This is a genomic window from Bacteroidota bacterium, from assembly GCA_016194975.1.
GTDB lineage: Bacteria > Bacteroidota > Bacteroidia > Palsa-965 > Palsa-965.
Genome location: JACQAM010000025.1, coordinates 1 through 57,671, shown reverse-complemented (window position 1 = coordinate 57,671; position 57,671 = coordinate 1). Strand labels below are relative to the sequence as shown.

The 57,671-nt window shown below is 44.6% G+C and carries 35 protein-coding genes; 21 read left to right on the top strand and 14 right to left on the bottom strand.

The genetic code is table 11. From position 1 onward, the window contains the following. Positions 1 to 262: 262 nt before the first annotated feature. Positions 263 to 1,378 carry a glycosyltransferase gene (locus tag HY064_16340; GenBank protein MBI3512230.1) on the top strand — a complete coding sequence of 372 codons (1,116 nt, stop codon included), beginning with the start codon at positions 263 to 265 and terminating at the stop codon, positions 1,376 to 1,378. Positions 1,379 to 1,386: 8 nt separating this feature from the next. On the opposite strand, the gene HY064_16335 is transcribed toward HY064_16340, so the two are convergent. The 3 genes from HY064_16335 to HY064_16325 form a co-directional block, all read right to left on the bottom strand. Continuing rightward, positions 1,387 to 3,432: a M13 family metallopeptidase gene (locus tag HY064_16335; protein ID MBI3512229.1), complete on the bottom strand. Its 2,046-nt coding sequence runs from the start codon at positions 3,430 to 3,432 to the stop codon at positions 1,387 to 1,389. A gap of 148 nt (positions 3,433 to 3,580) precedes the next feature. Then, positions 3,581 to 4,417 carry a carboxypeptidase regulatory-like domain-containing protein gene (locus HY064_16330; protein MBI3512228.1) on the bottom strand — a complete coding sequence of 279 codons (837 nt, stop codon included), beginning with the start codon at positions 4,415 to 4,417 and terminating at the stop codon, positions 3,581 to 3,583. A gap of 155 nt (positions 4,418 to 4,572) precedes the next feature. Next, entirely contained in the window at positions 4,573 to 5,217 is a 645-nt protein-coding gene (locus HY064_16325; GenBank protein ID MBI3512227.1) for an MBL fold metallo-hydrolase, read from the bottom strand. Positions 5,218 to 5,572: 355 nt separating this feature from the next. Between HY064_16325 and HY064_16320 the strand changes: the two genes are divergently transcribed. From HY064_16320 to HY064_16295, 6 genes are all read left to right on the top strand, one after another. After that, positions 5,573 to 8,953, top strand: coding sequence for a PD40 domain-containing protein (locus HY064_16320; GenBank protein MBI3512226.1), 3,381 nt, complete (start codon positions 5,573 to 5,575; stop codon positions 8,951 to 8,953). A gap of 135 nt (positions 8,954 to 9,088) precedes the next feature. Then, positions 9,089 to 10,357, top strand: coding sequence for an amidohydrolase (locus tag HY064_16315; GenBank protein ID MBI3512225.1), 1,269 nt, complete (start codon positions 9,089 to 9,091; stop codon positions 10,355 to 10,357). Positions 10,358 to 10,461: 104 nt separating this feature from the next. Beyond that, positions 10,462 to 11,424, top strand: a complete 963-nt coding sequence (locus HY064_16310; GenBank protein ID MBI3512224.1) for a virulence protein RhuM/Fic/DOC family protein — start codon at positions 10,462 to 10,464, stop codon at positions 11,422 to 11,424. Further along, on the top strand, positions 11,421 to 12,086 hold the full coding sequence (locus HY064_16305; GenBank protein ID MBI3512223.1) for a 7-carboxy-7-deazaguanine synthase QueE: 666 nt from the start codon (positions 11,421 to 11,423) through the stop codon (positions 12,084 to 12,086). Before HY064_16310 ends, HY064_16305 begins: the two co-directional genes overlap by 4 nt. Positions 12,087 to 12,236: 150 nt before the next feature. Further along, positions 12,237 to 14,207: a PD40 domain-containing protein gene (locus HY064_16300; GenBank protein MBI3512222.1), complete on the top strand. Its 1,971-nt coding sequence runs from the start codon at positions 12,237 to 12,239 to the stop codon at positions 14,205 to 14,207. Between the two features lie 148 nt (positions 14,208 to 14,355). Continuing rightward, entirely contained in the window at positions 14,356 to 14,793 is a 438-nt protein-coding gene (locus tag HY064_16295) for a hypothetical protein (GenBank protein ID MBI3512221.1), read from the top strand. A 38-nt stretch (positions 14,794 to 14,831) separates the two neighbouring features. On the opposite strand, the gene HY064_16290 is transcribed toward HY064_16295, so the two are convergent. Next, positions 14,832 to 16,436: a hypothetical protein gene (locus HY064_16290; protein ID MBI3512220.1), complete on the bottom strand. Its 1,605-nt coding sequence runs from the start codon at positions 16,434 to 16,436 to the stop codon at positions 14,832 to 14,834. A gap of 198 nt (positions 16,437 to 16,634) precedes the next feature. On the opposite strand from HY064_16290, the gene HY064_16285 reads away from it, so the two are divergent. The 9 genes from HY064_16285 (at position 16,635) to HY064_16245 (ending at position 25,742) form a co-directional block, all read left to right on the top strand. Next, the gene (locus tag HY064_16285; GenBank protein MBI3512219.1) at positions 16,635 to 17,402 is read left to right on the top strand and encodes a class I SAM-dependent methyltransferase; all 768 of its coding nucleotides are present in this window, start codon (positions 16,635 to 16,637) and stop codon (positions 17,400 to 17,402) included. Between the two features lie 292 nt (positions 17,403 to 17,694). After that, on the top strand, positions 17,695 to 18,402 hold the full coding sequence (locus HY064_16280) for an ABC transporter ATP-binding protein (GenBank protein MBI3512218.1): 708 nt from the start codon (positions 17,695 to 17,697) through the stop codon (positions 18,400 to 18,402). A 132-nt stretch (positions 18,403 to 18,534) separates the two neighbouring features. After that, positions 18,535 to 19,086 carry a cob(I)yrinic acid a,c-diamide adenosyltransferase gene (locus HY064_16275; GenBank protein MBI3512217.1) on the top strand — a complete coding sequence of 184 codons (552 nt, stop codon included), beginning with the start codon at positions 18,535 to 18,537 and terminating at the stop codon, positions 19,084 to 19,086. A 302-nt stretch (positions 19,087 to 19,388) separates the two neighbouring features. Continuing rightward, positions 19,389 to 19,610: a DUF2795 domain-containing protein gene (locus HY064_16270; protein MBI3512216.1), complete on the top strand. Its 222-nt coding sequence runs from the start codon at positions 19,389 to 19,391 to the stop codon at positions 19,608 to 19,610. Between the two features lie 243 nt (positions 19,611 to 19,853). Next, positions 19,854 to 20,207: a hypothetical protein gene (locus tag HY064_16265; protein MBI3512215.1), complete on the top strand. Its 354-nt coding sequence runs from the start codon at positions 19,854 to 19,856 to the stop codon at positions 20,205 to 20,207. A 131-nt stretch (positions 20,208 to 20,338) separates the two neighbouring features. Beyond that, positions 20,339 to 23,704: a preprotein translocase subunit SecA gene (gene secA / locus HY064_16260; GenBank protein ID MBI3512214.1), complete on the top strand. Its 3,366-nt coding sequence runs from the start codon at positions 20,339 to 20,341 to the stop codon at positions 23,702 to 23,704. A gap of 138 nt (positions 23,705 to 23,842) precedes the next feature. Further along, positions 23,843 to 24,178, top strand: a complete 336-nt coding sequence (locus HY064_16255; GenBank protein ID MBI3512213.1) for a nucleotide pyrophosphohydrolase — start codon at positions 23,843 to 23,845, stop codon at positions 24,176 to 24,178. Positions 24,179 to 24,226: 48 nt separating this feature from the next. After that, on the top strand, positions 24,227 to 25,303 hold the full coding sequence (gene rsmH, locus HY064_16250; GenBank protein ID MBI3512212.1) for a 16S rRNA (cytosine(1402)-N(4))-methyltransferase RsmH: 1,077 nt from the start codon (positions 24,227 to 24,229) through the stop codon (positions 25,301 to 25,303). Between the two features lie 49 nt (positions 25,304 to 25,352). Continuing rightward, on the top strand, positions 25,353 to 25,742 hold the full coding sequence (locus HY064_16245; GenBank protein MBI3512211.1) for a hypothetical protein: 390 nt from the start codon (positions 25,353 to 25,355) through the stop codon (positions 25,740 to 25,742). Between the two features lie 117 nt (positions 25,743 to 25,859). Here the strand turns inward: HY064_16245 and HY064_16240 are convergent, their stop codons facing one another. Beyond that, a complete protein-coding gene (locus HY064_16240) occupies positions 25,860 to 28,991 on the bottom strand; it encodes a M4 family metallopeptidase (protein ID MBI3512210.1) in 3,132 nt (1,043 codons plus the stop codon). A gap of 142 nt (positions 28,992 to 29,133) precedes the next feature. Between HY064_16240 and HY064_16235 the strand changes: the two genes are divergently transcribed. After that, positions 29,134 to 30,981 (top strand): hypothetical protein, encoded by a 1,848-nt coding sequence (locus HY064_16235; GenBank protein ID MBI3512209.1) that lies wholly within the window; start codon positions 29,134 to 29,136, stop codon positions 30,979 to 30,981. 10 nt (positions 30,982 to 30,991) lie between these two features. Continuing rightward, on the top strand, positions 30,992 to 32,851 hold the full coding sequence (locus tag HY064_16230) for a hypothetical protein (GenBank protein MBI3512208.1): 1,860 nt from the start codon (positions 30,992 to 30,994) through the stop codon (positions 32,849 to 32,851). Positions 32,852 to 32,858: 7 nt separating this feature from the next. Here the strand turns inward: HY064_16230 and HY064_16225 are convergent, their stop codons facing one another. From HY064_16225 to HY064_16215, 3 genes are all read right to left on the bottom strand, one after another. After that, positions 32,859 to 33,272 (bottom strand): DUF4258 domain-containing protein, encoded by a 414-nt coding sequence (locus HY064_16225; protein MBI3512207.1) that lies wholly within the window; start codon positions 33,270 to 33,272, stop codon positions 32,859 to 32,861. A 115-nt stretch (positions 33,273 to 33,387) separates the two neighbouring features. Further along, positions 33,388 to 34,608: an alanine dehydrogenase gene (locus HY064_16220; protein ID MBI3512206.1), complete on the bottom strand. Its 1,221-nt coding sequence runs from the start codon at positions 34,606 to 34,608 to the stop codon at positions 33,388 to 33,390. A 152-nt stretch (positions 34,609 to 34,760) separates the two neighbouring features. Next, the gene (locus HY064_16215) at positions 34,761 to 35,453 is read right to left on the bottom strand and encodes an ATP-binding cassette domain-containing protein (protein MBI3512205.1); all 693 of its coding nucleotides are present in this window, start codon (positions 35,451 to 35,453) and stop codon (positions 34,761 to 34,763) included. 267 nt (positions 35,454 to 35,720) lie between these two features. On the opposite strand from HY064_16215, the gene HY064_16210 reads away from it, so the two are divergent. From HY064_16210 to gyrB, 3 genes are all read left to right on the top strand, one after another. Next, positions 35,721 to 38,858 carry a tetratricopeptide repeat protein gene (locus tag HY064_16210; protein ID MBI3512204.1) on the top strand — a complete coding sequence of 1,046 codons (3,138 nt, stop codon included), beginning with the start codon at positions 35,721 to 35,723 and terminating at the stop codon, positions 38,856 to 38,858. After that, positions 38,855 to 40,501, top strand: a complete 1,647-nt coding sequence (locus tag HY064_16205) for a hypothetical protein (GenBank protein ID MBI3512203.1) — start codon at positions 38,855 to 38,857, stop codon at positions 40,499 to 40,501. The genes HY064_16210 and HY064_16205 overlap by 4 nt, the downstream gene beginning before the upstream one ends. 200 nt (positions 40,502 to 40,701) lie before the next feature. Beyond that, positions 40,702 to 42,660 carry a DNA topoisomerase (ATP-hydrolyzing) subunit B gene (gyrB, locus tag HY064_16200; GenBank protein MBI3512202.1) on the top strand — a complete coding sequence of 653 codons (1,959 nt, stop codon included), beginning with the start codon at positions 40,702 to 40,704 and terminating at the stop codon, positions 42,658 to 42,660. Positions 42,661 to 43,017: 357 nt separating this feature from the next. Here gyrB and HY064_16195 read toward each other — a convergent pair whose 3' ends face one another. The 6 genes from HY064_16195 to HY064_16170 form a co-directional block, all read right to left on the bottom strand. Beyond that, a complete protein-coding gene (locus HY064_16195) occupies positions 43,018 to 45,285 on the bottom strand; it encodes a hypothetical protein (protein ID MBI3512201.1) in 2,268 nt (755 codons plus the stop codon). Positions 45,286 to 45,445: 160 nt separating this feature from the next. Further along, complete coding sequence (locus HY064_16190; GenBank protein ID MBI3512200.1) at positions 45,446 to 48,298, bottom strand: collagen-like protein; 2,853 nt, start codon at positions 48,296 to 48,298, stop codon at positions 45,446 to 45,448. A 313-nt stretch (positions 48,299 to 48,611) separates the two neighbouring features. Beyond that, positions 48,612 to 51,995: a gliding motility-associated C-terminal domain-containing protein gene (locus HY064_16185; protein ID MBI3512199.1), complete on the bottom strand. Its 3,384-nt coding sequence runs from the start codon at positions 51,993 to 51,995 to the stop codon at positions 48,612 to 48,614. A 212-nt stretch (positions 51,996 to 52,207) separates the two neighbouring features. Then, positions 52,208 to 53,851 carry an SBBP repeat-containing protein gene (locus HY064_16180; GenBank protein MBI3512198.1) on the bottom strand — a complete coding sequence of 548 codons (1,644 nt, stop codon included), beginning with the start codon at positions 53,849 to 53,851 and terminating at the stop codon, positions 52,208 to 52,210. Between the two features lie 116 nt (positions 53,852 to 53,967). Beyond that, positions 53,968 to 56,586, bottom strand: a complete 2,619-nt coding sequence (locus HY064_16175) for a PKD domain-containing protein (protein MBI3512197.1) — start codon at positions 56,584 to 56,586, stop codon at positions 53,968 to 53,970. Beyond that, a partial coding sequence (locus HY064_16170) for a SprB repeat-containing protein (GenBank protein ID MBI3512196.1) occupies positions 56,561 to 57,671 on the bottom strand: 1,111 nt, incomplete at its 5' end. The genes HY064_16170 and HY064_16175, both read right to left, overlap by 26 nt.

Here is a 57,671-nt window from a genome sequence, read left to right as displayed (position 1 = left end):
TGGATTTTGACAATATTTTCAGTTTGAAACTTAGTGTCCTTGTGTCTTTGTGGTATCGCGAAATTTCATTGATAACAAAACAATTTTTACATGGAAAATACTTACGAGGCCACAAAGTCACAAAGGATCAAAGAAATATCAAAAATTTCAAACTGATACACTACCCATTGCATGTTAAATCGATGCTGCAATATTGAATTAGTATCTTTGTGCCCGATTCTAATCCATAATCTGTATTCCAAAAGATCTGTAATCCACCCGCGTGCCCCGCTCTCTGCATATCGTTTCATTCGACGTTCCCTTTCCACCCGATTATGGCGGAGTGATTGATGTTTATTATAAAATCAAATCGCTGAAGGAAGCCGGGGTGAATGTTCACCTGCACGCCTACGCATACGGGAGAGTGCATTCGGAAAAATTAGATGAACTCTGCGCGAGTGTGAATTATTATGATCGCAATATGAGCAGCGCACTTTTTTTCTCACGCGATCCTTTCATCATCGCTTCGAGAAGATCGGATGAATTGCTGCAGAAAATTTCGTCCAATGATCTTCCTGTTTTTTTCGAAGGATTACACACTTGTACATTTCTTGGTGCACCGGAACTTTCAGCGAAAAAAAAATTTGTCCGTACGCACAATATCGAACACGATTATTACCGTTCACTCGCTGCCGTGGAGAAAAAATTCTCGCGGCGTTTTTATTTCAACAGTGAAGCGAAAAAGCTGGAACGATTTGAGAAAAAACTTTCGCTCGCCAATGGCATCTTTGCGATCTCGCCGGCTGATGCGGAACAATTGTCATCGCGGTACAAAAATGTGGAACATGTAATGGCGTTTCACCCGAATGAAAAAGTGGAAATAAAATCAGGATCGGGAAATTTTGCGCTGTACCACGGCAATCTTGAAGTAGGGGAGAACGATCTTGCGGCGCGTTTTTTAGTGAATGAAGTTTTTTCTTTTCTTCCTTTTGAACTCATTATCGCCGGGAATAATCCAACCGCACAATTGAAAAAAGCAGTGAGCGGAAAAAAAAATATCCGCCTGCTTGCGAATATTTCTACCGCAGAGATCGATGCGCTCATCAGCGAGGCACAGGTGAATGTACTGCCTACGTTCCAGGCCACCGGCATAAAACTAAAATTGCTTGCCGCGCTTTTCCGCGGACGTCATTGCCTCGTGAATTCACCGATGATCGCCAACACCGGCCTCGAAAAGATATGCGTCATTGGAGAAACTGCATTGGCTATGCGCGCGCGACTCAACGAATTATTCGCAAAGAATTTTGATGCAGATGAAATTCTGTTGCGGAAAAATATTCTCGGGGAAAATTTCTCCAATAAGAAGAATGCGGAAAAACTGATCGCGAAAATTTTCTGATCCCTTTTTTACCAGATGCTTACTCTCACCGAATCGGCGCGCCACATTGGATCGCCGGGCTTCACGTGAAATGCATCGTAAAATTCCGGAACATTCGAGAACGGGCCAATCACTCTCCATTTCGCCGGTGCATGTACATCGGTCATTAGCCGTTTCGCCAGTTCCTGGTCGCGCTGCTCGATCATCCAGCCAAGCGCATAACCAAGAAAATATCTTTGCATCGGCGTGTATCCGCCAATGAGTTTTCCCTCTTTGTATTGCTGCGTTTTTTTGAACGCATCAATGCCGAGCAACACTCCGCCGTAGTCCGCAATATTTTCTCCCAATGAAGCAGCGCCATTAATATGTTTTCCCGGAAGTGGTTCGTACGCATTGAACTGCCGCACCATCACCGCAGAACGTTCCTGGAATTTTTTTGCATCTTCATCTGTCCACCAACTCACTAAATTTCCTGCGGCATCAAAATTTCTTCCTTCATCATCGAAGCCATGCGTCATTTCGTGGCCGATCGTTGAGGCGGCTCCGTATCCGTAAACAACAGCGTCATCAATAAGAGAATCGGGATAACCGGGAATTGTGAAGATGGCGGCGGGCAAAACTATTTCATTGTTCGAAGGATTGTAATAGGCATTATAAGTCTGCGGCGTCATATCCCATTCTGTACGATCAACCGGTTTTCCGTATTTCGAGATCATATCGTTGTAATGCCAGAGCGCCGAATTGATCATATTCTCTCCGTAAGAATTTCTACCGATAACAAGTTTCGAATAATCTTTCCACTTATCAGGGTAACCGACTTTTTTCGTCATGCGCGAAAGTTTATCCAGCGCTTTTGTTTTTGTTGCATCACTCATCCAGTCGAGGCGTTTTATTCTTTCTGCATAAGCGGTGCGTATCGCTTCCACCATATCGTTGTATCGTTTTTTTGTTTTCTCAGGAAAATATTCCTGCACAAATAATTTTCCGAGCACCATTCCCATTGCACCTTCTTCGGCATCGAGTACGCGTTTCCAGCGCGGGCGTTGCGACTGCGCGCCCGAAAGAATTTTTCCGAAGAAATTAAAATCCTCATCATCGAGCGCTTTGTTCAGGAACGAAGCATAAGCAGAAACGAGGTGATAGCGCATGTAATATTTCATCACCTCCACATTCGTGCCCTTCATCAGTTTTTCGAGCTGTGAAAAAAATTCGGGCTGGCCCACCATAATGGAATCCACATTTTTCAATCCTTGTGCAGTGCATGCTGCTTTCCAGTCGATGGACGGGGTGAGTTTTTTTGTCACGTCATCAATGCCCATCATATTGTAATTTGCATACGGATCGCGCAGTTGTGCGAGCTTGCGCGAATTTGTGGCGAGCGAAGTTTCGAACGCAACAATTTTTTTACTCATCTTCTGCGCGATCTTCACGTTCGTTCCCGAGAGCGCAAGCACGTTAGCAATGTGTTTTACATAAGCAGCGCGGATCTTCTTCGTATCGGCATCGGTGTTGAAATAATAATCGCGATCGGGTAAGCCGAGTCCGCCCTGGTAAAGATTCACCACCATGCGTTCGCTGTTCTTCGAATCCTGGCCAACCGATATTCCCGAATGAAAAATTCCGATCTGCATGCATTCGAGTTTATTCATTGCATTCACTACGCCGGGTAAATCTTTTGCGCCGTCTATGATGGCCAGGTAATCATTCAGTGGAGTAATTCCTTTCTGTTCACAATTTGCGGAATCCATTCCCGCGCTCCAGAAATTTCCGATCTGCTGCGTTTCTCTTGTTCCGTCTGATGTATGTGATGCTGAATTTTCATTGATGGATTTCAGATTTTTATAAATTTCTTCCTGCACAAGATCGCCCACTCCCCAATTAGTTTCACTTGAGGGAATAGGATTATTCTTAAACCATTTTCCATTGGCATAAAGAAAAAAATCTTTAGCAGGATCAACAGAGCTGTCGATCTTATCGGCAAAAACATCAGGAAGATTAGTGTATGCGCCGCTGAATCCGAAAATGGAAAACAGGGCAACGATGAGAAAAGGCGTGATCCTTTGAATGGCTTTCATGGGTAAAAGATTTCGGCTGCAAGTTAAGGCGATTTCGGAAGTGGCGTGTGGTCTTCACAATGAAGATTTGCCATTCGCATCGCATTTCCACCGCATAAAAAAAACAGGACCTGCAAGAGATCCTGTTCTCAGAAAAAAAATTATTTCCTCAATGTGCACCATTCGCCGGCGCACTCTGCTCGATGATCTCGTTCTTATCCTCTTTCAGTTTTCCTTCTTTTTCAAGCATCGCTTTTTTCGCAGCAGCTTTCGCTTCGGCATCCGCTTCGTGCATGCGTTCTTTTGCCGATGCTCCCGTCCAGTAACTTTTCGTGGTGATGATCACTACTCCGCCGGTGAGATCTCCGAATGAAGCAGGAATTCCTCCCGAAAGAACTGTTACCTGTTCAATAGCGCCACCCGGAATTCCCGTGCTGCCATACATTTCTTCACCGTCAATGTACATGGTGCTTGCGCCTTCGCGTGAGCCGCGCATTACTAATTGTCCGCCTTTTCCTTCCTGCACATCGCCGCATTCTGCCGTAATCATGCTGAGTAAATTGGAATGATCGACTGCCATTGTTTTGATCTCATCTGCATTTATATTTTTCAGCGTGGAAAAAGTAGGATCTACCGGGCTCTTCACATCGCGTATCACGATCACGCACGTATCGCACGTAGTGAGTTGCATCGGAAAATCGGTGTACGCAGTTTGTCCGGCATTCACCACTACTGCGGTCTTCGTGAATTTTTTGTAGCCCGACATTCTCGCGGTGAGATCGTACGATCCGGGATTGAGCGCGCGGAAAGTAATGGTGCCATCCATGTTGGTAGCTCCACCCTGTGTTGATCCGCCGGCGACGATCATCACTACTGCGCCCGGCATCGGGGCATTCATTTCGTCGGTCACGGTGACTTTGATATCGCCGGTGTTGGCGTCCTGTGCGAATGCGCTCATTGGGAAAATAAGAAGAGCTGCCGCCAGTGTTCTGAATAAATTTTTCATGGTTTTATTTTTTAGTTGTTTCGTGCTTTCTTCGATTCACCAATAAGAACGCGGCGACTGCTGCGATTCCACACAAAAATTCCGGCAAATACTTTAAAAGGAAAAAACCGGCTCTTAACCGGTTTCTCCTGATTGTTAAGTGGAAGATTTCCAGTTCAGGAATTTTCCCCCGCGAAAGGATTATTTCTTTTTTCCCAACCGATCGTAGTCGAAGGGCCGTGTCCGGAAAAAACGTTCACCTCATCGGGCAGTACAAATAATTTTTTGCGGATACTATTTAAAAGAGTTTCAGGATCGCCACCGGGAAGATCGCTGCGGCCAATGCTATTCTGGAAAAGCACATCGCCGCTGATAATGGTTTTATCTTTTTCACTGTAAAAACAAATGCTTCCCGGGGAATGCCCCGGCGTAAAAAAAATTTCCAGTGTTGTATTCCCGAATTTCACCGTTTGTCCTTCGTCAAGAAATTTTTCCGGTTCAGGTTGTACATTTCCTTTTAGCCCGTACAGTTCGCACACTTTCGGAAAAGCCCGCAGCACCGGAAGTTCTTCCTTATTTATTTCAAGGCCAAGATTCCATTTCTGCGCAGCAAAATAATTACCGAAAACATGATCCACGTGGCAATGCGTATTGAGCAAATGAACCGGTTTTAATTTTTCAGCACTGATGTAATTTTCCAATTCCTGCTCTTCTTCCGAATCATAACATCCCGGATCAATGATCACACATTCCCCGCTTTCATCACTGAGTACATACGTGTTTTGCGTGAAGGGATTGAAGGTGAAAGTTTTAATTTTCATTTCCGGAGGTGGGAAGATTACAGATATACAGATTGGTGAATGAAGAAATTTCCAGGATGTTAAATTGCAAAAATTTCCCTGTCAGAAGCAATTCTTTTTTATTTCAGAATAGGGTAGTGGGTCAGTTTGAAAATTCTTAGCGCCTTAGCGTCTTTGCGGTTTAATAAAAGAATGGTTTAGGAACCGCGAAGGCGCCAAGGCGCGAAGTTGAATCGGAAAAGAGCAAACTGAGCCACTACCCAGAATAGCAGTATTATCTGTAATCCTTCCCGATTTTGTATCTTTATTGTCCGCAGCAGCGCGGCTTTTCCGGGGGAACTCCTCCACACACTTTTCGCCGGGATTGATCTCTGTTATGAACTTTATTCTTTGCAACATGAAGATGTATCGCATCTCTCCGCGTGTGTGGAAATTATTTTTCCTGCTTTTTATCCCTGTAATTTTGCCGGCGCAATTCTACAACGGATCACAAACTGATTTCGGGCAGAACCGCGTGCAGTACCAGGATTTCAAATGGAATTATTACAAATTCCCGAAATATGAAGTGTATTACAATACCGGCGGATCGGAACTCGCAATTTATGTAGCGCGTGCTGCAAAAAATCATATTGCCGACATCGAAAAATATTTTGACTATACGCTGGAAGACCGGATTCAGTTCATCGTTTACAACAAGCAGGAAGATTTCAAACAGAGTAATGTAGGACTGAATAGTGATGACGGATCGAATGTGGGTGGTGTAACACGCATTGTGGGACGGAAAGTTTTTCTTTATTACGAAGGAGATCATGTTCGCCTCGAAGAACAGATCCGCGCCGGCATTGCAGAAATTCTTATCAATGAAATGATGTATGGCGGAAATGTGCGCGACATGGTGAAAAATTCCACGCTGCTCAATTTGCCGGAATGGTACACGAAAGGACTGATCAATTACATTGCGAAAGGATGGGACAGTGATATTGACAATCGCGTGCGCGACGGGATCATGAGCGGGCGTTACCGCAAGTTCAATCACCTTACGGGCGTGGATGCGCAATATGCAGGACAGAGTATCTGGTATTACATCGCGGAAAAATACAGTCCTGCGGTGATCCCGAATATTCTTTACATGACCAAGGTGAGCCGTAATGTGGAAAGTTCTTTTCTCTTCGTGATCGGTGTGAATATGAAAGTGCTCACGCTGGAATGGGAAGATTATTATGCCAAACGTTATTCGCTCAATGATACAACGCGCGTTCTGCCTGCGAATATTCCATTGCTGAAAAAACCGAAGAGTACACGCGTTTACAGTATGGCGAAGCTGAGCCCCGACGGGAAATACATCACGTATGTTACCAATGAAATGGGACAGGTGAAACTCTGGCTCGAAGATCTTACTACCGGGAAAAGAAAACGTCTTTTCAAACAAGGACAAAAGCTTGATCGCATCAATGATTATTCTTACCCACTCGTAACGTGGCATCCTACAGGAGAACTGCTTTCTTTTATTTACGAATCGAAAGGAGAAACGTGGCTCTGCATTTACACGCTCGAGACCAAAGAGAAAACCATCAAACCCATTTACAATTTCATCAAGATCATTGACATCAATTATTCTCCCGATGGAAAATCTTTCGTGATGTCTGCAGTGCAGAATGGGCAGACGGATATTTTCGTTTACAACATTGGCAGTGGAAGCGCCGTTGCGATCACCAAAGATATTTATGATGATCTCTATCCGCGTTTTATTGACAATGGGAAAAGCATCATCTTCAGTTCGAATCGCGTGAGTGATACACTTGGAGTGGTGAGTACAGATGTGAAACTCGTTACCAGCTACGATCTTTTTGTTTACGATTATCTCTCCCATTCTAATGTGCTGCGCCGCATTACCAATACGCCCGGCATCAATGAAATGCAGGCACAACCCTGGGATAATGAACATTTCAGTTACATCAGCGATCAGAATGGAATTTATAACCGCTATGTCGGTTACTTCGACAGCGTGATCGCGTATGTGGATACGAGCGCGCATTATCGTTATCTCGCGAACAGCATCCCGGTCACAAACCTGAAATACAATATTCTTTCTCAGGATGTTGTTCCGTCTGCCAATAAACTTTCCGAAATTATTTTTCACGACGGAAAATATTTCATCTACATCGATTCGCTCCGTGATTTCAATGAACTCGCTGCTTCGAAACTGAAGAACACCGCTCACCGCGATCGGATGATAGAACTGGCGCAGATAGAAGCGGAGATCGATTCGACTGAAAAACTGAAAGAAGAAGCCCCGAAAATCCCAACGGGAAAACAAATGCAGTCGGTGAAACAGGATCCGGGAATGAAAACGACACAGAATGATTCCGGGAAGATCAACATCAATAATTACCAGTTCGAAGGGCACGGCCAGCCGAAGAATAATGTTCAGCAGCAGGTTGTGCAGCAATACAACCCTGATACAACGACACAGAAAGATTCTGTTCCGCAAAAACCCATTGATGAATTCCTGCTTCCCATTGCGCGCAATTATAAAGTTCAGTTCAGCACGGAGTATGTCGTGAGCCAGCTCGACAATAGTTTTCTCAATGCAGGATACCAGCGTTTCACCGGTGGAGAATCGCCGGTCTATCTCAACCCGGGATTCACCGGGCTTTTCAAGATCGGGATGAGCGACTTGCTCGAAGATCACAAGATCGTTGGCGGTGTTCGTCTTTCCAGCAATTTGAAAAGCAATGAATATGTTTTGTACTGGGAAGACCGCACACGCCGCTGGGATAAAAGTGTAATGCTTCACCGGCAGTCTTTTCTCAACGTGAGTAATTCCGGATCACTGAGTAAAATTTATACGGAGGAAGTTCGGTGGGGAATAAAATATCCTTTCAATGAAGTGTTGAGTTTGCGCGGAAATTTCGGTTACCGGAATGACCAGCGCGTTTATCTTGCGGACAGCTACGTGAATCTTCTCAGAGGAAATACCTACAGCAATTCTGCCAATGGAAAAATTGAACTCGTATTCGACAACACGATCAAACGCGGACTCAATCTTTACAACGGAATGCGGTTCAAAGTTTTCGTGGAAACTTTCCAGGGGCTCGACAGTATTTTCGGTGCGAAAGATGCGTCCAATCGCTGGTTCAAGAATGATCTGTACGTAGCGGGATTCGATTTCCGTTATTACCAGAAAGTTCACCGCGAGATCATCTGGGCGAATCGCATTTGCGGCGCTACTTCATTCGGCCATGAGAAACTGATCTACTACATGGGCGGAGTTGACAACTGGCTCATGCCGAAATTCGATCAGAGTGTTCGCGTTTCTACCGATATGAATTACACGTATCAAACACTCGCAACACCTATGCGCGGATTCTGGCAGAACGGAAGGAACGGAAATTCATTTGCAATGGTGAACAGCGAACTGCGCATTCCTGTTTTCAGATATTTATTCAATCGCCCGTTGCGCTCTGATTTTATTAATAATTTCCAGATCGTTGGTTTCGGTGATATTGGAACAGCGTGGACAGGAAAGAGTCCGTACGATCCGGCAAATTCGCTCAACACTACAGTGATCTCTGCGCAGGGAAATCCGATCATGGTCATACTGAAAAATCATACGGATCCGATCATCGGCGGTTATGGCTTCGGTGTGCGCTCTCGCATCTGGGGATATTTTGTGCGTGCTGACTGGGCGTGGGGCGTAGAGAACAGAACGGTTCTTCCGCGGATACTTTATCTTTCATTCAGTCTGGATTTTTAAATAGGTGTGATTTACAATTTACGATGTGCAATTTTGAATTTGCCGGCCGGTAAAAAAGTAATTCAGAAAAATTCCATAGTGTACAGATCTGTGAAAAAAATCGTAAATCGTAAATTGTAAATCGTGCATCACCGTATGTCTGAAACCAAAACATCTTCTCTCAAATCTTCAATACAGAATTCTGCACAGGAACTTCTTCCACGTATCATTAATATCCGCCGCCACCTCCACGCGCATCCTGAACTTTCTTTCCAGGAATTCAATACCTGCGCTTTTGTTTGCGATGAACTCGAAGCACTTGGAATTCCATTTGTAAAAATGACAGGGACAGGAATTGTGGCCCTCGTAAAAGGAAAAAATCCGGAGAAAAAGACAATTGCCCTGCGCGCCGATCTTGATGCGCTTCCGATCAAAGAAAAAAATAAAACGGAATACGTTTCGCAGAATGAGGGCGTCATGCACGCATGCGGGCACGATGTGCATACGGCCTCGCTTATAGGCGTGGCGCATTTGCTCAATAAATTCAGGAATGAATTCGAAGGAACGGTGAAACTCATTTTCCAGCCGGGGGAAGAAAAAGCTCCCGGTGGCGCCTCACTCATGATCAAAGACGGTGTACTGGAGAACCCGGCGCCGGGTTGTATTTTAGCACAACACGTGTTCCCATCGCTTCCTGCCGGCAAAGTGGGTTTCCGCAGCGGCATGTACATGGCATCTACCGACGAGTTGTACATGAATGTGAAAGGAAAAGGTGGCCACGCGGCCATGGTAGATGAATATGTGAACCCGGTGCTCATTGCTTCCACCATCATTGCTGCCTTGCACCAGTTCTTCATGGAAGAAGGCACAATGCTGAAGCAGGCGAAAGAAATCCCTACTGTTCTTGCATTCGGAAAAATAGAAGGGAAAGGTTCAACGAATGTCATCCCGGATGTTGTGAATGTAGAAGGAACGTTCCGCACTATGAATGAAGAATGGCGAACAAAGGCGCACGACTATATGAAAAAAACAGCGGAAGCAATGGCGAAAGAAATGGGCGGCGCCTGCGAATTCCGTGTGGAAAAAGGATATCCGTTCCTGGTGAATGATTCACTGCTCACCGATCGCGCGCGCGCGGCGGCGGAAGAATATCTCGGGAAAGAAAATGTAATTGAACTTCCGCAACGAATGACGGCCGAAGATTTTGCTTTCTATTCGCAGAAGATCCCGGCGTGCTTTTATCGATTGGGAACTGCTTCCCCGGACGCCCGCCTGCTTGCCCGTGCCAGTAAGGACGGGAATGACGAAGTCGGGCAGGGAAAATTTTCCATTGGTGTACACAATGCGAATTTCGATGTGGATGAATCGTCACTTCTCACCGGCATGGGGCTTATGGCGTATGTGGCGATAGACGCGCTGAAATGATCACCTGAAATTCGTTTTCTTGCCTGATGTTTTTCAATAATGCTAAATTCATCGGTAACAGTATTGTTCGGGCGTAAAGTATATTTGGGCTAAACTTATTTATCATGAATGAGATCATTATTTACCAGACGAAGGACAAAAAAACGGAGATTGAGGTAAAGTTCGAAGACGAAACCGTTTGGCTTTCTCAGGCGCAAATGACTCTTCTATTCAATCGGGAACGAAGTGTTATTACCAAACACATTAATAATGTTTTTGAAGAAGGTGAACTTTCAAAAAAAGGCAATGTGCAAAAAATGCACATTCCAAAATCAGACAAGCCAATTACCCTATTTAGTCTGGATGTTATTATCTCGGTCGGTTACAGGGTGAAATCCAGGCAAGGAACTCAGTTCAGAATCTGGGCCACTCAACACCTCAAAAGTTATCTGCTTAAAGGTTTTGCCATTAATGAAAAACGACTCGCACAACTTCAGCAAACAATTGAATTGATATCAAAAGGCGGAAAAGCGATGGATCTCCATCTGAATGAAGCACAGGGTTTGTTGGATATCATAGGAAATTACTCAAACAGCTTTGTTCTGCTCAATCAATTTGATGGCAATAAGATTGCAAAAGGAAAACTCGATGACCGTATCACGTATGAAATAGAATATAGTGAAGCAAAAAAAGCGATCGACGAATTGAAGAAACAACTGATCAGAAAGAAAGAAGCAACGGCGCTTTTCGGAAATGAAAAGGACGGAGGATTCAAGAGTTCCCTTCAGACGATCGTTCAGACGTTTGGCGAACAATATCTATACCCAAGCATCGAAGAACAAGCTGCAAATCTTTTGTATTTTGTGATCAAGAATCACTCTTTCAGTGACGGAAATAAAAGGATCGGTGCGTTTTTATTCATCTGGTTTCTCGAGAAAAATAAACATCGTTTTAAAAGGAACGGAGAAGTCAAAATAAATGACAATGGATTGACTGCACTTGCACTTCTTGTTGCTCAAAGCGATCAGAAAGAAAAGGATCTTATGATCGACCTCATTGTTAATCTTATCGCTGATCACAATAAATGAAATTCGCCGGCAATGTAATTCCATCTTCCATTTCTCCCGATCAGCAAAAACTGCTTGACGAAGGAAAACTTTTGCCGCTCATGGAAGAATTCTACACGATACAGGGCGAAGGTTTTCATTCGGGAAAAGCGGCGTACTTCATTCGGCTCGGAGGATGTGATGTCGGTTGTCATTGGTGCGACGTGAAAGAAAGCTGGGATGCCGATCTTCATCCATTGACAGAAACAAAAAAAATAATTCAGCATGCCATGCAGTACCCGGCAAAAGCAGTGGTTGTTACCGGTGGAGAACCGTCGGCATTTAATCTCGGCGAACTCACTGATGGAATGAAAAAAAACGGGATCTCCACATTCATTGAAACCTCGGGCGCGTACCCGCTCACAGGCATGTGGGACTGGGTTTGCCTTTCCCCGAAAAAAAATTCACCTCCGGACGAAGAAAACTACAGAAAGGCACAGGAATTGAAAGTAATAATCTACAATAACGACGATCTCCGCTGGGCGGAAGAGAATGCCGGGAAAGTAAATGAAAAATGTTTGCTTTTTCTGCAACCGGAATGGAGCCGTGCAAAACAAATGATGCCGATTATCGTTGATTATGTAATGAAGAATCCGAAATGGAGTGTATCATTGCAAACACATAAATACATGAACATCCCATAGTACGAAATACGAAAAGGGTACTAAAAGTTACGAAATGCTAATGAATACGAAATTGATTTCAACCAATGAATTTTAGTATAATTTTCGTATTTCGTAACTTTTAGTACCCTTTTCGTATTTCGTACTCTATATGAATAACTATCTAAGCAAATGAAAAATATCCTCTCCGTAATTTTTCTCTTTTCGGCAATAGTAAGTTGCAAAGCTCAACCGCCAACAACGCTTTCCACCAAATCGAAAAAGGCAAGCGCTGCTTACGACCAGGCCATGGCTTGTGCGCAGAATTACGATTATGATTGCGCATTCGCCAAACTTGCACTCGCAAAAAAAGAAGATCCGAATTTTGTTGAAGCCTATTTCCTCGAAGCAAATCTTGATATGGAACTCAAATACTGGGACAAAGCGGTCGATCAGTTTCACAAAGGTTTTGCGATCAATACCACCCTGTATCCCGGAAGTTTTTTCGATTGTGCAAATTCAGAAATGAATCTGGGAAAATACGATGATGCAAAAAAAGATTTTCAAACGTTCCTTGATAAAGGCCACGGATCGGAAGTGCTCGTTGATCTCGCCAAACAGGGAATTGCCAATTGTGATTTTGCAACAGGCGCCATTTCTCACCCGGTTCCGTTCAATCCCATCAACATGGGCGATGTTGTTAATACCGACGGCTGCGAATATTTTCCCAATGTAACTGCCGACGATGCTACTTTTCTTTTCACCCGCAATGAGCAAATAAAAGATCCTTCCACAGGCGTACTGAAAATGACTCAGGAAGATTTTTACATTTCTTATAAAGGCGATGATGGAAAATGGTCGCTTGCAAAAAATATGGGGCCGCCTATCAATTCCGATCGCAATGAAGGAGCGCCGAGTCTTTCTTCCGACGGACGTTATTTGTTTTTCGCCGCGTGTGAAGAATATGATGGCTATGGAAACGGAAGAATCGGATACGGAAGCTGCGACATTTTTTACACGCAGAAAACAAATTCGCAATGGTCGCGTCCTGTGAATGTAGGCCCACCCGTGAACACGCAGGCGTGGGAATCTCAACCTTCTTTTTCTTCCGACGGAAAAACACTTTACTTCATCAGCAATCGCCGCGGAGGTTTTGGCGACAGCGATATCTGGATGGCTACACTTGGTGAAGACGGAAAATGGAGCGCACCGGTGAACATGGGCCCGGAAATAAATACTTCAGGAAAAGAAGAAGCGGTTTTCATTCACCCCGATAATCAAACACTTTATTTTGCGAGTGATGGTCATACGGGAATGGGCGGACTCGATCTCTATATCTGTCGCCGCGATTCTGTAACCGGGAAATGGGGAGCGCCGCAGAATCTCGGTTACCCGATCAATACGTACGGTGATGAAAGCGGATTGATCGTGAATGGAAACGGGCAGGTTGCTTATTTCTCTTCCACGCGCGATGGAGGAAAAGGATGTGATGATATTTATTATTTCTCAATGCCCAAACAATTTCAGCCGGTGCCTGTCACTTACCTGAAAGGAAAAGTGTATAATAAAAAAACAGGAAAACCCATTGGTGCCGCGTTCGATCTGCTCGACATTGCCAATGGAAATACGGTGATCTCTTCTGTTTCCGATCCGGTCACCGGAGAATTCCTGGTTTGTCTTCCGGTGAATAAAAATTATGCGCTCAATGTGAATAGTCCCGGTTATGTTTTTTATTCCGAATCGTTCCAGATGAAAAATTCCGGCGATCCGAATAAACCTTATCGGCTTGATGTTCCGTTGCAACCTATTGAAGACAGTTCATTCGTGGAATTGAAAAATGTTTTTTTTGCCACCGGGAAATACGATCTGCAACCTACGTCGCAGGCGGAGTTGAACAAAGCTGCAAAATGGCTGAAAGCAAATCCGAATATCAAAGTGGAAATTGCCGGGCACACCGATAATGTGGGTGACAAAAAATCAAACCAGCTACTCTCCGAAAATCGCGCTAAGGCCGTTTACAATTATCTCGTTTCGCAGGGAATAGATGCTTCGCGAATGACGTACAAAGGTTATGGAGATACAAAACCAAAAGTGAAAAATGATTCTAATGAACACCGGCAAATGAACCGGCGAGTGGAGATGATGATCACGGGTACGAAATAATTTGCTGATGATTCAATTTGCTGATTGGCTAACAAACTTCAAAAATTCCTTGCGTTTTTGTGTCTTTGCGGGAAAAAAATTGGAAGCAGATCGCTTCTCATTAAAATTCATTTTAATTCTCCTTTTTATTTTCTCTGTTAATTTTTCTTTGAACGCGCAATTCGACACCGCTGCATTCCGGAATTCACCCGGCGATCTTTTCTGTTGCACCGACGATTCTTCTGAATTATTGAAAGACACAATTATTTTTTCCAAATATACCGGCAACGAGAACCCATTTCTTACTCACCTCGGTGAACGATGTACACTCTCCGATCCTGCGCCTTATCTTTTTTTTCAACCCGGTAATGATTCCGTCGTTTTTGTTTATGGATTTTCAGGAGGAAAGAAAAAGAACAGCAGCAGCAGCATTGTCACAGATGAAGATTCAACCGATTTCGAACAGCGCATTCTCATTCTCCGGGGAACATGGAAATTTGTAAAAAAGAAATCGGTCATTGAAGTAAATTTTCCTGCGTGGAATACAACGCTCACGTGGAAAGTGGAAGATCATCCCGACTATTGGTTATTCATCAGGAAGAAATGACCCGGAAAAAATCGGGCTGCTGATTCTGAAATTTTTTCTCAAAGAATATTTTGATAGGGGTCATTCAGAAAATCCATGATCGCATCGCGTGGAATTCCCGAAGCGGCCTGAGTTGGCGGTGGCGGATCCATATTCAGATATTTTGTGTGCATGCTGTTGTAAGTTGTCGCGAGGTAATGATCATAATGCCATTGCTTCTTCGATCCGTAAGCATAATTACCCACCGGCATGATCGCCTGTTGCTTTGTTCCCACCACCCAATCATTCGGTTCTCCGCCGTAAATCACGCTTACAAAAATGTCAGCGATTTTCTTCCAGAAACCATTCGGGTCATAATTTCCCGTCACCGGAAAATAACGCATCGCGCTATTCGCCGGTACTCCATCGAGGATCTTTTTCAACGGAGCGGAATTCGGTGTCATTGCAACACAACCTGGTTGCGCAAGAAAAATTTCTGCAGAAATCTGTGCGATCGCTGTGAAAATTTCTAATCCTTCTCTTCCGCTGAGTTCGAATATTTTCTTCAGCACTCCAAGCCCTTTCGCAATTTTTGCTCCCGCTGCAAAATATTCTACACCGTTCGCGCAGGCCTGCGCAGCCACGCGCTCTACCGTAAAAAGTTTTGCATTAATGTTCGCATCGTTCACAATTGTTTTTCCCACCAGTCCGCCTCTGCTCGTGGTAATAATAGCAATAGGTTGAGAAAATTTTTTCCCCGGGCCCATCAACTCCAGAAGTTTCGCAACGTTTTCATCCGGTCCTGCTAATATTGTCGGATGATCGAGCGCAAACACCTGGTCATAAAGTTTTGTATTGATCACGTTCTTCAACCAATTCGAAGTAATGAGTCCTCCATATGATTTTGCGGTGCTGGCAAAAGTTCCATGGATCAGCAGCAATGTTTTCTTTGATCGGTCAACATCAGGAATTCCATTGGTAATTTCAGAGAAATCATTGATGCCCGCATCATACTTCAACAAGCGATGTGTAGGGTCAATGCGATGCAAAACAGTTTCGGGAGTTTCTGCCATGTTGCGCGGAAACGTAATGGCTTTCACAATTAACCGATCATTCTTGCCGCGATGTTCTGGCACCTGAAAAAAATAATCGAGCCGGTCGCGTAAATTGTTGGAATAATTTACCGTTGTCGCAGGATGAATGTATTCGATCAAACCATTCTGCGATAGCGCATCATCCATCTCTGTATGCTGGAAAAAAACAATCGCTCCTTCTCCGGGATCGACCATCAGTGTGAGGCGGATATTGCGGCCGTCCGGATCACTTCCAAATTCTGTATGATCAAGAATAATTACTTTTTCGAGCACACCTTTATTGTCAGCGCTAATGGTTGGCATCAGTTGCTTCAACAATGCAATCTCGTCAGCAGTTATTCCTGCAGACTCATCGTTCCCGTTTTTTGAGCAGAGAAGATTTCCCGACCAGTTGATCGTTTTTCCGTCCTGTCTTCCGAGTGTTGCCCAGAAATCTTCGAGCGGCGAACTTTTTCTTTTGAAGATTCTGTCTTTTAACTGATCAAGGAAACCTCCTTCTCCGAATAATTTATCCGGATTTCCAATGGGAACGAATTGATAATTCTGCGGTGTGGAGAGATAATGGCTGCTGTTGAGTTCAATGGTTTTCATTCTGAAAAACAGATTTCGTTGCGGGGGAGCCACAAGTTATAATTTTCCTGCCGACCGCAGGCAGGCATTTTACGGTTTGCAATTACCTTTAACCGGGAAATTGTTCCGGCACAATTCTCAGAACTACCATTCGACAACTATTTTGTACCATTTCGTATTTCGTAACTTTCAGTACTCGCTTCGTATTTCGTACTCAGCATGTCGTCTATTTTTAAAATAAAATCTTATTTACATCACCGCAAAAATGCAGTGAGCAAACACGGGATTCATTCTCCTTTTGTTTTTGATCTTATTACAAAAGTTTTTCCGGCCCGCATGGAAAATGAAGAAGAACATCCGGTAGAAAACTGGAGAACAGAATGCCTGCTCGATCATTCCATCATTCACGTAACAGATTTCGGAACGGGAGAGTCGGGCCCGAGAAAAATTTCTTTCATCGCGAAGCATGCGGCAAAATCGCCGAACGAAGGACAACTGCTGCATCGGATTGTGAAACATTTTAAACCGGAAAATATTCTTGAACTCGGCACTTCGCTTGGCATCTCCACAAATTATCTTGCTTCCGCTTGTGCATTTAAAAAATTCGTGACGCTCGAAGGATGCCCGGAAACGGCAAAGATTGCAGCGAAAGGACTCCGCGATCAGAAAGTGGAGATCGTTACCGGAGAATTCGATCTTACTTTGCCGCTTGCTGTAAGAGATCTCCGCCAACTCGATTTTGTTTTCTTTGACGGCAATCACCGCGAAAAACCAACATTGAAATATTTCGACACTTGTTTGCCCTATTCGCAAAACAATTCTGTTTTTATTTTCGACGACATTCACTGGTCGGAAGAAATGGAAAGTGCCTGGGAAAAAATAAAAGTACATCCGTCAGTGAAACTTACTATTGATACATTTCATTTCGGAATTGTTTTTTTCAGGAAAGAGCAATTGGAGAAAGAACATTTTGTGGTCAGGTTCTGATGGAGTACGAAATACGAAAATTCTACTAAAAGTTACGTAATGCGGATGAATACGAAATCTATTTACTCCAGGATACTTTTTTCCGAACGCATTCGGGATTTCGTAGTGGCTCAGTTTGCTCTTTTCCGATTCAACTTCGCGCCTTGGCGCCTTCGCGGTTCCTAAACCATTCTTTTATTAAACCGCAAAGACGCTAAGGCGCTAAGAATTTTCAAACTGATACACTACCGGGATTTCGTATTTCGTACTCCACCAAATCAATTTCCTTACCTTTGAAAGAATGCAGAACGAAATAATTTCCCTCGCGCACATTTCCCGCATTTACAATGTTGGAAGTGAAGTTATTTATGCGCTGCGCGATATTTCTCTCAGCATCGGAAAAAATGAATACGTAGCACTGATGGGTCCTTCCGGTTCGGGAAAATCTACACTGATGAATATGCTCGGTTGTCTCGATACACCGAGTGGCGGCGATTATATTCTCAATGGAATTTCTGTTGCGAAGATGAGTGACAATGAACTCGCCGAAGTGCGCAACAAACAAATAGGTTTTGTTTTTCAGACCTTCAATCTTCTTCCGCGTCAAACGGCATTGGAGAATGTGATGTTGCCACTTGTGTATGCAGGATTATCAAAAACAGAACGACAAAAGAAAGCAGAGCATGCGCTGACGCAGGTGGGACTGCACGATCGCATGACCCACAAGCCGAATGAACTCTCGGGCGGACAACGCCAGCGCGTGGCCATTGCGCGCGCACTTGTGAATGATCCTGCAATAATTCTCGCCGATGAACCCACAGGAAATCTCGATTCGAAAACTTCTGTCGAGATCATGGGATTGTTCGAAGCCATTCACAAAAGCGGGAATACGATCATCGTAGTCACGCACGAAGAAGAAATAGCAAAATATGCGCACCGCATCGTAAGATTGAAAGACGGATTAGTGGAGAAGGATAGTGTGAATAATGAAATTCACAAAGTGGCGGTGCCGCAGTTGTAAAATTTTTTTCTGAAAGATCTCTTTTAATTACGTATTCCTGAAACGAAGGAGATCGTGAGATGAAACAAATGATCTGCGATCCGTATATTCGTCCCGAACCTGTTCGGGATTCGTAATCTGTACACAATGACAATGAAAATTTACACCAAAACCGGCGACAAAGGTCAAACCTCATTGATCGGCGGAACACGCGTTCCCAAACATCACATTCGAATAGAAGCTTACGGAACGGTGGACGAACTCAATTCCTATTTAGGATTGCTTCGCGATATGATCGTGGAAGATCACACGAAAAAACTGCTCGTAGATATTCAGGATCGTCTTTTTACTATAGGATCCATTCTTGCTTCTGATCCTGAAAAGAGTAAAATGAAAATTCCGGAATTGAAAGGTGAAGATGTGACGCGGCTCGAAAAAGAAATTGATGCAATAGATGCTGTCGTTCTTCCAATGAAACATTTTGTTCTTCCCGGCGGCCATCTCACTGTTTCCCATTGCCACATTGCCCGCTGCATTTGCAGGAGAGCAGAAAGAAACATCACACATCTCGCCGAACAAGTTGATCTGAATGAACTCATCATTCAATATTTCAATCGACTCTCCGATTATCTCTTCATGCTTTCAAGAAAACTTTCTCACGATCTCGGTGCAGAAGAAATTCCGTGGCTTCCTAAATTGGACTAAGGAAGATGGATGATAGAAGACAGACATAATCATTTTTTTTTTTTTTTTTCTGCAATGAAAATGACTCCAACTTCCATCCTCTTTCATCCATCTTCCACCCATGCCAAACCTCATTTTTGTTGAAAGTTTATTACACTGCTGATATTCAGCCATATAATCACACGTAAAAATTTACCATCATCCGTCATTCCGATACACATTTTTCTATTTTTGCACGAAAATTGGTTCGAAAAAATGGAGTGCCTCCGGGAAACATTTTTTACGGCCAGGCGTTTTAAGTAACACAACTAAAATAGTTTATTATGTACTGGACACTGGAACTCGCATCGTATCTCGAAGATGCTCCCTGGCCTGCAACCAAGGAAGAGCTCATCGACTATGCCATTCGTTCCGGCGCTCCTATGGAGGTGATCGAAAATCTCCAGGAGATCGAAGACGAAGGTGAAGCGTATGAGTCCATTGAAGAGATCTGGCCGGACTACCCGACCAAGGAAGATTTCTTTTTCAATGAAGACGAATACTGAACACGCTCAATACATTCTGAAAAAAATTCAACTCAGGGGAACTCAAAAGGTTCCCTTGTTTATTTTCAAAAGACATTTCCAATGGTATTTTTGGAAATCAGATCAGATGCGGAATTCAAAAATGTTCAATACCAAATGACAAAACAACTTCTTTCATTCTTTTTCCGGAGTATTTTAAGACGCATTGGCATGTTTTTCATTGCGGAATGAAAATTGAGTTGTAATTTCATCGTCCAATAAAAAATGCGCAAAAGGAGATCAAATAGCGGCTTTTCATTCCTGGTGACCCTTACCGGCTGCATGTTCCTTTTCGCGTGTGTGAGTCCTGCGAATGCAACGGAAATATCACGGCAACTTTCTCTCAAAGGATACGAACTCTCATCGCGCAACATAGAAGTTCTGCGCGTTGCCGTTAAAAGCGGCCATTCTGTTCAACGCATTCTGCAACATCTTCATTTCGCTTTTCGTGACGCTTCGGCCGGTGCATATTTTTCTTCGCCTTCACACGGATCTTCATCGCCGCATTTCTTTGTTTTCGGCCGCCACATCAAACCGCGGCTGAAAACTATTTTCCTCTCCTTGCAGCGTAAAGAATAATTCTTTCTTCACTTCGAATGACCATCATTTTTTTCAACGATGGAATTCACTTCGCGGGAAATAAATTCCTGCATCAATCCTTCAATTTCTTTTAAAATCACCAGAGAGATTTCTCCTAAAAATATTTAACCATGTTTGAATTCTTATCCAAAGGCATTTCTTCCCTGCTCGGGGGATCCAAATCGGAACGCGATGTAAAGGAGATCATGCCTTATGTAGGTAAGGTGAATGAATTTTTCGAATCTTATTCTTCACTTTCCAATGATGAACTGAGAAATAAAACCAATGAATTCCGCGAGCGCATACGCGAACACATCAGCGATGAAGAAGCGGAAATAAAACAACTCAAAGAAGAAGCCGAAAAAGAAGGCATCGACATTCACGAACAGGAAAAACTTTTCAATAGTATCGACGAGATCGAAAAAAAAGTATTGAAAAAAATGGAGGACGTTCTCCTCGAGATCCTTCCTGAAGCTTTTGCCGTGGTGAAAGAAACTGCGAAACGTTTTTCTGAGCATGAAGAACTTATTGTTACCGCAACCGATCTTGACCGCGATCTCTCGGTGAAAAAAACGAACGTGATCATCAACGGCGACAAAGCACACTGGAAAAATACATGGATAGCCGCAGGAAATGAAGTGACGTGGAATATGGTTCACTACGATGTTCAGCTCATCGGAGGAGCTGTTCTTCACCAGGGAAAAATTTCAGAGATGGCAACCGGCGAAGGAAAAACACTTGTCGCAACTCTTCCGATGTATCTCAATGCGCTTCCCGGCCGCGGTGTTCATCTTGTGACGGTAAATAATTATCTCGCCCGACGCGACGCCGAATGGAACGGACCTATTTTCGAATTTCTCGGACTCACCGTTGATTGTATTGATCTGCACGAACCGAATTCTGTAGAAAGAAGAAAAGCATATCTCGCCGATATCACTTACGGAACAAATAACGAATACGGTTTCGATTACCTGCGCGATAACATGACACGTGAACCTTCTGAACTCGTGCAGCGCAAACATCATTACGCGATAGTGGATGAAGTGGATTCCGTTCTCATTGACGATGCACGTACTCCGCTCATCATTGCAGGGCCAACTCCGAAAGGCGACAATCACATGTTCAACGAGTTGAAACCGAAAGTGGAAAAACTTGTTGCCGCACAGCGTGCGTACATCAACGCGATCATTGCCGATGCAAAAAAATTATATGGCGATGGAAATTTAAAAGACAAGGAAAAAGAACGTGAAGCCGGAATGTATATTCTCCGCTGTCACCGCGGACTTCCGAAAAACAAAGCGCTCATTAAATTCCTGAGTGAACCCGGCGTGAAAGCATTGTTGCTTAAAACGGAAGGAACATACATGCAGGACAACAGCCGCGACATGCACAAAGTAGATGCGGAACTTTATTTTGTCATTGACGAAAAACACAACACGATAGAACTTTCTGAAAAAGGGATCGATCTGCTTTCGACGCATACCGAAGATCACAACTTTTTCATCCTGCCCGATCTTGCACTCGTACTTTCAGAAATTGAAAAACAATTTCCCGACGAAAAAGAACGCCTCGCAAAAAAAGAAGAAATTATCCGCGATTACAATATCAAATCGGAACGCGTTCACTCCATGCAGCAATTGCTGAAAGCATATTGTTTGTTCGAACGTGATGATGAATACATTGTTGCTGATGGAAAAGTGAAAATTGTGGATGAGCAAACCGGCCGCGTTCTCGAAGGACGAAGATATTCCGACGGATTGCACCAGGCGATAGAAGCAAAAGAAAATGTGAAGATCGAAGCGGCAACACAAACGTATGCGACGATCACTCTGCAGAATTATTTCCGGATGTATCACAAACTCGCCGGCATGACCGGAACTGCGGAAACTGAAGCGCAGGAATTCTGGACGATCTACAAACTTGACGTGGTTACCATTCCAACGAATCGCTCCATCACGCGAAAAGATGAACACGATCTCGTTTACAAAACAAAACGTGAAAAATACAATGCAGTCATTGAAGAAATTGTAAAGTGTGTGAATGCAGGACGGCCTGTTCTTGTGGGAACAACATCAGTGGAAATTTCCGAATTGCTTTCGAGAATGCTGAAGTTGCGCAACATCAAACACAATGTCCTCAATGCAAAATTGCACCAGAAAGAAGCGGACATCGTACAAGAAGCCGGGCAAAAAGGAACGGTAACGATCGCGACGAACATGGCGGGCCGCGGTACCGATATCAAACTCGGAGCCGGTGTGAAAGAAGCGGGTGGTCTCGCCATCATTGGTACAGAACGTCACGAGTCGCGGCGCGTGGACAGGCAGTTGCGCGGCCGTGCAGGAAGACAAGGTGATCCCGGTTCATCACAATTTTTTGTTTCGCTTGAAGATGATCTCATGCGTTTGTTCGGAAGCGATCGCATTGCGCGATTGATGGACAGGATGGGATTGGAAGAAGGAGAAGTGATCCAACATTCGATGATCTCAAAATCCATTGAGCGTGCGCAACGCAAAGTGGAGGAAAATCATTTCGGCACACGAAAACGTTTGATCGAATACGATGATGTGATGAATGCCCAGCGTGAAGTAATTTACAAACGCCGCCGCCACGCTTTGTTCGGGGAAAGATTGCAGCTCGACATTTCCAATATGATCCATGATGTGTCGGAGAACATGATCATCAATAATCACGAGCAGCAGAATTTTGCGCAGTTCGAACTCGATATGATCCGCGTTTTCGGAATGGAATCTCCGTTCAATGCAGAAGATTTTTTCAGGAGAAAACCTCCGGAACTTGTGGATGAACTCGATGAAAAAGTGGCGGAGCTTTACAAAGAAAAATCAAATGCGCTCGCGAGAAAAATGTATCCGGTGATCAAAGATGTGTATGAAAACCAGGGAGCGCAGTATGAAAATATTGTAACGCCGGTGACCGATGGAATAAAAACGCTTCAGTGTTTTGCCAATCTGAAAAAATGTTACGATTCGCAGGGAAAAGAAATGGTGCTCACATTCGAGAAATCGGTGGTGCTTGCGATGATCGACGATGCGTGGAAAGAACATCTGCGTGAAATGGATGATCTGAAAACTTCGGTGCAGAATGCAGTGTACGAACAAAAAGATCCGCTGCTCATTTACAAATTCGAATCGTTCGATCTTTTCAAACGCATGGTGGATGATACCAACCGCGAACTCGTTTCATTTTTGTTCAACGCACATCTTCCCGGATCGGAAGGACGTCAGCAAATTCAGCAGGCACGTCAGCGTGTTTCAATTCCGCAACCGAAATATCAAACGCAGCGCGAAGAAGTGGGCGGAGGGCCACAACAACAAATCCAGCAGCAACAGCAACAACAACTTGGAGGACCTAATCAACCCATGCCGCAACAGGAACGTCAACAGGTGCAGCAAGTGATACGTGATCAGCCGAAGATCGGGCGGAATGATTTGTGTCCGTGTGGTAGCGGGAAGAAGTATAAAAATTGTCATGGAAAGTAGTTGTCAGTAGCAGTTGTCAGCGGCAACGGCTTCGCACGAGATATTCAAGATTGAAAACTCAGGATATATTCTGAAAGGGGCGGATTTTTTTTATCAGCGCATTCAGTTCTATATTTGACAAAGTTCAATCAGACTTGCATGACGACAAAAGAAATTGAAAAACAGATCATCTCCTTCCGCGACGAGCGCAACTGGGAACAATTTCATTCTTTAAAAGATCTTTTATTGGGATTGAATATTGAATGTGCAGAGCTGTCGGAATTATTCCTCTGGAAATCGGAAGAAGAGATCGAAAAAATTCCGAAAGAAAAAATTGAACAAGAGCTGGCAGATATTTTTATTTTCCTGAATTACATTTCGCATCATTTTGATATTGATCTCGAAAAAGCTGTGACAGGGAAGTTGAAGCTCAATGCGGAGAAATATCCGGTGGAGAAGAGTTTTGGTTCGAATAAGAAATATGATCAGTTATGAGTTTTTACTTAGCGCCTTTGCGTCTTAGCGGTGAACAAAACTGTTGTAATGGAAGATAAATCCGGTCATAAACGCCGAGTTCGCTACAAAGGAACACATCCTAAGTCGTTCAAAGAAAAATACAAAGAACAGCAACCGGAAAAATATTCGGAAGATGTTTCAAAAATAATTGCGCAGGGAAAAACTCCGGCGGGAATGCATCGTTCCATCATGGTGAAGGAGATCATGGAATTTCTCCGGGTAAAACCTGGACAAACAGGAATGGATGCCACACTCGGTTATGGCGGACACAGCGCAGAAATACTGAAGCTATTAATGGGCAAAGGCTCGCCCGCCGAAGCAAAGCGCAGGTCGGGGAGATTATTTGCAACCGATGTTGATCCGATCGAATTGCCGAAAACAAAAGCGCGTCTGGAAGCGATGGGATTTACCAATGAAAACCTTGAAATAAGAAAATTGAATTTCGCAAACATCGATCTCATTGTCAATGAAAGTGGCCCGCTGAATTTTGTTCTTGCCGATCTCGGTGTTTCTTCCATGCAGATCGATGATCCTGAAAGAGGGTTTTCTTTTAAAACAGAGGGGCCGCTCGATCTGCGCTTGAATCCTAAGAGCGGAAAACCGGCTGCTGCACTGCTCAAAACAATTTCGCGCGATCAACTGGAGAATATTTTTCACGAAAATTCTGACGAACCTCATTATGATACTATCGCATTTGCAATTACGGCTGCGCTCCGGAAAGGAAAAATTATTGAGACTACAACGCAATTGAAAAATATTATCGAGGATGCATTGGAATTTCTTCCGGCGGCAACACGAACCGAAGAAATAAAGAAAAGTTGTCAGCGTTGTTTCCAGGCATTGCGCATAGAAGTAAATCAGGAATTTGAAGTGTTGGATAAATTTCTTGAAAAGCTTCCGGGCGCACTTGCACCGGGAGGACGTGTTGCGATTCTTACTTTTCATTCGGGTGAAGATCGTCGCGTGAAAAAAGCATTCCAGCATTATTTCCGTGAAGGAATTTTCAGTGAATGGTCGAAAGATCCCGTTCGCCCCTCGGCAGAAGAGATGAATTCAAATCCAAGATCGAAACCGGCGAAGTTGAGATGGGCTGTGAAAGAGTAGGCAGTAGTCAGAGCGCATTCCAAAATATTGTAATTTTATTTTACAACGAATGAAAAATTATTTTCTTCTCCTGTTATTTTTTATGGCAACGCTTCTGCATTCGCAGGCAGTTTCCGACAGTGCATGCCGTGATTTTCATACCGGTAATTTTTACGTGAAGGGAATGAGCAATCTCATCGTGGAGCGGGACAGCGCAACGCAGACAGAAAAAAATCTGCTCGACAATACGTATGTGAAAATGAGTGTGACCTGGACGAGCGCGTGTACGTACGAGTTGCGTTACATCGATTCGAATAAAAAAAGAGAAAGAAAAAAGTGGAAAAAAATTATAGTGCTTGAGGTGACGATCAACGAAACGCAGGAAGACAGCTATCATTTTTCGGAGACATCGGTTGCATTTGCAGAACCGGTGACCGGTACATTGGTAAGAAAACCGTAGCGATTTATTTTATGGCTGAAAAATTTTATTCTCAAAAAAAGCGGGAACCGATTTGATTCCCGCTTTGCAATGTTTCTTTCCGTATGCGCACGAATAAATTCGCGGACCAGGTTGTCATCATTCCAATTCAATTTTCCTTACCACATTACCTTTCGCCGTTTTTACCTGTAGCAAATAAATTCCGCGCGGGAGATCTGTTGTATTGATATTCACTTTTGTATTTCCGGATGAAGTGGTTTCCGATGAATACATAGTTTGTCCAAGCATATTCACAAGATTCAACCTGATTTTTTCTGTTGAGGCAAATTGCAATTCAACCGTCACAAAATTATTTGCCGGATTCGGATAAACAGAAATTCCGATCGCGTCATTTGCAGAATGAATTCCCGTGCAAGCATCCACAACGATCACAGACGTTGCCGTGCCTGTGCAGCTTGTAGAATCGGTGTACGTGTACGTGATCGTTTGCGCGCCCGCACCTGCAGATGCAGGATCAAAATTTCCTGCAGTCACTCCGGGGCCGGAATAAGTTCCTCCCGCCGGCGATCCTCCGCTCAATGCAAATGCGCCGTCGTCAACACAAACAGTATCGTATCCTGCAGTGGAATAAGTAACATTTAAATTTCCGATGCTGCATACCACAGGCGTGCGCCCGCTCGTGCATGCAGGCAATGCAACCTGCCAGTTGTAGAGATAATAATAATATCCGCTTCCTGCAGAAGAACCGGTAATGCTAAGCACGCCAGGCAGTGTGTAAGGATAAGTTGGCCCGCTGTTGTTGCGATACAAATTCATTTGCGTTCCGCCAATGCGATAAGTTCCCGGTGTGAGCGGAATATTCAGCGTAATCGTATGTACTCCTGTCGATGGAACATTCACCGTGTAGTTGTTGATGAGATTTCCGCTTCCATCCCACAATGAAAAAGTTTTATTTCCTGATGAACCTGCATTCACATCACCGGTGAGCAGTGTGCAATTTGAATACACGGTGAATTCAAGATATTGTGTCGATGTGTTGTTGTGTTGTCCGCCGGTTCCGAAATTGTAGGATGGCGGCCCCACATATCCCGGTGGTTGCGGAACAGAATTTTCTACGTAGTAAGTTGTGGTTGTATTTAAAACAGGTGTGGTGAAAGTTGTTCCGCTTCCCAATGAATTTCCTCCTGTGGAATTTGCATACCAATCAAGATTTCCTGTTCCACTTGCATTGAGCGTGAAACTCGTGGAAGAACAACTGTTCACATTCGATGATGTTGGCTGAGCAGGAGGATTGATCGTGACCATTGCAGTTTGCAGAATGGAATCGGCGCCGCACGCAGAATTTACAGAAACAAAAACATTGTAAGTTCCCGCTTGCGTGTAGGTGTGCGAAGGAGAAAATACTGTGCTTGTTGTATTGTCGCCGAAATTCCAGGTTGCATTCTGCGCGTTCGTACTTGTGTTTGTAAAATCTACCGTAACCGGAACGGAGCAGGATTGTGTAATGTCGGCAGTGAAAGAAGCGGAAACAGTTCCTGAAAAAACAGGCCCGACACCAACAGCGTACCATGCATTGGTCGTTGAAATTACTTCGGGCGAACATCCCCCGTAAAGATCATTCGCAGCTTGTATGGTTGCTACTCTTGCTGCCGCGTAATCCGTATTCGGCGTCATGTAAACAGTGAGAGCGCGGAATTCGATGAGTTGCGCTTCCGCCATAGTGATGCCGGTAACATTGTATGTGTCGTTGTTGTCATTTGTTCCGCTTCCGCCCTGGCACAATAAATAATACCAGTAAATAAATGGTCCATTATTATTATGCGGTTCTCCACCCGGATCCCAATATTGTCCCATGTAAGTGTTGGGTTGCGGCCCGGGATAAAATGAATTATGCGGATCAGACATGTCACGGAATCCCTGCCCATTGATGCTAATATCATTTCCCATGTGCCAGTCCCACTGTGTAGGTCGCGCATAAGCTTCAATACTTGTTCCGAAAATATCACTGTTGCCTTCGTTGAGTGCATCTGCTTCGCCACCATTTAATCCTGCAGTGAACGTTGTGAGTCCGTGAGTAATTTCATGACCGCACACATCAAGCCCGGTCATCTCGGTATATCCCTGCGAAACATCTCCGTCTCCATAAGTCATTTCCTGTCCGTCCCAAAATGCATTCACAAAATTTGTACTGTAATGCACATAACTGATCAATGCAAATCCGCTTCCGTCTATACTGTTGCGCCCTTGCACGTTCATGTAATAATCATACGTCATCTCTGCTCCCCAGTGCGCATCTTCTGCTGCCTGGTTGGGAGGAGAAAGATTCCATGTGCTGGAATTATTGGTAAAATCTGTATTCGTATAATTCGTGGTGTTGTTCATGTTATACGTTTGAATTCCGTTTCCTCTTCCTGTTTCCTGCAGGCGATAATTGTTCACTGCAAAATTATCAGAGGTCATTGTCCGGGTTCCGCTGTAAAGTGTATTCGCAGTTCCTACAACGTCGGCAGTGTGAATTCGTTCTTCATCAGAAACAAATTCTCCCGTTTGCGCATCAATGTAAATGTACGCGCGTGAAAGAGGTTCCTCCGCATAAATGTCGAACTTCCACGCAAGGCGCATAGACGCTGCAGAAAAATCACTTCCTTTTTTATGGACTACGGTAAGTTCTCCTTTAGGATAAAATGTGAACGAAGGATCGTTGTGCACAATTTTCATCTGCGCTTCTTCCGTTTTATTTTCCCATTTATATTTTACCGCGTGCACTTTGTTGAGTGCATCCTGCAGTGCAGCCGCTTCAGAAATATTTGCAGCGAAAGAAGTATTCACATCACGGTAAAGATCGCCGTTGAATGAAACCACTTTTCCGTTTTTGATATGTGCGATGATCATGGAACCATCTACAGGATAAATCCCGACATATTCTTTGTAGCGCACATTCGTGTAACCGATCTTGTCGGTTTCTGAGCTGTATGATTTAAAAGTGATCGCCGGATTCAGTTTGAAAAAATCCGTCATCCATGGAATTAATTCCGTTTGACTTATTTCGCTTCCCGGATTGAATTTTATAAAATTCGGAAGACTGGTTAGCTTACTGTAAGCAATTACCGTTGCCCCTTTCGGATGGCTAAAATCTGACTGCTGGGCGTGTATAGTGAGAGACAGTGTAAGTGCAGCAGTGATGAAGAAAGCGTTGAATTTTCTCATTGGTGTGTAGCTTTTTGTAAGAATGAATTTCCGGATGAATTCCGCAACACAGGGTAGATGCATCAGTTGCGGCATAGTGAAGGTAGGAAAACGAAAGTTAAAAACAAAGGGAGAATAAAATCGGGAAAATACCTTCCGTTCCCATTAGAAAATGCACGGATTTGTATCTTCGCAACATTCACCTCTTCACGCTAATCCCGCTTCAATGAAAAAGTCATTTCTCCTTTTCCCACTTCTTCTTTTGTTGATCTCTTCCTGCACGCATAAGCCATCGTTTGCATGGAAAGATTTTCCTTCGGTAATGGCCGTCGCTACGAAATTAGATAATGGTTATTCGCTTTATTCAACGACCGAATATTATTATGCGCTCGCAAAAAAAGCAGAGGGCTGGTATCTCGTGAAGAAAGATTTCATTGGAGGAAAGATCATTGCTTCGGAATTGTACTGGTCGTCGAAAACAAAAAGTTATCGTGTACTGCCGCTTTCATTCTGGAAGAACGATACCGGGAAAGGCAGTGCTCAATCGATGATCAATTCTGTGAACGGAACGCAGTACGGCTACGATCATGAAATTTATTTCGGTTATCCGGGATGGGAGAATGATGTGATACACGAACTCGAAGGAGCAGAGCTGAGCGATACATTGCTGGAGAGTCTCGGGCGCGCGTACGAGCAGAAATCGTTGGATATCCTGCGTCCCGATAATGATCAGGATGTGGATGGCAAACATCCGGTGCTCACTGATCGCGAAGCGCAGGAAGTTTCTGATTGGGTGAACAAAGAAATTGAAGCGTATAAAAAAATTGAAGCACACGACCCGCATTACGAAACACTGGTGGGAAAAATAAAAACGAAGATTGGCAACACGTACATGTACGCGTGGTCGGAGTTGTGCACGCGCGGGCGCCCGGATGATGCAAAAAAATTCATAGTGAGCGGACTTTACGATCCGATGATGATCGATTATGCAAAAAACTGTTTGAACAGCGCCGGCAAAAATGCGATCATTTTCTGCAATGGAGATGATGATACGTACGTGTTGTGGTACGTGCAGGAAGAATCGGGAATGAGAAAAGATGTTGCTGTGGTGAATGTGAGTTTACTTTCCATTCCCGACTGGATGTATTACTGGAAAGACAAATACGGATTTGAATTGGGCATGTCTCAGAATTTTTATCGAAGTAAATTGAGTGATATTATTTACCCGAACACCAGCATTCAATCCAATAGTTATTTCCGCAACCAGCAAACGATGCGCGACATTCGCGATGCGTGGGATTCGAAAGATCAAACGTGGTTCCTGGATAATAACGGAGAAACAGTATTTTATCTTCCGCACGATCAATTCCGTTTCACATTCGCAGAAGCTGATTCTTCCGTCATTGATCTTAAACTTGACCTGGGAATTATTTACAAAGGTTACTTCGCGATGTTCGACATTACGGCTTCAAATTATAAAGAGCGGCCGGTTTATTATCAATCCACCATCGGAACAGATGTTACGCATCCTGTGCTTGAAGGTTTGCGTGGCGAAGGTTTGCTCAATCATTTTGATCCTGATTTTTATTCCACTGATGAATATGCAGCATTACATTACAACCTGGCTAAGTTTGAAACGAATCTTGACACGTATGTTTATTCCGCGGGCGATGTAAATAATATCCAGGCATCCGGTTTGTTTGCCAATTATTTTTACCAGTACTCTTACCTCACAGAACTTTATCTTGACCGGCGCGACACTGTTTCAGCTAAAAAAACTTTTGAAGCGTGTATCCATAAATTGCCTTTGAATAATATTCACAATCCATCTGTCACATTCACCATGGCGATAGAAGCGGTAAGGATGGGTGAAAAAGATAAAGGAGAAGAACTCATTCAAAACGGCATCGGCGACATGAAAGACTGGCACCGGAAAGATGCACACAAGGATGAACTCGAACAGAATATTGCTTACGTCGATTACCTGACTACATTTTGCGATGATCATAATATGCCGCAGATGGAACAAAAATTAAAAGATGAAAGTGAAGCATTGAAAGCGCTGAAGAAATAAAAATTGCGTTATGAAGCATTTCCTGTTTTGCATTTTCATTGCGGCAATTATTTTTACAGTATCCTGTTCGCATTTCGACGCGTCTCAATTCAGGAAATATCCTTCGTTGAAAGAAGTGGTGAAGGAATTCGAAGAGCGTTATGAGTTGTACACGAACGACAGTTCGTACATGACGATGGTAAAAAAACCAACAGGATGGTGCATTGATAAAATTTCCAGGAGAACAGGAATGCCGCTCAGCGAAAAAATTTTCTGGTCGCTGAAGGAGAACGGGTACATTCACATTCTGAAAAATTATTTCAAAGATGAATTTTCCACTGCTAAAACCGAGCATTTCGACATCAGCGACCCCGGAAAAATAAAAGAGTATAGCCTGATGATCTATTTCGGTTACAACGAGTGGGCCGATGATGTGATCCACGCACTCGAGGGGCACGAAATTTCAGACACGCTCAAAGAATGTCTCGGCAGGGCTTACCAGGAAAAATGCATCGGGGTCGCGCGCCCGGGACAGCGATACAATTTTCATTTGCAGGACAGAAAAATGACAGAAGAGGAAGGAAAGAAATTCTGTGATTACGCAGACAAGGAGATCGCACTGTACAAAGAAATACTCGAACACGATTCACTGTATGAAACTCCTTTCGGAAAAATAAAAACGAAACTGGGAAACACGTATATGTTTGCGTGGGCCGAACTCATTGCGGGAGGACAAACCGATAGGGCGGGGCAATATCTCGTGAAAGGATTGTATGAAAAGGAAATGATCTCTTATGCGGAGAACACTTTGAATTCGGCAGAAAAGAATGCTATCATTTTTTCCAGGGTTGATGACCGTACATTTCCGCTTTGGTACGCGCAGCAGGTTCTGGGTGTTCGGAAAGATGTTGCTGTTATCCAGATCGATCGTTTTGACATTCCCAATTTTCTTTTCGATTGGAAGCAGCGTTATCATTTCGATCTCGGGATGAACGGGAAATTCTACAGCGATTCGCTCACCGATTTTTTATACGTGAATGCCAATGAAGCGGAACGGACAATGGGAATAGATACAGTAGCTGTTTCATTCGCGGATATCCGCGATGCTTATGAAAAAAAGGACGTGAATTATTTTATTAAAGATGCCGGCGATAAAAAAATATTCAAGATTCCTTTCAATAATTTTCGTTTAACGTTCAACGCATTTGACGACAGTTGCACGAAGTTCAGCATCCGCTATGATTATTTTACAAAAAGCCAGATGGCAGTCTTCGATATCATTGCTTCGAATTATCCGCAACGCCCCATCTATTTTCAGCATGCGGATGCCGATTTTTATTACAAACCTTTTACGGGGGCCATGCGCGAAGAAGGAATTCTCATTCGTTTCAATCCTTCCGACACAGATTCGCACAATGCAAACGGATTGAGGCAGAATCTGGCCGCCTTCCGGAAAAATATGGAACAATATTCTTTCCCGGTGAACGATGTTCAGCACCTGCAATTAAACCAGGCGTACATCGACTATATAGTGATCTGGAATAATTTCATGCTATCGAATTTCATTGCCGGCGATACTGTTGAAGCAAAAAAAATAATCGACCAGTATGTGATTAAGATGAAATTGAGTGAATTCGACGGGCCGCTTCCCTATCTCATTGCCGGAACAGATTATTTATTTGTCGGCGAAAAAGGCCGTGCAAGAGAATTCCTCACCAGGGGACTGTCAAAAATGAAAAGCTGGCACCGCGATCATAAACATGAGGATGAACTTGTATTTCACATTGACGCTATGAATTACGTCACCAATTCCTGCAAACAATATGGGCTTGATGATTTGCAGCAGGAATTTGCAGATGAAAAAGAAGCGCTGGAAAAGATGAATGAGTAGGTTGTATTCAATTACAACCACAATTATTTCCAATGAGTGGCGGATTGAAAAGAAGGATTTTCGCCGTGGAATCTTTCACGCAGGTAGAAAAATAAATTTCCCGTGCTTTTCCTTTTATAGTAAGCTTCACATCGTATTCATGGCAGGGTTCTTTCTGTGCCTGGCTTTTATCAAAATCAACTTTCCCGTCCGCAAAAGATTTTTTCACATCGTCCATCGTGAATCCTTCGCATTTCATTTTACATAACAAAGAAGAATCCACATCTATTTTTTTTATCAGCGAAAGGAAGGTCATCACGCGGTTCGACGGAAGCCATCCGCCATAATCGCGGTGGCCATTGTGGAAAAATGTAAGCCAAACAATGATAAGCCCGAAGCCGAAGCCGGTAAGATAAAGTCGTATGCGCCGTGCCCAGTTCATGTGAGTTCTGAGTTCTGAGTTCTGAGTTTGGAGAAATTGAAGGGTCTGAAAAACTTTCTGTGAAAGCAGAATAATCCCAAAAATGGAAAATGGAAAATGGAAAATGGAGATTCCATCAGAATGCAGCAACCAACAGATCGATATCCTTCGAAGGAATTTTATAAACTTCCCCGAGATATTGATTCGTGAGAATTCCGTTGTAAATGTAAACGCCGTTGCGGATACCGGTATTTTGCCGCAGCAGCGGAGTGAGTCCGCCTTCTTCACCCATGTTCTGCAGAATAGGAGAGAAGATCGTACTCAGCGCATACGAGGCCGTGCGCGCAACGCGTGATGCGATATTCGGAACGCAATAATGGATCACACCGTGTTTTCTGAAAACAGGACTGGTGTGATTCGTCACTTTCGAAGTTTCAAAACATCCGCCCTGGTCAATGGAAACATCCACGATCACCGCGCCGGTTTTCATTTCCGCCACCATGTTCTCACTCACCACACACGGAGTTCTTCCGCCGCTCGCGCGCAAAGCACCGATGGCCACATCAGCCGTGCGCAAATGTTTCATCAGCACTTTCGGTTGAATGATTGAAGTGAAGATCCGTGTGCCGATATCACTCTGCAATCGACGCAAACGATAAACAGAATTATCAAAAACTTTCACGGTCGCTCCCAAACCGAGCGCCGCGCGCGCTGCATATTCGCCGACTGTGCCTGCGCCTACGATCACAACTTCAGTCGGAGCAACGCCGGAAATTCCACCGAGAATTGCGCCCTGCCCGTTATTCACATTCGAGAGATATTCTGCAGCAATGAGAATGGAAGTTCCTCCGGCTATTTCTCCCATAGAGCGGATCACCGGGAAAACGCCGTCTTCATCTTTAATCCATTCGAATGCGAGCGCTGTAATTTTTTTCTCTAATAATTTTTTCAGAAAATTTTCCGGTTGTGCCGGAAGCTGGAGCGTGGAGAGCAACATTTGTTTCGGCTGCATGAATGCAATTTCCGAAAGAGAAGGCGGTGCCACTTTGAGAATGAGTTCTGCCTGCCTGTAAACTTCCTCTGCCGTCACTGCGATCTGCGCACCGGCTTCCGAATAATCTGTGTCCTGGAAATTCGCACTTTTTCCAGCGCCGCTTTCCACGATCACATGATGACCGTTATTGATGAGCAATCCTACATCATCCGGTACGAGTGAAACACGATTTTCCTGGAAGGAAATTTCTTTTGGAATACCAATACTTAGTTTTCCCTTTTTCTTCGCCACCTCCAGCATCTCTTCTTTCGGCAACAATGCTCCTTTTGTAAGGGAGAGAAGCACGTCTTTCGATGTTTTCATAGGAGAATTTTTCGCAGGTATTAAAGATACGAATTAGTTAGGAGCGGGGAGAGTGGAGTTCGGAGAATTTTACTGTTGCCTTCATTGAAAATATCTTTTCCTGTTTCATTCTGAAAACTGCCGCTGGCGCTGTATCGACCGAAGTCGAGATGCTACTGCTTACTGCCTACTGTCCCTTCTTCCACCACTTCCCCGTTTTCGCAGCGCAACATTCTCGAAGGAAAATTATTTACCACCAGCATATCATGCGTAGCAACGATTACGGCTCTCCCGCTTTTGCCAATGTCGCTCAGGAGTTTTACAATTCCCGCAGAAGTTTCCGGGTCAAGATTTCCAGTTGGTTCATCAGCGAGAATAATGTCAGGATCATTGAGCAATGCGCGCGCAATGGAAACACGCTGCTGTTCGCCGCCGGAAAGTTCGTGCGGAAGTTTGTGCCCCTTCGTCACTAATCCCACTTTATCGAGCGCTTCCTGTGCACGTTCAGCCATCTTTTTTTTGTCCTTCCATCCGGTGGCCTGCATCACAAAAAATAAATTATCATTCGCACTCCGGTCATACAACAATTGAAAATCCTGGAAAACGATACCGATCTTCCTTCTGAGAAAAGGAATTTCTTTTTTCTTTATTGTCGAGAGATCGAATCCTGCAATGTTTATCATTCCTTTCTGCAGCGGAACATCGAGGTACATGGTTTTCATCAGTGAACTTTTTCCGCTTCCTGTTTTTCCCACCATGTAAACGAATTCGCCTTTGTCAACTGTGAAATTCACATTGTTCAGCACCATGTTGTGTTTCTGGTACACGCAAACTTTTTCAACGCGGATAATGGAGTCGAGTCCCATGCGATGCAAACGTATTGAAAAACTTCAATGCAGTGAAAATGAAATTCCGAAAATTCTCAGCAGGAATTGAACATTTTTTTTCTGCAAATTCATTTCTATTGACGAAAAGTATCATTCAATTGCAAAAAAAACAAAAACGGCAAACAGGAAACCGATAACCGAAAGCCAGTGCACTAATGTCAACAAATCAGCGTTAATAACTAAGAAACTACCTCTCCATCCTATGGCGTGACCCGTACTAATTTTAGTCGCTAATACCTGCGGCAAATGCGCGGTCACTTTTCATTCATCTGTTTTTTTCTTTTTCTCCTGCTCTTCGCGAATGGTTCCCTTCGTGCGCAGCAAACGAAAGTTTACACCGATAAGAATGTGTTCTATCGTGATGCACTCGATCTTTTCGAAAAACAGAAATACGCCGAAGCACAGGAAGAATTTGATAAGATTGTAACAAATTCCACCGACAAAAAAGACCTCGTCGCTATTGATGCAGAATATTATGCTTCCATTTGCGCGTACGAACTTTTTAATAAAGACGCGGAACTCCGCCTCAAACAATTTCTTTCCGATCACCCGGAATCGCCGCGATGCAGGGAAGTACGGTTCGATCTCGGAAAATATAATTACCGGAAGAAAAAATTCGAAGAGGTGCTTCGCTGGTTCCGTGAAGTGGATACGTACGATCTGAAACCCGAAGAACTTTCTGAATTTTATTTCAAACGAGGGTATGCGCATTATGAACTCGGGCAAATAGATTCTGCAAAAACAGATTTCTATACCATCAAGGATGAAAATTCGAAATATGCTCCTTCTGCAGATTATTATTATTCACACATCGCCTATACGCAGGGAAATGACGAGACCGCGTTACAGGGATTTCAGAAACTTTCTGCCGATGAAACGTTCGGCCCGGTAGTGCCGTTTTACATTGCGCAGATCTATTTTCTGCAGGGAAAATACCAGGATGTGATCGCGTACGCTCCGCCCTTGCTCGATTCTGCAAAACACGCCGGCGAGATTGCGCATCTCATTGGCGCTTCGTATTACCGCACCGGGAAATTCAAAGAAGCCGCTCCTTACCTGTTGCGTTATCACAACGACGCGCGCAACTACACGCGCGATGATGCGTACGAGCTCGCGTATGCATATTACAAAACTTCCGATTTCGAATATGCGAAACAATATTTTCAGGAAGCCATCGCCGATTCTTCCGACGCGCTCGCGCAGAATGCGTGGTATTATCTCGCCGACACCTACCTGAAATCGAATGATAAACCTTCGGCACGCAACGCATTCCTGAAAGCATCGTCTATGAAATTCGATCCTGTTATCCGGGAAGATGCATTGTTCAGTTCCGCAAAACTTTCTTACGAACTTGATTTTTCTCCTTTCAATGAAGCCATCGTTTCGCTCAATGAATATCTCTACGAATTTCCGAACACGCCGCGCCATGATGAAGCGTACACTTTGCTCACGAATGTTTACCTGAGTTCGAATCATTACAAGGAAGCGCTCGCATCCATCAGCAAAATCAGGAATCTTCCTCCCACTATGCAATCCACTTACCAGCAGATCGCTTACAATCTCGGAATAGAAGATTACCGGAAACCCGATTTTGACGGAGCTATTGCCGCCTTCGATCAGTCACTCACTTACCCGGTGAACCGCGAGCTGAATTCGAATGTGCATTACTGGAAAGCCGAAACTTATTACGCAAAAGCCCAGGCGAAAAAAGACTCATCGCTTTTCGGCAAAGCAATTTCCGAATACCAGCAATTCCAGGTCACACCCGGTGCAACTGTTCTGCGGAATTACAATACATCGAATTACAATATCGGTTATTGTTATTTCCAGCAGGGAAACTGGAATGCATCCATGATCGCATTCCGGAAATATATTCAGAATAAAAATTCATTCGATTCTGATGAGCGCATCTTCGATGCATACGTGCGCATGGGCGATGGATATTTCCGGCTGAAAGATTTTGCAAACTCTGCCGATTTTTATTCGAAAGCAGTTGCAACGCAGAAACCGGGCGATGCGTTCCGCGATTACGCGATGTTCCAGCAGGCAATGGCGCTGGGTTACGAAGGGAAAGACAATGACAAAGCCGCTATGCTGAAAAAAATGCGCGAGACCTATCCTCATTCGGAATATTTCCTGCAGGGGCGTTACCAGGAGGCGCGCACGCTGCACGACATGCGCATGTACACGGAGGCGCTCGCCGCGTACAAGGAAGTTTATGATCTGAAACCGAACGGGCAATATGCAATTCCGTGTTTGAAATACATGGGGCTCATTTATCATACCCAGAATGATAATGACAATGCACTGGCAGAATATAAAAAAGCGATCGCGCAACTCGGGAATTCCAAGGGAACGGATTTTGCGGAGATCATGCGCGAGATCAAAACCATTTACATTGCTAAAGGGCAGCTCGATCAGTGGGAAAGTTACGCAGCTTCGGTCGGCTATACCGAATCAGTAGCAACTGCCGACAGCACTTCTTACGTGGTTGTGTTAAAACACTACCACGACGGAAATTGCGGCGATGTGCTGGCGCAGGCCAGCAAATACATACAGAAATATCCTTCGGGAATTTACATTACCGATGTGCACTACATGCGTGCGGAGTGTTCGTTCAGGGAAAATGATCTCGCCACAGCGCTGGAAAGTTATCTTGCTATCCTGGGTAAGAACAGTTCGAATTATCTCGAACGCTGCCTTACGCAAAGTGCCTACATCTATTACAAGCAGGATGATTTTTCCAATGCGCAGAAAATGTATGAACGTGTGGAAAACGAATCCTCCAATCCCGATCAGAAAAATGTGGCGAGGATCAATCTCATGCGTTGCTGGGTGAAACTCGGCAACAATGATTCAGCGGCATTTTATGCTCAGAAAGTTCTTTCCATTCCGAAAGTTCCGAATGATGTGCTCGGGCAGGCGCATTTTCTCATTGGTAAATCCGCATTGGCATCCATGGATTATGCGACGGCGAAGAAAAATTTTGAGGATGCAGAAAAACTTCTGCCGAATACAGAATCCGCTGCCGAATCGCGTTACCAGTTGTGCTGGATAAAATATTCGAACAAAGAATATAAAACCGCGGAGAAAGCTTTGCTCAAGGAGATCAATGATTATGCAGGATTCTCCGAATGGAGCGGGAAAGGATGGCTGTTGCTTTCCGATGATTATCTCGCACTGAAAGATACGTTCCAGGCGAAAAATGTTTTGAAGATCTATATTGACAATGGCGATGTTCCCGAATTGATCCAGCAGGCAAAAGATAAACTCGCGACGATCGAATCCATGCAGCATCATGCAGAACGAAAAAAGGACGAGGACATTATTCTCGGCCCGGGCGATAATAAAAATGAGGATAACGGGAACGGGGGCGGACAATGAAAAAAATATTCGCCATCATTCCATTTTTATTTTTCGTGATCGTATTGCGATCGCAGAACGGATTTCAGCTGGAAGCGGTGGGAAGTGTTTCGCCCATCATTCTCGATCATGTGGATAAGATCACGGATACGGCAGCTACAAAAGATACCGTGCTGGCTCCACCGGCGTTCACTTACCCCGTGCAGAGTAAAAAATTCGAAACCACAGTTCACGTCGATACCATAAAAGCGGCGAAACTCGGAAATGAACCACTGAATAAACTTTACAGAACTTACGCGAAGATCGGTGTCGGAAATTATTCCTCTTTTACCGGGGAATTCTCTGTGATGAATCTTCGTTCTAAAAAGAATTCATGGGGAATGCACGCAAAGCATTTCAATGCAGGAAGCGGGCCGAAAGATGTGCCCGGTGAATATTCCGGTTTCTCGCGCGAGCAGGTGAATATTTTCGGAAAAACTTTTCTTCCGCATCATGTGCTTTATGGTGGGTTCGATTATGATCACAATAATATTTATGATTATGGATCAGCTGCTGATACAGCGTTCATCACTAAAAAAGCAAGCAGGCAATTCTTCGATCTCTATTCTGCGAATGCTTCACTCACTTCCCAGTTCACCGATTCATCACGCATCAATCACAGGATCGGTGTGAAATATTATCACTTGTCTGATCGCTACGATATTCATGAAGACAACATTGCGCTGAATGTAACGGCAGGCCGTTTCATCCGCACGGAACATCTCGGCGTAGCACTTTCTGCCGATCACAACCGCAATTCGGGATATGATACCACTTCAAATACCATCATTCGTTTTGTTCCGCAATTCTCGGCACACAGTGATAAATTCGATGCGAGCGCCGGCTTCGGATTGTATTTTGATATCACTGGAAATAATTCGCTCACTTATTTTCTTCCGCAGGCGAGCGTCAGTTACAATATCATCAACCACATCATCATTCCCTATATCACGCTTGGGAGTTCGCTGGAAAGAAATAATATGTTTTCACTTTCTCAGAGTAATCCGTTCCTGTTAACGAATCAGGTTTTCACATCAAAAAATTCCCTGCACAAATGGGAACTGAGCGGTGGATTGCGTGGCAGCCTTTCTTCAGAAATAAATTATGATGTGCGCATGACAAGAGTGGATATCGATAACATGCCTTTCTTCGTGAACACAACTTTTGCACAGGATCCGTTGCGGAATAAATTTTCTGTGGTGTATGATAATGTGAATCTCGTGCAGGTGCATGGACAGATGAGCTGGCAGCATTATGAAAAAATAAAAGTGATCGCGAGCGGGGAATATTCCCAATATAAAATGACGAAAGAACTTCATCCCTGGCACACACCGGCATTGCGACTGAGTTTGATGGGCGAATACAATCTCGCTGATAAGATCATTGCACGCGTGAATGTTTTTTATCTCGACGGCCAGTACGCAAAACTTTCTGATGGATCAGGAACGACTGTTGTTCAGCTGAAAGGATTGACGGATGTGAATGTCGGGCTCGAATACCGCTACTCGAAATTTCTTTCCGGCTTCATTGATCTCAACAACATCGCCAACCAGCGCTATGAAAGATGGTACGGATATCCCACGCAGCGTTTCAATTTCATGGCCGGGCTCACGTATACTTTCTGACCCGTTTTTCGTTAATTTGAATACGTAAGAAAAAAGGGGGTATAAAAATAGCTTTCCGGGGGACGGTTCCCGGCATTTATTTTTTGAACATTTTGTTAATAAAAAGCACCCGTTTATCAACGTCATAAATCGTCCTTATTATCCATGAAATTGAGTATATTTGTGTAAGTAATAAAATCAATGAATTCTCCCCTAATAACATGGAAGAAATTGTGAAGGAAAAAGAATCAGATTACTCCGCAGACAGTATCCAGGTACTTGAAGGTTTAGAAGCAGTTCGCAAACGCCCTGCTATGTATATCGGCGATGTCAGCACCAAAGGTCTGCATCATCTCGTGTACGAAGTTGTAGATAACTCTATCGATGAAGCGCTCGCCGGCCACTGCAAAAATATTCGTGTTACCATTCACGAAAATAATTCGGTTTCCGTTCGTGATGACGGCCGCGGAATTCCTGTCGATATGCACCTCAAAGAAAAACGTTCAGCGCTCGAAGTGGTGATGACCGTTCTTCATGCCGGTGGAAAATTCGATAAAGATTCTTACAAAGTTTCCGGCGGACTTCACGGCGTTGGTGTTTCGTGTGTGAATGCACTCTCTACGCACCTGCAGGTAACTGTTTTTCGCCAGGGAAAGATGTGGCAACAGGAATACAATATCGGCAAGCCATTGTATCCGGTAAAAGAAGTTGGTGAAAGTAATGATCACGGCACAGAAGTGAAATTCACTCCTGATGCAACCATCTTCACGACTACCGAATATAATTATGATACCATTGCATCGCGCATGCGCGAATTGTCCTATCTCAATAAAGGAATTAATATTTCACTGACTGATGACCGGAATAAAGATGAAAACGGTGTCGCATTTTCAGAGATGTTTCATTCAGATGGAGGACTCCGAGAATTCGTCGCTTATCTCGATGCCAATCGTGAAAAACTTATTGACGATGTGATCTACATGGAAGGTGAACGAAATGCAATTCCTGTGGAAGTGGCCATGCAATACAATACTTCGTTCAGTGAAAATCTTCACACGTACGTCAATAACATCAACACGCACGAAGGCGGGACACACGTCGCCGGTTTTCGCCGCGGACTTACGCGCACACTGAAAAATTATGCTGATAAAAATGGAATGCTTTCCAAACTTAAATTTGAAATTAACGGCGATGATTTCCGCGAAGGACTCACCGCAGTTATTTCAGTGAAAGTTCAGGAACCGCAATTCGAAGGACAAACAAAAACAAAACTCGGCAATGGAGAAGTGGATGGCGCAGTAGCATCTGCCGTTGGAGAAATGCTTTCGAATTATCTCGAAGAACATCCCAAGCAGGCGCGAATGATCGTTGATAAGGTTATCCTTGCAGCTACTGCACGTCACGCCGCACGCAAAGCGCGCGAACTCGTTCAGCGAAAAGGTGCCCTCACAGGCGGTGGACTTCCAGGGAAACTTGCAGATTGCTCAGACAGTGATCCGCAGAAATGCGAACTTTTTCTTGTAGAGGGAGATTCAGCAGGAGGAACCGCAAAGCAGGGACGTAATCGTGCCTTCCAGGCCATTCTTCCTTTGCGCGGAAAAATTCTCAATGTGGAGAAAGCGATGGAGCATAAAATTTATGAGAACGAAGAAATAAAAAATATTTTCACCGCACTCGGCGTTCATCGCGGAACTGCTGATGACGAGCGCGCACTCAATCTCGACAAATTACGTTATCACAAAGTGGTGATCATGACCGATGCTGATGTCGATGGAAGCCACATCTCCACACTCATCATGACTTTTTTCTTCCGGCAAATGAAGGAGATCATCGAAAACGGTTATCTCTACATCGCAACGCCACCGCTTTATCTTGTGAAAAAAGGAAAGGAAGAACGTTATTGCTGGAATGAAGAACAGCGCGATCATCACGTGCGTGAACTTGCCGGCGACGGAAAAGAGAGTAGTGTTGGAATACAACGTTACAAAGGGCTGGGAGAAATGAATGCAGAACAATTATGGAAAACAACCATGAATCCCGAATCACGAACGTTGCGTAAGGTTACTATTGAAAGTGCTGCAGAAGCCGATCGTATTTTCTCGATGCTCATGGGCGATGATGTTCCACCCCGCCGCGAATTCATAGAACGCAATGCAAAATATGCGCACATCGATGTGTGATGTGTAAAAGAATTGAATTTCAAACTCACCCGTAGAAAGGTGAGTTTTTTTGTTTTCAAATTTTTTCAGAGCGCACCTTCTGTTCGTTGAATTCACACCTGTCCCGCTGTTCGCTTGTAGTCCTCGCAAGCGTGCGTGTGAAGAGATTTCCATCCCTGTGGGCTACCGCTTCCATCGGGGCTGGAAAAGCAACACCTGTGCATCTAATTACCACGACCAGAAAACCGGATCGGTTTTCATAATAGTTTTTGAATTAATTATCGCAACAAAATCCCCACTTCATCTCATCTTCATTTCGTTTTAAAAGAAAAACCCGGAAATAATTCCCGGGCTTGTCTTTAAAATTTTATTACTGACTCAACGAGGACCACCTGATTTTTTAACTGCAGATGGAGTAGCGGAAGCCTGTGCAGCAGGCGCACCCGTATTTTCTTTCGAACTCATTGCCTGAGGCCCTATAGCAGGAGCAAAACGCTCGGAAGAATAAAGAACAGGAGATCCATTCGCCATTACATCGTCAGCGCGGTTTGCAGTTACATTATAGCTGAATGAAACATTCGAAGTTCCGCCATCAAGTTCTATGACATCAAATCCATCAGCAGTTTTGTTTGTAACATAAACACCTTTGCAATCACCTTCTAACTGAACAAATACACGGAGATCATGTTGTTCGTTTACAACAATATTTTTTGAATAAGTAGGATCGAGTGTAATGTGAGCACGTCCATTAATCAACTGACCTTTTCCATAATCCTGGAAAAGATTTTCCGGAGCTTCCGGAGCACTCAGCACAACACTGTTGTTGTTTACATCCTTCACCACTGTATTCACTGTTCCAACACCTTCAATTTTTCTGATCGTACCGGCTGCGGTTACGGCGCCTACGTAAACATAAGCACCAAGATTCGTATAAAAATAACCACCAGCACGCAGAATACCAGCTGTAGTTGAATCAGCGCCGACTTTTCCGAAGCAACCGATATCTTTTCCGGTAAAGGCACCACCGGTTCCGTTCACGAGATAGTAGGAAGTTTGATTATCTCCCGCACCAACAACACCAGTGCCTGTAGCCCCTGTATTTACGCCCCAAACACCAAATGAAGCAGCACTTACTGTTGTCACACCGAGAACACCGTCAGCACCTGCGTTACCGAAACCATAAACACCTTCTCCTGTTCCTGTATTGACACCAAGAACACCATTTCCGGTAGCCGTATTCTGACCATAAACACCATCTCCGGTTGCAACACTGAATCCGGCAACACCAGCACCTGCTGAGCCGGCAGTTGTCGCCTGACCGCGCACACCTATGCCCGCTGCATTAGTTCCGAGATAATCTCCCCAAACACCATTAGCACCATTGGCATTACCACCATTATATCCATAAACTCCTGTTCCGGTTGTAAGACTTGTATTGGCACCAAAAACACCATCACCAGTTCCAGTATTTTCGCCATAAACACCTATTCCAGTCGTTGCTGAATAACCATTTATCGCATATGCCCCAAGTGGATTAATTGCGCCGGCATAACCAGTCGAATAGACTGAGAAGACATCTCCAGCTTGTACGGTTGTAGAATTTCCAACAATAGGACCTGTGGAAAGAACTCTCAACCTTTCATTCGTTGCAAGTGACCCTCCTGTTTTTGTTACAAAGTCCTGAACATCGTTAGTGCCTATATAATTTGTGCCGGCTATAGTTCCGGTATTTCCAGTCGTTAACCACGCCCCGGCAAGAGTTGTTAATGGACCTCCGGATCCTGCCGTTCCGTTAAGTGTAATAGTCCCACTTGAATTATAGGTTAAAGTAGATAAAGTCCATGTGGGCCCGGTAGGGCCGGTAGCACCAACAGCACCTGCCGCTCCGGTTGGGCCAGCCGCTCCAGTTGGACCAGCAGCACCTGCCGCTCCGGTTGCGCCAGCAGCTCCAGTTGGACCAGCAGCACCAGCCGCTCCGGTTGGTCCCACAGCGCCAGTAGCACCTGCCGCTCCTGTCGGACCAGCCGCGCCGGCAGGCCCAGTAGCACCAGCTGCACCAGCAGGACCCGTCGGCCCAGTAGCACCGGTAGCACTTGCAGACCCACTAGGGCCAGTAGCCCCAGTGGCGCCAACGGCACCTGTAACTCCAGCAGCACCTGTCGGACCGGCAGCACCTACAGGGCCAGCAGCACCCACAGCACCAGTTGCTCCCTGACAATCAAGTGTGTTCCAAAATCCATCTCCATTTACATCTTCAGATGCATCATTAATATTATTCATGTTCGTGTCCCAGCAATGAAATCCTGTAGGCCCTGTAGGTCCCGCCGTACCCGTCGCTCCCGTTAATCCTGTTGGGCCGGTAGAAACAGCAGCAGTACACATATTTTGCCAACTGGTGGTGGCTGCTATATAATAGAAGAAGCAATCGAAATTAATATCGTAAACGAGCAAGCCATTAGCAGGGGCAACAATCGCAGTACGTTGAGCGGTACTCATACGTGGCACCAAAACGCCTTGCGATGTAGATTGCATTTCGAGTATTGAAGAAGCGTCAGGAACATTGGTTCCAATTCCAACATTATTCTGAGCATTCAGAAATAACGAGGAAAAAAGAATTCCTGCTAATAGAGGTATAAGTTTTTTCATTTGAAAAGCGGTTTGAAAGTCTTTTATGGAGTGTAACAAAAATAATCTTTTTTACCTAACACTCAAATTTATTCTTCCGAAACAGCTGAAGCATTGAGCAAAAAAAAATCCTCCACTTTTTACAGTAAAGGATTCCAGAAAAACAATTCTTTTTCTTCTATCAATGCGGATTACCGGATCTGAAATTACCAGGTGCCTGTTGATTGCCATTATTCATTTGCGGCATGACTTGATTTTGAGAGTCATTCTGTATAGCGGGAGCTTCATGCCTGTTTGCAGCACCATTGGCATCAACATCAATGCGCTGATTATTCACCATATTCGGATCTTTTTGTTTAGCTGGGGGAGCATCAAAACGAACCTGAGTTCCATCCCACCAAAGTGGCTGAGGAGTATCTGTATTATTATTTTCATTAAACATCACTCCCTGCATTTTCACATCAAAATCGGTTGAAAGCACTTCGGAAGGAATTTCAGGGTTTTCATTGCCTTTAATAGTAGCGACCGCTATCCAGGAAAATTGCACATTAGAATTGCCGGAGTTGTTTTCCTTAACAGTAAATCCTGTAGCATCAACCGAGCTTACATAAACTCCATTCGAATTTCCAGTTGGGGTAACAGTAATAACTAAATCAGAAGGATCAGAAATTACAGAACTGAAATCTGAACTAAAATTAATATGTATTTCTCCACTCGAGAGCTGACCCTTTCCTCGCGAACTAACATCGGAGGTCATTGAGGTGGTAGCGTAAGCAACAGCCCGATTTCCGGTGCCATCCTGCTTATCAATAAGCTCTGCTATTGGTTTATTAGTTAATGTATATCCATCAACATAGAGGGAATATCTGTTTCCTTTTACATTCATTCCGTATGCAAGTCCTCTAACCCAACCTCCCATTACTCCTCCATAAATTCCCATTCCGATTTGAGTATTTACGACTCCTTCCCAATTTTCAGAGGTTCCATTATGAATTTGGTTTGAATTTGATAACCTTCCTGTGGCAACTCCGGTTTGATATGCCAGACCGAATCCATAAATGGAATAATCAAATCCATTGGAGGCATAATAACCTACTGCGCCTTGGGCAAAACCACCATCATCCCCGAAAACACCTCCTGTACGGCTTACAGTTGAAGGAGAATTTCCATAAACTCCGAATGAATACGTAGAAGTAGTTGTGTTAATAGAACCCGTAACGCCAGTCTCAGGGCCTGTTCCAACTAAGGTTCTGAAACCTGTTCCTGTACCACTACCTGCGTAAATACCACGAGTACCTGCTGTATTATAAACACCAAGTGAGGTGGAATTATATTCTCCCTGAACACCTGCGAATGAAGTTGTGCCCGCCATGATCGCCCCATATGTTCCCCCTCCATTCTGATAAGAATATCCATTCACTGCCCAGGGGAAAGTAACATTATCAACTGAATTCATCAGGTCTCCAGGTAAGGCAGTGGCCGTTGTACCAATGAAAAATTCTCCAAGATTTGAAAGTCGACCACGTACCAAATTATTGGTGGTAAGATCAACGTGATTATTAGAGGATGTTCCGAAAAATCCAGTGGCGACCAATGAATTTGTTCCCGCCGTATTGGGAGAGCAAATCCAAAAAGCACCTGTACTAGTTACTGGTCCTCCAGAACCAGCAGTTCCATTGTCAGTAACTGTACCATTAGCATTTACTGTCGGAGCAACGAGAGTCCACGTAGGACCAGTAGCACCTACAGCTCCAGCAGGACCAGTAGCACCCACAGCTCCAGCAGGACCAGTAGCACCCACAGCCCCAGCAGGACCAGTAGCACCCACAGCTCCAGCAGGACCAGTAGCACCCACAGCTCCAGCAGGACCAGTAGCACCCACAGCCCCAGCAGGACCAGTAGCACCCACAGCCCCAGCAGGACCAGTAGCACCCACAGCCCCAGCAGGACCAGTAGCACCCACAGCTCCAGCAGGACCAGTAGCACCTACCGCACCGGCAGGACCAGTAGGGCCAGCGGCTCCCGTAGGACCAGCAGCACCGGCAGGGCCAGTAGCGCCTACCGCACCAGCAGGACCAGTTGGGCCGGCAACACCAGTAGGGCCAGCAACTCCTGTAGGACCAGCAGCCCCGGCAGGACCAGTAGCGCCTACCGCACCAGCAGTACCAGTTGGGCCGGCAACCCCAGTTGGGCCAGCAACTCCTGTAGGACCAGCAGCCCCGGCAGGACCAGTAGCGCCTACCGCACCAGCAGGACCAGTTGGGCCGGCAACACCAGTAGGGCCAGCGGCTCCCGTAGGACCAGCAGCCCCGGCAGGGCCAGTAGCGCCTACCGCACCAGCAGTACCAGTTGGGCCGGCAACCCCAGTAGGGCCAGCGGCTCCTGTAGGACCAGCAGCCCCGGCAGGTCCAGTAGCGCCTACCGCACCAGCAGGACCAGTTGGGCCAGCAACTCCCGTAGGACCAGCAGCTCCAGCGGGTCCAGTAGCGCCTACCGTACCGGCAGGACCAGTTGGGCCAGCAACTCCAGTAGGACCAGCAGCTCCGGCAGGGCCAGTAGCGCCTACCGCACCTGCAGTACCAGTTGGGCCAGCCGCACCAGCGGGACCTGTAGCACCAGCCGCACCTGCAGGGCCAGCAACCCCAGTTGGGCCAGCGGCTCCAGCGGGACCCGTAGCACCTGCACAATCTGATGCGTTCCAAAATCCATCACTGTTAATATCTTCAGCAGGATCGTTAACACCATTGCCATTAAGATCCCAACAATGAATTCCATTCAAACCTGTTGCACCGGTCGCTCCCGCCGGACCAGCTGCACCTACAGGACCAGCCGTACCTGCACAGTCCTGGGCATCCCATGAACCATCGCCATTAATATCTTCAGCGGGATCATTTATTCCATTACCATTCAAATCCCAACAGCTAATTCCATTTGCACCGTTAGAGCCAGCAGAACCAGCAGGGCCAGTTGCACCAACAGCACCGGCTCTGCACAAGTTTGTCCAGATTCCAGCTTTGTAATAAAAAAAGCACATAGAATCCAGATCGTAAACCAAAAGTCCGTTAGCAGGAGTAGCAATACCGATACGATTTACAGCCGTCATCCTGGGAACAAGTACACCCTGAGTTGTAGATTGCATTTCGAGAATAGAAGATGCATCTGGAACTGTGGTTCCTATTCCGACATTATTTTGAGCCTGAGAGTTTCCGCAAAATGACAGGGAAAGTATACTCAGAAAAAAGGGGTAAATCTTTTTCATCAGTTAAGGGATTTCAACGTTTCGAACAGTAAAAATATTATTTTTTAGCAGAATAACAAGCCCAATGCGAAAGATTTTTTTTAAATGCTTAACGTATCAGGTTCACATGCCCGATATATTCGCGGCGGGAGCCATCAGGAGTTACAACATCAATTTTGTAAACGTAGGCATCAATCTGGCAAGTTCTTGAAGTTCCCTGAACAGTTCCGTCCCAGCCATCCATCCATTTATCAGTTCTGAATATCAGGTTCCCCCAGCGATCAAATATCATCATTGAAAATTTGTCAGGATTAATTCCCATTCCCTGTGGGTAGAAAAGATCATTATGACCATCGCCGTTCGGTGTGAAAGTATTGGGAATATAAATTGCATAATCTTCCTGTACAATGATTGGAAGAGTGATACTATCCTGGCAACCAAAAGTATTGGTGACGATCAATTGAACATTAAAATATCCTGAATCTGCAAAAGCATAACTAGGGTTTTGCAAGACAGATGCAGAATCATCCAACCCGAAACTCCAAATCCATGACACGACACCACCAGAAGAAAGATCTGTAAAATCAACAATATTGTTCAGCATGGTGGCGGGCTGAGGATTTGCACTGAAATCGGCATTTGGAAGTGGCCATACTGTTACATAATTTGAAAGAGTAGTTGATCCGATGCAACCAATATTATCAGTTACAGTTGCGCTGACGTTATAATTTCCCGCAGAAGTAAAACAGAAAGAAGGGGTATTCAAAGTGGAAGTGCCGAGATTATTTCCGAATGTCCAAAGTATGGAGGAAGTATTCGGTGTGTTATTCTGGAAATCTACACACAGTGTTTGGCAACCGGAAGTAAGTGAAGTTGCAGATATATTAACCAAAGGCATTGGATTGACAGTGATAGTAACTGTATCAGTTGCCGGTTGAGTAGTGCATCCATCATTTACACTAACGGTATAAGTAGTTGTTGCATTTGCTGTAACATTTACATTTTGCCCAATGAGATTTCCAGGATTCCAGGAATAAGTATAATTGCCATTTCCTCCAGAACCAACAGCTGAAAGATTAACCTGCGATCCAGCGCAAACGCTCAGGGCCGGAATTGCATTAACATTCAAAGGTGGTTGCACAGTGACTGTTACTGTTTGATTCGAAGACTGACAGCCATTTGCATCAGTAACATAAACTGTGTAGGTGGTGGTAACGAGAGGAGATACGGTGATATTTGCAGTAGTCCAGTTATTTGTTCCATCGGTCCAGAAATAATTATAAGCCGGAGTTCCTCCATTGCCGGCATCAGTAAGATTTGCACTTTGTCCAACACAGATAGTTGTTCCACTCCCTGGCGTATTTGTAAGTAAAGTGGGTTGCGTAATTGTCACGGCCGCCGTGTCCATACATCCATTTGCATCAGTCATTGTTACAATCCACGTACCCGGACATAAATTAAATGCAGTATCATTTACCTGGCTTACGGGAAGAGTATTCCAAGAATAATTATACGGTGCAGTGCCACCGACACCATCCCCAACTGCCCAACCATTGCACGAATTGAAACAGGATACATTGCCCGATGAAACAATATTGACAACTGCACCTGGTGTATTGGGAACATTAACGCATAATGTGTCTCCGCATCCGTTCTGGTCATAAACATAAACGCAAACCTGGCCCGGAGGGAGATTGTTTTCGGTTAGTGCACTATTTCCGGAAGCAGGCCACAGAATTGTATAAACGTTACCGGCAAACGGAGTTCCCCCACTAATTGAAATTGTTACTGAACCATCATTTTGTCCGCAATTCGCAGTAGTAATAGAAGTTGACTGAATGACAACAGGAGTAGGTTGAGTTATAGTAACTGCTGAAGTTGCCATGCACCCAAGAACATCAGTAACGGTGACGTTATAATTACCGGCACACAGATTAGTTGCATTTTGATTCGTAGTCGCATTACTCCAGGAATAGCTATAGGGAGTAAAGCCACCGGATGGATTAGCTGTAGCTTGTCCGTTACATGCACCATTACAGGTATTATCCGAAGAAGTTATAGTTAATGCTAATGGAATGGGCGCAACATAAACGGTAGCCTGGTCGGTCCCGATGCATCCCAACGCATCGGTTACAGTGACGGTATAGGTAGTTGTTACTGTGGGGCAGGCCTGAGGATTTGCTACGTTTGATGGCCCGGTAATGGACGCAGCCGGAGACCAGGAATAACTTACTCCACCACTACCATTTAAAATAGTGCAAGCTCCACTGCAAATAGAATCATCCGGCCCAGCACTAGCAGTCATCATCGGACTCACATTAACGAGAACGGTATCTGTTCCTGAACATGACGCACTTGTGGCTGTCACGACATAAGTTGTAGTTACTGTTGGACAAACACTAATAGTTGCAGTATTTCCTACATTGGTATTTCCCGGTAGCGATGCCCAGGAATAACTCAACGCTCCAGCAGCGCTCCCGGTCAAAGTAGCGCAACCTCCGTAGCAGATATTCTGATTCGGCCCGGCAGAAGTGACCAGTGCACTCACGTTCACGATCATTTGATCGCTTACGGTTTGGGTTGTATTATTACAATTAGTATATGTTGCCTGTAAAGTGTAAGTAGAAGTTGATCCCGGGCAAACAGTTGCAGTTACGGTTCCGGCTGCAGCATTAACTGTAGAGGCAATTGCTGTTGCTCCAAGATACCAGGATACTGTATAGTTAACTGCTCCGTTCGGAGTCCAGCGCCGTCCATCATTTACTGTAGTCCATTGGGTGGGATAGTTGCGGCCTGCCTGAACAACAGCCGCTGTTCCTGTAGCATTGTGAACTGCTTCAATCGCATTACCACCATTCCAAGAAGCACAAAGCGGTTTTGTCTGAATAAAATTATCAATGACATTCGTGGTCTCATACATTGCAATTTGCTGGGTACACAAAGTTGTAGTGCAAAAATACATGGGCACCTGGTACCAACTCACAACGAATCTGCGACATGGTGCCGTTCCGTAAGTGGTGTAACGAATTTGACCACCGCCTGGCGGATAAAGATCCTGCCATGGAGCCATAATTGTGTTCATCGGATCAGAGCCGGTAGGAACTGCCGCCCCAATCGGCCATTGACAATAACCGCCCGCTCCGGCCGTATTGAAAGAGATGATTCCATTCGAACCAATACAGACATTGTTGTATGCTGTTCCATAAAAGCAAAAAGTGAACGGGAGAGGAATAATAGCAGACCACTGATCATCGCCAAGGGCAAGTGAAGTTCCGACGTTGAATGGATCGGGAGTGTAAGCGACAGTGCTGGCAGTATAACCGGTAGTGAGACCGGTTGTAACAAAAGTTCCTGAGAGATTTGCGCAATTAGGAGAACAGATCGTTTGATCGGGGCCGGCGTTAATTGGACAAATTGTGGGTGATTGCGCTCTGGCGCAAATACCAAACAACATTGTCAATGAAACGAACAGGGGCCGTGTAATGTGTTTCATGTGGGTATGAATTAGAGAAGCAGCTAATGGTTTGCCGTCACTTACTGCCTCAATCAAAAATAGAACGTTTATTCAAGAATTGCAAATCAACATTTCAACTCAGTTGTTTGCAATGAAATTCAGGATGCGATTGTATAATACGCAGGCAAAGACAAAATTGTTTCGTCCGTAGACGACTATTTCATTAAACCGGAAAAGATAATGCCGATAGATTACTGCACCACAAGTTTCACCACCCCACAATTCACACTGTTATCCTGGATTTTTACAAAATAAACTCCTGCCGGAAGAGTATGTACATCAAAATAAATCGATGTTCCTGAAGAATTATTTTTCTGGTAATTGATCGAGGGATTATTTATGAGCTCACCCATTGAATTATAAATGTCAATGCGCACATTTTTCAGATTCAGATCCGGAATGCTGATGTTTACTTCACCGGAAGCGGGATTGGGGAAAGTTGAAATATTGTATGAGGACGCAGTTGAGCTGTTGATCCCGACTGCGGAGTATGAATATTTCAACGTGATATAATCATCATTCACAAGATTAGCACTTCGGCCAGTGATATAAACTATTCCATTTTTCACGAGAACAGCATTGCCCGCATCGTCACGCCCGACTCCTGTATTATCGAATCGCAAAACATAAACCTGGTTTCCGGCCGGATCATATTTGACAGTAGCGATATCGAAATTTGTGCCGTTGCCTTTACTGTAACCGGTGACAAAAATATTCAGTGAATCATCAAGAGTAGCGGCCAATCCACGGTCTTCATTATTTGCCGGCCCGTTATAGCGCGATGCCCATTGAAAAGTACCTGTTGAATTATATTTTACAGTTACATAATCATTAGTATTGGTACTCGTACTGGTGATTCCTTTTCCCGCAACAATAATATTGTTGAGCGAATCGGATAATATCTCAAACGGTTCTTCAAAAGTGTTCGGCCCATAATTATAATGCTGGTACCATTGAAAATTTCCTGCAGAACTCCATTTGAGAATCAGGTAATCATTTCCGTTCCCGGTCACGAATCCATATCCAACCACGGCGATATCATTATTCCGGTCGATCGTTAATTTCTTGGACCATTCGTAGCCGTGTCCGGGGCTGTCATACACTCTTCTCCATTGGAAATTTCCATTATTGTCATATTTAATTAAAACAATATCAGCGTTCGGTTGTGCTGCATAAAATGTATCGGAAGGTCCGGTTACGTATACATTCCCATTGGCATCCAGATCAATATCCCGCGATTCATCATTGAAATGACCGGGGCCATCATAAGTTTTTACCCACAATTGATTTCCGGAGTTATCATATTTTAGCGTCACAAAATTATAGGTATAGTTAGTGTCGGTTTCATAACCTGTTACATATACATTTCCACTTGCATCAAGTACGAGTGCATTGCCTTCATCATAATTATTAAACAATGTATTATTAAAATGTGCAACCCAGCTCTGAACACCACTGGATGTATATTTAATAGTTGTGATATCACCCATCGTTCCTGTTTCTACGCTGTAACCGGTTACATAAACATTCCCGGATGCATCCACTTTAATATCGCGTGCCTGATCATTATCATTCGCAGAACCGTTATAACTCTGCAGCCATAGTTGTTGCCCGGTTGGAGAATATTTTATCGTTACCATGTCTAGCGTTCCATTTGCATTGAATGCATAACCGGTAACGTAAACATTCCCTGAATTATCAACAGCGATTGCCTGCGCTTCATCGCTATTATCATTTGGCCCATTATAACGTTGTCCCCATTCGAGAGCCGGTTGAGCGATCGATGAAAGTGTGATCATAAAACCACTACATAACAGAGTCAGGATTTTTTTCATTGCAAGGACAATTTATTTTCAGTGATGCTAAGATAACTTGTTGAATCCGTTTAGCGACTTTATTTTGCAGAAAGCAGGAATAACTTCATTACACAAAACTCAACCTGTTATCATGATTACTTAATGAGGTTAACGTGTCCGATCAGATTATGCGTTGCACCAGTGAGATCTTTCGCATTGATCTTCCACACATAGGTATCAATCTGCGCGATGTCCGGATGTCCCTGCACACGTCCATCCCAACCATTATTCAGATCTGCAGTATAGTAGATCATATTTCCCCAACGATCGTAGATCCACATTTCGAAATGATCAGGATCTATTCCAATGCAAACCGGGAAAAATGTTTCGTTATGATTATCGCCATTTGGTGTGAATGTATTCGGAACAAAAATGGAAACATCAGGACCTATACAAACAACATGTGAAACGGTATCCACACAACCCTGTGAACTGGTTGCAGTGAGTAATACCTGGTAACAGGTTGCATCTCCATAAGTGAATGACGGATTCTCCAGTGTACTTGTTGAATTCATCAGGTCACCAAAACTCCAAAGCCAGCTTAATGCATTGGTAGATGAATCAGTAAAGAAAATTTCACTATTCACAAGTGTAGTTGGTTGTGGCGACATTCCGAAAGCTGCAACAGGATTTGCAAACACATTGATGTAAGATGTCATCGTGATCGTTGTCTGGCATCCATCTGCAGATTTCACAGTGAGTGTTACATTGTATGTGCCCGGGTTTGTATAACAATGTGAAGGATTCTGCGAAGTGGAAGTATTTCCGTCACCGAAATCCCATGTCCATGCTGCAATATTTCCAGGATTGCCGATCGTAGAAAGATCAGAGAAGTTCACGCATACCGGCGCGCAACCTGAAGTTATATTCGCGCTGAAAGTTGCAACCGGCATCGGGAAGACCGTAACATTTACACTATCCGTTGCTGAACATCCATTGACATCAACAACAGTTACAGTGTAGGTGACAGAAGAAGCAGGTGTGACATTCTGATTTGCACCATTCATACTTCCCGGGTTCCATGTTGTTGTATAAGCAGGAACACCACCGGTAGCGGTCGAAGAAAGACTCACCTGCGATCCTGCGCAAACAGCAGGGGGCGCAGCACTTGCAATCACAGCGAGCGCAGGTGGTTCGGTGATAGTGAGTGTAACATTCGAAGTACATCCGTTTGCATCTGTTACCGTCACAGAATAATTCCCTGCTGTAACGCCAGTAAGTGTATTTGATGCACTCACGTTTGGTGTCCATGAATAAGTGTATGCAGGATTTCCGCCGGTCGCAGTTATGCTCGCAGATCCGTTCGATCCGCCATTGCATGAAACGTTAGAGACAGGTCCGAGAGAAGCATTCACACCATTCAGATTGTTGATGGTAACGGTGGTTGATGATGTGCAACCATTCACATCTGTAGCAGTCACAGAATAAGTACCGGAAGGAATATTTGAAATGGTAGAACCTGTTCCTGCCGGGGTCCATGCGAATGTTGATGCGCCTGTTCCTCCAACAGTGGTTGCGGTTGCAGATCCGTCAGATTGATTGCAGTGTGCATCGACACCGGTTGCGGAAACAACAAGTTGAGTTGGCTGAGTAATGATGAAGGGTTGTGTTATAGAACAACCATTGGCATCCGTGATTGTACAGGTATAACCCTGCGATGTGAGCGTGGTTGCGGAAGCGCCGGATCCGCCGGATGGTGACCAGGAATAAGTATAAGCCCCGGTTCCTCCTGAAGGACTGACAGTGGCAGATCCTGTATTTCCACCGAAGCAGAGTTCATCGACCTGTGAGGATGTTGTTACCAGTTGTGTCGGTTCAGTTACAGTCGTTGATGCAGTTGTTGTGCAACCATTCGCATCCGTTACTGTGCAGGTATAACTCTGAGCGGTCAATCCGTTCGCCGTTGAAGCAGTTCCCCCCGTTGGTGACCAGGAATAACTGTAAGCTGGCATTCCACCATTTGCGATCACGTTTGCACTTCCGGTATTTCCACCGTTGCATAGAACCGGTGAGAACGATGCAGAAGCAGTAAGCAATGGAGGTTGTGTCAATGTAACTTGTGCAGTGTCCTGGCAACCGTTCGAATCGGTTACTGTCACAGTATATGTTCCTGCTGGAATTCCGTTTGCGGTTGTATTCGTTCCGCCAGACGGTGTCCATGAATAAGTGATCGTTCCTGTTCCACCGACAACTGTAACTGTTGCAGCACCTGTATTCGCACCGTTACAAAGAATATTTGTTGCAGAAGTAATAGAAGCAGATGGAGATCCCATGTTGGTGATGGTGATAGTTCCATTTGCAGAACATCCGTTTGCATCTGTCACCGTTACAGAATAGGTGCCTGCCATCTGTGCGGAGATCGTTGATGTGGTTTGTCCGCCTGGTGACCACAAGTAATTATAGGTTCCGGTTCCGCCCGAAGGTGTTGCCGTTGCAGTTCCGTTTGGATTTCCGCAAGTGGATGAAACTTGCGCGGTTGTAACTGTAACCAGTGTAGGTTGGGTGATATTGAATGTTTGTGTTATAGCACAACCGTTGGCATCGGTGATCGTGCAGGTATAACCTTGTGAGGTAAGTGCAGTAGCTGTCGATCCTGTCTGTCCTGAAGGCGACCAGGAATAAGTATAAGGCCCTGTTGCTCCCGAAGGTGTTACAGTTGCTGTCGCGTTATTTCCTCCGAAACACAATTCATCTGCCTGGGACGCACTTGTCACAAGCTGTGTCGGTTCGGTTACTGTAGTAGAAGGCAGTTGAATTTGTTCCTCCGGATGGCGACCAGTTGTAAGTATAAGATGTAATTCCACCGGAAGCGGTCACCGTTGCGCTACCTGTATTTCCTCCATTGCAGAGAACCGGGGAGTAAGTTGCACTTGCAGTGAGCAGGGTGGGTTGTGTAATTGTTACTGTAGCTATAGAAGTACAACCATTCGCATCAGTAACTGTTGCCGTGTAAGTTCCGGCTATAAGATTTACACCTGTAGATCCCGTTCCACCGGAAGGCGACCATGAATAAGTATAAGGAGTTGTTCCGCCTGTTCCGGTCACAGTTGCACTTCCGTTATTTCCACCGAAGCAACTTACGTTAGTCGATGCGGTGATCGTTGCTGTAGGCGAGCCCGCATTGGGCACATTCACGGTTTGTGTTGCAACACAACCATTGGCATCAGTAACAGTTATCGTGTAGCTGCCGGCCAACAATCCTGTTGCGTTTGCAGAAGTTCCTCCCGATGGAGTCCATGAATAAGTATAGGCACCGGTTCCTCCTGTTGCAACAACAGATGCAGATCCATTCGGATTTCCGCAGGTAGATTGAACAAAAGAAGTGGTGAGCGAAATTGCAGTTGGTTGAGTGACCGTTGTTGATGCTGTGGTGATACAACCATTCGCATCAGTAACGGTGCAGGTGTAAGAACCTGCTGATAAATTCGGCTCCGTTGTTCCTGTACCACCAGAAGGCGACCAGGAATAAGTGTAACCAGGAGTTGCGCCTGATGCAGTTACAGCCGCACTACCAGTATTTCCACCATTGCAGAGAACAGGAGTCATTGTTGCGGTTGCAGTGAGTGCGGTTGGCTGTGTAACTGTAGTAGAAGCAGTAGTAATACATCCGTTCGCATCAGTGACCGTGCAGGTATAACTTCCCGCAGTTAAATTAGCGGCAGTTGAATTTGTTCCTCCGGATGGCGACCAGTTGTAAGTATAAGATGTAATTCCACCGGAAGCGGTCACCGTTGCGCTACCTGTATTTCCTCCATTGCAGAGAACCGGGGAGTAAGTTGCACTTGCAGTGAGCAGGGTG

What these genes read in the sequence shown, in the direction of transcription:
- HY064_16335 (MBI3512229.1), bottom strand. Translation starts at nt 3,432, where the DNA reads ATGAAAGCCATTCAAAGGATCACGCCTTTTCTCATCGTTGCCCTGTTT.
- HY064_16330 (MBI3512228.1), bottom strand. Translation starts at nt 4,417, where the DNA reads ATGAAAAATTTATTCAGAACACTGGCGGCAGCTCTTCTTATTTTCCCA.
- HY064_16325 (MBI3512227.1), bottom strand. Translation starts at nt 5,217, where the DNA reads ATGAAAATTAAAACTTTCACCTTCAATCCCTTCACGCAAAACACGTAT.
- HY064_16320 (MBI3512226.1), top strand. Translation starts at nt 5,573, where the DNA reads ATGAACTTTATTCTTTGCAACATGAAGATGTATCGCATCTCTCCGCGT.
- HY064_16315 (MBI3512225.1), top strand. Translation starts at nt 9,089, where the DNA reads ATGTCTGAAACCAAAACATCTTCTCTCAAATCTTCAATACAGAATTCT.
- HY064_16310 (MBI3512224.1), top strand. Translation starts at nt 10,462, where the DNA reads ATGAATGAGATCATTATTTACCAGACGAAGGACAAAAAAACGGAGATT.
- HY064_16305 (MBI3512223.1), top strand. Translation starts at nt 11,421, where the DNA reads ATGAAATTCGCCGGCAATGTAATTCCATCTTCCATTTCTCCCGATCAG.
- HY064_16300 (MBI3512222.1), top strand. Translation starts at nt 12,237, where the DNA reads ATGAAAAATATCCTCTCCGTAATTTTTCTCTTTTCGGCAATAGTAAGT.
- HY064_16290 (MBI3512220.1), bottom strand. Translation starts at nt 16,436, where the DNA reads ATGAAAACCATTGAACTCAACAGCAGCCATTATCTCTCCACACCGCAG.
- HY064_16285 (MBI3512219.1), top strand. Translation starts at nt 16,635, where the DNA reads ATGTCGTCTATTTTTAAAATAAAATCTTATTTACATCACCGCAAAAAT.
- HY064_16275 (MBI3512217.1), top strand. Translation starts at nt 18,535, where the DNA reads ATGAAAATTTACACCAAAACCGGCGACAAAGGTCAAACCTCATTGATC.
- HY064_16270 (MBI3512216.1), top strand. Translation starts at nt 19,389, where the DNA reads ATGTACTGGACACTGGAACTCGCATCGTATCTCGAAGATGCTCCCTGG.
- HY064_16265 (MBI3512215.1), top strand. Translation starts at nt 19,854, where the DNA reads ATGCGCAAAAGGAGATCAAATAGCGGCTTTTCATTCCTGGTGACCCTT.
- secA (MBI3512214.1), top strand. Translation starts at nt 20,339, where the DNA reads ATGTTTGAATTCTTATCCAAAGGCATTTCTTCCCTGCTCGGGGGATCC.
- HY064_16255 (MBI3512213.1), top strand. Translation starts at nt 23,843, where the DNA reads ATGACGACAAAAGAAATTGAAAAACAGATCATCTCCTTCCGCGACGAG.
- rsmH (MBI3512212.1), top strand. Translation starts at nt 24,227, where the DNA reads ATGGAAGATAAATCCGGTCATAAACGCCGAGTTCGCTACAAAGGAACA.
- HY064_16245 (MBI3512211.1), top strand. Translation starts at nt 25,353, where the DNA reads ATGAAAAATTATTTTCTTCTCCTGTTATTTTTTATGGCAACGCTTCTG.
- HY064_16240 (MBI3512210.1), bottom strand. Translation starts at nt 28,991, where the DNA reads ATGCATCTACCCTGTGTTGCGGAATTCATCCGGAAATTCATTCTTACA.
- HY064_16235 (MBI3512209.1), top strand. Translation starts at nt 29,134, where the DNA reads ATGAAAAAGTCATTTCTCCTTTTCCCACTTCTTCTTTTGTTGATCTCT.
- HY064_16230 (MBI3512208.1), top strand. Translation starts at nt 30,992, where the DNA reads ATGAAGCATTTCCTGTTTTGCATTTTCATTGCGGCAATTATTTTTACA.
- HY064_16225 (MBI3512207.1), bottom strand. Translation starts at nt 33,272, where the DNA reads ATGAACTGGGCACGGCGCATACGACTTTATCTTACCGGCTTCGGCTTC.
- HY064_16220 (MBI3512206.1), bottom strand. Translation starts at nt 34,608, where the DNA reads ATGAAAACATCGAAAGACGTGCTTCTCTCCCTTACAAAAGGAGCATTG.
- HY064_16215 (MBI3512205.1), bottom strand. Translation starts at nt 35,453, where the DNA reads ATGGGACTCGACTCCATTATCCGCGTTGAAAAAGTTTGCGTGTACCAG.
- HY064_16210 (MBI3512204.1), top strand. Translation starts at nt 35,721, where the DNA reads ATGCGCGGTCACTTTTCATTCATCTGTTTTTTTCTTTTTCTCCTGCTC.
- HY064_16205 (MBI3512203.1), top strand. Translation starts at nt 38,855, where the DNA reads ATGAAAAAAATATTCGCCATCATTCCATTTTTATTTTTCGTGATCGTA.
- gyrB (MBI3512202.1), top strand. Translation starts at nt 40,702, where the DNA reads ATGGAAGAAATTGTGAAGGAAAAAGAATCAGATTACTCCGCAGACAGT.
- HY064_16195 (MBI3512201.1), bottom strand. Translation starts at nt 45,285, where the DNA reads ATGAAAAAACTTATACCTCTATTAGCAGGAATTCTTTTTTCCTCGTTA.
- HY064_16190 (MBI3512200.1), bottom strand. Translation starts at nt 48,298, where the DNA reads ATGTGCTTTTTTTATTACAAAGCTGGAATCTGGACAAACTTGTGCAGA.
- HY064_16185 (MBI3512199.1), bottom strand. Translation starts at nt 51,995, where the DNA reads ATGAAACACATTACACGGCCCCTGTTCGTTTCATTGACAATGTTGTTT.
- HY064_16180 (MBI3512198.1), bottom strand. Translation starts at nt 53,851, where the DNA reads ATGAAAAAAATCCTGACTCTGTTATGTAGTGGTTTTATGATCACACTT.